General features: G+C 60.7%; 46 protein-coding genes, 8 tRNA genes and 3 pseudogenes (1 of these 57 running past the window's edge). 27 read left to right on the top strand and 30 right to left on the bottom strand.

The window, feature by feature from the left end:
• The 3 genes in view from JTY93_RS08460 to JTY93_RS08450 are tightly spaced (at most 31 nt apart) and all read left to right on the top strand, a layout consistent with a single transcriptional unit that may run on beyond the window.
• Positions 1–362, top strand: the 3' end of a protein-coding gene (locus JTY93_RS08460) for an ABC transporter permease (protein WP_205475534.1). Its footprint begins 439 nt before the window's first position; the window shows 362 of its 801 coding nt (coding positions 440–801); the start codon falls outside the window, past its left edge; it ends in the stop codon at positions 360–362.
• The gene (locus JTY93_RS08455; protein WP_205475535.1) at positions 359–1,348 is read left to right on the top strand and encodes an ABC transporter ATP-binding protein; all 990 of its coding nucleotides are present in this window, start codon (positions 359–361) and stop codon (positions 1,346–1,348) included. The genes JTY93_RS08460 and JTY93_RS08455 overlap by 4 nt, the downstream gene beginning before the upstream one ends.
• A gap of 31 nt (positions 1,349–1,379) precedes the next feature.
• Positions 1,380–2,033 (top strand): HAD family hydrolase, encoded by a 654-nt coding sequence (locus JTY93_RS08450; protein WP_205475536.1) that lies wholly within the window; start codon positions 1,380–1,382, stop codon positions 2,031–2,033.
• 89 nt (positions 2,034–2,122) lie between these two features.
• Here JTY93_RS08450 and JTY93_RS08445 read toward each other — a convergent pair whose 3' ends face one another.
• A complete protein-coding gene (locus JTY93_RS08445) occupies positions 2,123–3,085 on the bottom strand; it encodes a zinc-binding dehydrogenase (protein ID WP_205475537.1) in 963 nt (320 codons plus the stop codon).
• A 138-nt stretch (positions 3,086–3,223) separates the two neighbouring features.
• Here JTY93_RS08445 and JTY93_RS08440 point away from each other — a divergent pair, with 138 nt between their 5' ends.
• The gene (locus JTY93_RS08440; RefSeq protein WP_169852119.1) at positions 3,224–5,305 is read left to right on the top strand and encodes a carboxy terminal-processing peptidase; all 2,082 of its coding nucleotides are present in this window, start codon (positions 3,224–3,226) and stop codon (positions 5,303–5,305) included.
• A 118-nt stretch (positions 5,306–5,423) separates the two neighbouring features.
• On the top strand, positions 5,424–7,181 hold the full coding sequence (locus tag JTY93_RS08435; protein ID WP_169994190.1) for a bifunctional diguanylate cyclase/phosphodiesterase: 1,758 nt from the start codon (positions 5,424–5,426) through the stop codon (positions 7,179–7,181).
• An 18-nt stretch (positions 7,182–7,199) separates the two neighbouring features.
• On the opposite strand, the gene JTY93_RS08430 is transcribed toward JTY93_RS08435, so the two are convergent.
• The 5 genes from JTY93_RS08430 to bamJ form a co-directional block, all read right to left on the bottom strand.
• Entirely contained in the window at positions 7,200–7,586 is a 387-nt protein-coding gene (locus tag JTY93_RS08430) for a tetratricopeptide repeat protein (RefSeq protein ID WP_205475538.1), read from the bottom strand.
• Positions 7,587–7,958 carry a hypothetical protein gene (locus JTY93_RS08425; RefSeq protein ID WP_029292807.1) on the bottom strand — a complete coding sequence of 124 codons (372 nt, stop codon included), beginning with the start codon at positions 7,956–7,958 and terminating at the stop codon, positions 7,587–7,589.
• Entirely contained in the window at positions 7,955–8,293 is a 339-nt protein-coding gene (locus JTY93_RS08420; RefSeq protein ID WP_205475539.1) for a helix-turn-helix domain-containing protein, read from the bottom strand. Before JTY93_RS08420 ends, JTY93_RS08425 begins: the two co-directional genes overlap by 4 nt.
• Before the next feature lie 97 nt (positions 8,294–8,390).
• Complete coding sequence (locus JTY93_RS08415; RefSeq protein WP_032863275.1) at positions 8,391–8,846, bottom strand: YkvA family protein; 456 nt, start codon at positions 8,844–8,846, stop codon at positions 8,391–8,393.
• Positions 8,847–9,202: 356 nt separating this feature from the next.
• The gene (gene bamJ / locus JTY93_RS08410; protein WP_205475540.1) at positions 9,203–9,931 is read right to left on the bottom strand and encodes a BamJ family beta-barrel-assembly machinery protein; all 729 of its coding nucleotides are present in this window, start codon (positions 9,929–9,931) and stop codon (positions 9,203–9,205) included.
• A 258-nt stretch (positions 9,932–10,189) separates the two neighbouring features.
• Between bamJ and JTY93_RS08405 the strand changes: the two genes are divergently transcribed.
• Both JTY93_RS08405 and JTY93_RS08400 read left to right on the top strand, forming a co-directional pair.
• Entirely contained in the window at positions 10,190–11,998 is a 1,809-nt protein-coding gene (locus JTY93_RS08405; protein ID WP_205475541.1) for a di-heme-cytochrome C peroxidase, read from the top strand.
• Positions 11,999–12,027: 29 nt separating this feature from the next.
• The gene (locus tag JTY93_RS08400) at positions 12,028–13,161 is read left to right on the top strand and encodes a catalase family protein (protein ID WP_205475542.1); all 1,134 of its coding nucleotides are present in this window, start codon (positions 12,028–12,030) and stop codon (positions 13,159–13,161) included.
• A gap of 59 nt (positions 13,162–13,220) precedes the next feature.
• Here JTY93_RS08400 and JTY93_RS08395 read toward each other — a convergent pair whose 3' ends face one another.
• From JTY93_RS08395 to JTY93_RS08380, 4 genes are read right to left on the bottom strand one after another with little or no spacing between them, the layout of a single operon-like run.
• Complete coding sequence (locus tag JTY93_RS08395; protein ID WP_205475543.1) at positions 13,221–14,180, bottom strand: LysR substrate-binding domain-containing protein; 960 nt, start codon at positions 14,178–14,180, stop codon at positions 13,221–13,223.
• 50 nt (positions 14,181–14,230) lie between these two features.
• A complete protein-coding gene (locus JTY93_RS08390) occupies positions 14,231–16,240 on the bottom strand; it encodes a CocE/NonD family hydrolase (protein WP_205475544.1) in 2,010 nt (669 codons plus the stop codon).
• A gap of 27 nt (positions 16,241–16,267) precedes the next feature.
• Complete coding sequence (locus JTY93_RS08385) at positions 16,268–17,851, bottom strand: BCCT family transporter (RefSeq protein WP_205475545.1); 1,584 nt, start codon at positions 17,849–17,851, stop codon at positions 16,268–16,270.
• A 50-nt stretch (positions 17,852–17,901) separates the two neighbouring features.
• Positions 17,902–18,054, bottom strand: coding sequence for a hypothetical protein (locus tag JTY93_RS08380; protein ID WP_169994214.1), 153 nt, complete (start codon positions 18,052–18,054; stop codon positions 17,902–17,904).
• A gap of 422 nt (positions 18,055–18,476) precedes the next feature.
• Between JTY93_RS08380 and kdpF the strand changes: the two genes are divergently transcribed.
• The 6 genes and pseudogenes from kdpF to JTY93_RS08350 all read left to right on the top strand — a co-directional run bounded on the left by kdpF (position 18,477) and on the right by JTY93_RS08350 (position 26,607).
• Positions 18,477–18,575, top strand: coding sequence for a K(+)-transporting ATPase subunit F (kdpF, locus tag JTY93_RS29730; protein ID WP_076964610.1), 99 nt, complete (start codon positions 18,477–18,479; stop codon positions 18,573–18,575).
• A 107-nt stretch (positions 18,576–18,682) separates the two neighbouring features.
• On the top strand, positions 18,683–20,389 hold the full coding sequence (gene kdpA, locus JTY93_RS08370; RefSeq protein ID WP_104911897.1) for a potassium-transporting ATPase subunit KdpA: 1,707 nt from the start codon (positions 18,683–18,685) through the stop codon (positions 20,387–20,389).
• A gap of 10 nt (positions 20,390–20,399) precedes the next feature.
• Positions 20,400–21,053, top strand: coding sequence for a K(+)-transporting ATPase subunit C (gene kdpC / locus JTY93_RS08365; RefSeq protein WP_169994217.1), 654 nt, complete (start codon positions 20,400–20,402; stop codon positions 21,051–21,053).
• A gap of 12 nt (positions 21,054–21,065) precedes the next feature.
• Positions 21,066–23,136: pseudogene (gene kdpB, locus JTY93_RS08360) on the top strand (potassium-transporting ATPase subunit KdpB).
• Positions 23,137–23,266: 130 nt separating this feature from the next.
• Positions 23,267–25,918 (top strand): DUF4118 domain-containing protein, encoded by a 2,652-nt coding sequence (locus JTY93_RS08355; RefSeq protein WP_205475547.1) that lies wholly within the window; start codon positions 23,267–23,269, stop codon positions 25,916–25,918.
• A complete protein-coding gene (locus tag JTY93_RS08350) occupies positions 25,915–26,607 on the top strand; it encodes a response regulator (RefSeq protein WP_169994225.1) in 693 nt (230 codons plus the stop codon). The genes JTY93_RS08355 and JTY93_RS08350 overlap by 4 nt, the downstream gene beginning before the upstream one ends.
• Before the next feature lie 89 nt (positions 26,608–26,696).
• On the opposite strand, the gene JTY93_RS08345 is transcribed toward JTY93_RS08350, so the two are convergent.
• Together JTY93_RS08345 and JTY93_RS08340 are read right to left on the bottom strand one after the other, a co-directional pair.
• Positions 26,697–26,773: transfer RNA gene (locus JTY93_RS08345), tRNA-Asp, on the bottom strand.
• A gap of 18 nt (positions 26,774–26,791) precedes the next feature.
• Positions 26,792–26,867 (bottom strand) — tRNA-Val (locus JTY93_RS08340).
• Positions 26,868–27,068: 201 nt separating this feature from the next.
• Between JTY93_RS08340 and JTY93_RS08335 the strand changes: the two genes are divergently transcribed.
• From JTY93_RS08335 to JTY93_RS08325, 3 genes are all read left to right on the top strand, one after another.
• Positions 27,069–27,587 (top strand): sigma-70 family RNA polymerase sigma factor, encoded by a 519-nt coding sequence (locus JTY93_RS08335; RefSeq protein ID WP_205475548.1) that lies wholly within the window; start codon positions 27,069–27,071, stop codon positions 27,585–27,587.
• Between the two features lie 7 nt (positions 27,588–27,594).
• On the top strand, positions 27,595–28,575 hold the full coding sequence (locus tag JTY93_RS08330) for a FecR family protein (protein ID WP_205475549.1): 981 nt from the start codon (positions 27,595–27,597) through the stop codon (positions 28,573–28,575).
• Between the two features lie 78 nt (positions 28,576–28,653).
• Complete coding sequence (locus JTY93_RS08325) at positions 28,654–31,092, top strand: TonB-dependent siderophore receptor (RefSeq protein WP_205475550.1); 2,439 nt, start codon at positions 28,654–28,656, stop codon at positions 31,090–31,092.
• Between the two features lie 258 nt (positions 31,093–31,350).
• On the opposite strand, the gene JTY93_RS08320 is transcribed toward JTY93_RS08325, so the two are convergent.
• Both JTY93_RS08320 and JTY93_RS08315 read right to left on the bottom strand, forming a co-directional pair.
• A tRNA-Asp gene (locus JTY93_RS08320) sits at positions 31,351–31,427 on the bottom strand.
• A 19-nt stretch (positions 31,428–31,446) separates the two neighbouring features.
• Positions 31,447–31,522, bottom strand: a tRNA-Val gene (locus tag JTY93_RS08315).
• Between the two features lie 159 nt (positions 31,523–31,681).
• Here JTY93_RS08315 and rdgC point away from each other — a divergent pair.
• From rdgC to sugE, 3 genes are all read left to right on the top strand, one after another.
• Positions 31,682–32,602: a recombination-associated protein RdgC gene (gene rdgC / locus JTY93_RS08310; protein ID WP_169994239.1), complete on the top strand. Its 921-nt coding sequence runs from the start codon at positions 31,682–31,684 to the stop codon at positions 32,600–32,602.
• A 150-nt stretch (positions 32,603–32,752) separates the two neighbouring features.
• On the top strand, positions 32,753–33,709 hold the full coding sequence (locus JTY93_RS08305) for a bile acid:sodium symporter family protein (protein WP_169994242.1): 957 nt from the start codon (positions 32,753–32,755) through the stop codon (positions 33,707–33,709).
• A gap of 105 nt (positions 33,710–33,814) precedes the next feature.
• Positions 33,815–34,129, top strand: coding sequence for a quaternary ammonium compound efflux SMR transporter SugE (sugE, locus tag JTY93_RS08300; RefSeq protein ID WP_065943540.1), 315 nt, complete (start codon positions 33,815–33,817; stop codon positions 34,127–34,129).
• 86 nt (positions 34,130–34,215) lie between these two features.
• Here sugE and JTY93_RS08295 read toward each other — a convergent pair whose 3' ends face one another.
• The 3 genes from JTY93_RS08295 to JTY93_RS08285 form a co-directional block, all read right to left on the bottom strand.
• Positions 34,216–36,090, bottom strand: coding sequence for an MFS transporter (locus JTY93_RS08295; protein WP_205475551.1), 1,875 nt, complete (start codon positions 36,088–36,090; stop codon positions 34,216–34,218).
• Between the two features lie 67 nt (positions 36,091–36,157).
• On the bottom strand, positions 36,158–37,312 hold the full coding sequence (locus tag JTY93_RS08290) for a TDT family transporter (RefSeq protein ID WP_205475552.1): 1,155 nt from the start codon (positions 37,310–37,312) through the stop codon (positions 36,158–36,160).
• Positions 37,313–37,404: 92 nt separating this feature from the next.
• Positions 37,405–38,589 carry an MFS transporter gene (locus tag JTY93_RS08285; RefSeq protein ID WP_205475553.1) on the bottom strand — a complete coding sequence of 395 codons (1,185 nt, stop codon included), beginning with the start codon at positions 38,587–38,589 and terminating at the stop codon, positions 37,405–37,407.
• A gap of 90 nt (positions 38,590–38,679) precedes the next feature.
• Here JTY93_RS08285 and JTY93_RS08280 point away from each other — a divergent pair, with 90 nt between their 5' ends.
• Entirely contained in the window at positions 38,680–39,225 is a 546-nt protein-coding gene (locus tag JTY93_RS08280) for a TetR/AcrR family transcriptional regulator (protein ID WP_205475554.1), read from the top strand.
• Positions 39,226–39,317: 92 nt separating this feature from the next.
• On the opposite strand, the gene JTY93_RS08275 is transcribed toward JTY93_RS08280, so the two are convergent.
• The 4 genes from JTY93_RS08275 to JTY93_RS08260 form a co-directional block, all read right to left on the bottom strand.
• Positions 39,318–40,097, bottom strand: coding sequence for an ABC transporter permease (locus tag JTY93_RS08275; protein WP_169994254.1), 780 nt, complete (start codon positions 40,095–40,097; stop codon positions 39,318–39,320).
• Positions 40,094–41,026 (bottom strand): ABC transporter ATP-binding protein, encoded by a 933-nt coding sequence (locus tag JTY93_RS08270; RefSeq protein WP_169994257.1) that lies wholly within the window; start codon positions 41,024–41,026, stop codon positions 40,094–40,096. Before JTY93_RS08270 ends, JTY93_RS08275 begins: the two co-directional genes overlap by 4 nt.
• 134 nt (positions 41,027–41,160) lie before the next feature.
• The gene (locus JTY93_RS08265; protein WP_205475555.1) at positions 41,161–41,778 is read right to left on the bottom strand and encodes a glutathione S-transferase family protein; all 618 of its coding nucleotides are present in this window, start codon (positions 41,776–41,778) and stop codon (positions 41,161–41,163) included.
• A gap of 43 nt (positions 41,779–41,821) precedes the next feature.
• Positions 41,822–42,481, bottom strand: coding sequence for a transglutaminase-like domain-containing protein (locus JTY93_RS08260; RefSeq protein ID WP_205475556.1), 660 nt, complete (start codon positions 42,479–42,481; stop codon positions 41,822–41,824).
• Between the two features lie 202 nt (positions 42,482–42,683).
• Between JTY93_RS08260 and JTY93_RS08255 the strand changes: the two genes are divergently transcribed.
• Together JTY93_RS08255 and JTY93_RS08250 are read left to right on the top strand one after the other, a co-directional pair.
• On the top strand, positions 42,684–45,131 hold the full coding sequence (locus JTY93_RS08255) for an acyl-CoA dehydrogenase (RefSeq protein ID WP_205475557.1): 2,448 nt from the start codon (positions 42,684–42,686) through the stop codon (positions 45,129–45,131).
• A gap of 76 nt (positions 45,132–45,207) precedes the next feature.
• Entirely contained in the window at positions 45,208–45,615 is a 408-nt protein-coding gene (locus JTY93_RS08250) for a PA2817 family protein (RefSeq protein ID WP_099168779.1), read from the top strand.
• Positions 45,616–45,759: 144 nt separating this feature from the next.
• Here JTY93_RS08250 and JTY93_RS08245 read toward each other — a convergent pair whose 3' ends face one another.
• Complete coding sequence (locus JTY93_RS08245) at positions 45,760–46,692, bottom strand: LysR family transcriptional regulator (protein WP_205475558.1); 933 nt, start codon at positions 46,690–46,692, stop codon at positions 45,760–45,762.
• Between the two features lie 90 nt (positions 46,693–46,782).
• Here JTY93_RS08245 and JTY93_RS08240 point away from each other — a divergent pair, with 90 nt between their 5' ends.
• Together JTY93_RS08240 and JTY93_RS08235 are read left to right on the top strand one after the other, a co-directional pair.
• Entirely contained in the window at positions 46,783–47,409 is a 627-nt protein-coding gene (locus JTY93_RS08240; protein WP_205475559.1) for an alanyl-tRNA editing protein, read from the top strand.
• A 155-nt stretch (positions 47,410–47,564) separates the two neighbouring features.
• Positions 47,565–49,305 (top strand): annotated as a pseudogene (locus tag JTY93_RS08235) (dipeptidase).
• Between the two features lie 103 nt (positions 49,306–49,408).
• On the opposite strand, the gene JTY93_RS08230 reads toward JTY93_RS08235, so the two are convergent.
• From JTY93_RS08230 to JTY93_RS08215, 4 genes are all read right to left on the bottom strand, one after another.
• Positions 49,409–49,484: transfer RNA gene (locus JTY93_RS08230), tRNA-Gly, on the bottom strand.
• Positions 49,485–49,487: 3 nt separating this feature from the next.
• Positions 49,488–49,563 (bottom strand) — tRNA-Glu (locus JTY93_RS08225).
• Positions 49,564–49,668: 105 nt separating this feature from the next.
• Positions 49,669–49,744, bottom strand: a tRNA-Gly gene (locus tag JTY93_RS08220).
• Positions 49,745–49,746: 2 nt separating this feature from the next.
• Positions 49,747–49,822, bottom strand: a tRNA-Glu gene (locus tag JTY93_RS08215).
• A gap of 358 nt (positions 49,823–50,180) precedes the next feature.
• Here JTY93_RS08215 and JTY93_RS08210 point away from each other — a divergent pair.
• Together JTY93_RS08210 and JTY93_RS08205 are read left to right on the top strand one after the other, a co-directional pair.
• Positions 50,181–50,951 (top strand): hypothetical protein, encoded by a 771-nt coding sequence (locus tag JTY93_RS08210; protein WP_092234781.1) that lies wholly within the window; start codon positions 50,181–50,183, stop codon positions 50,949–50,951.
• Positions 50,952–51,074: 123 nt separating this feature from the next.
• Positions 51,075–51,887 (top strand): alpha/beta fold hydrolase, encoded by an 813-nt coding sequence (locus tag JTY93_RS08205; protein ID WP_205475561.1) that lies wholly within the window; start codon positions 51,075–51,077, stop codon positions 51,885–51,887.
• Between the two features lie 12 nt (positions 51,888–51,899).
• Here JTY93_RS08205 and JTY93_RS29900 read toward each other — a convergent pair whose 3' ends face one another.
• The 4 genes and pseudogenes from JTY93_RS29900 to JTY93_RS08190 form a co-directional block, all read right to left on the bottom strand.
• Entirely contained in the window at positions 51,900–52,604 is a 705-nt protein-coding gene (locus JTY93_RS29900) for a methyl-accepting chemotaxis protein (protein ID WP_375373786.1), read from the bottom strand.
• A 207-nt stretch (positions 52,605–52,811) separates the two neighbouring features.
• Positions 52,812–52,880: pseudogene (locus JTY93_RS29895) on the bottom strand (hypothetical protein); the annotation flags it as partial.
• 1,073 nt (positions 52,881–53,953) lie between these two features.
• Complete coding sequence (locus JTY93_RS08195) at positions 53,954–55,378, bottom strand: aminotransferase-like domain-containing protein (protein ID WP_205475563.1); 1,425 nt, start codon at positions 55,376–55,378, stop codon at positions 53,954–53,956.
• A 204-nt stretch (positions 55,379–55,582) separates the two neighbouring features.
• Positions 55,583–56,344, bottom strand: coding sequence for an SDR family oxidoreductase (locus JTY93_RS08190; RefSeq protein ID WP_205475564.1), 762 nt, complete (start codon positions 56,342–56,344; stop codon positions 55,583–55,585).
• Positions 56,345–56,570: 226 nt separating this feature from the next.
• Between JTY93_RS08190 and JTY93_RS08185 the strand changes: the two genes are divergently transcribed.
• Positions 56,571–57,578, top strand: coding sequence for an NADP-dependent oxidoreductase (locus JTY93_RS08185; protein WP_205475565.1), 1,008 nt, complete (start codon positions 56,571–56,573; stop codon positions 57,576–57,578).
• Positions 57,579–57,671 lie beyond the last annotated feature (93 nt).

The following is a 57,671-nucleotide window of genomic DNA, read 5'->3' as shown; positions in this document are numbered from 1 at the left end:
TGGCGCTGCCGTTCATGTACCGCGCGATCACCAACAACCTGCAGGCAATCAACCTGCGTGACCTGATGGACGCCGCCCAACTACTCGGCGCCAGCACCTGGCAGGCGGCGATCCTGGTGGTGCTGCCCAACCTGCGCAAGGGCCTGATGGTGGCGTTGCTGCTGTCGTTCTCGTTCCTGTTCGGCGAGTTTGTGTTCGCCAATATCCTCGTCGGCACGCGCTACGAGACCTTGCAGGTGTACCTCAACAACATGCGCAACAGCAGCGGCCATTTCACCAGCGCCGTGGTCATTTCCTATTTCCTTTTCGTGCTGCTGCTCACCTGGGCCGCCAACTTCTTGAACAAGGACAAAAGCCAATGAGCTTCGTCAGCGTCCAGCACCTGCAAAAAAGCTACGCCGCCACCCCGGTGTTCAGTGATATCAACTGCGAGATCGCCAAGGGCGAATTCGTGACCCTCCTCGGCCCGTCCGGTTGCGGCAAGTCCACGCTGCTGCGCTGCATCGCCGGCCTGACCCCGGTGGACAGCGGGCAAATCCTGCTGGACGGCCAGGACATTGTTCCGTTGAGCCCGCAGAAGCGCCATATCGGCATGGTGTTCCAGAGCTACGCGCTGTTCCCCAATATGACCGTGGAACAGAACGTCGCCTTCGGCCTGCGCATGCAGAAGGTCAACGCCGATGACAGCCACAAGCGGGTCCAGGAAGTGTTGCAACTGGTCGAGCTCAAGGACTTGGCCGGGCGCTACCCGCACCAGATGTCCGGCGGCCAGTGCCAACGCGTCGCCCTCGCTCGCTCCCTGGTCACGCGGCCGCGCCTGCTGCTGCTCGACGAGCCGCTGTCGGCCCTGGATGCGCGAATTCGCAAACACCTGCGCGAACAGATCCGCCAGATCCAGCGCGAGCTGGGGCTGACCACCATCTTCGTGACCCACGACCAGGAAGAAGCCCTGGTCATGTCCGACCGCATCTTCCTGATGAACCAGGGCAAGATCGTGCAGAGCGGCGACGCCGAGACCCTCTACACCGCTCCGGTGGATGCCTTTGCCGCCGGTTTTATCGGCAACTACAACCTGTTGGATGCCGAGCAGGCCAGCAAGCTGTTGCAGCGCCCGGTCAACGGGCGCATCGCCATCCGCCCTGAATCCATCGAGCTCAACCGCAGCGGCGAACTGGATGCCCTGGTGCGCAGCCATAGCCTGCTGGGCAATGTGATTCGCTATCGTGTCGAGGCCCGGGGCGTGGAATTGGTGGTGGACGTACTCAATCGCTCGGCCCAGGATCTGCACCCAGACGGGCAACGCCTGGCACTTTCCATCGATCCCAGTGCGCTGTGTGAGGTAGCCTGAGGATGCAGTGTTCATTGAGGAAGCATGACTGATGGCTTTGGTAATTTTTGATCTGGACGACACCCTGATCCACGGCGATTGCGCCACATTGTGGAGCGAACAGATGGGCCGCCTGGGCTGGGTGGACCCTGAGTCGTTCATGCGCAAGAACAACGAACTGATGTCCGCCTACAGCCGCGGCGAGTTGGCCATGGAAGAGTTCATGGACTTCAGCCTGGAACCGATGATCGGGCGCACCCCGGAAGAAGTCGCGCACCTGGTGGAGCCATGGGTGGAAGATGTTATCGAGCCGCTGATCTACAGCGACGCCACCAAGACCATCGCCCGCCACCGCCAGAACGGTGACCGGATCCTGGTGATCTCGGCCTCGGGCACGCACCTGGTTACGCCGATAGCGGCACGCATTGGCATCGATGAGGTATTGGGGATTGAACTGGACGTGGCCCATGGGGCGTACAACGGCAAGACAGTGGGTGTACTGACCTACCGCGAAGGCAAGATCACCCGCTTGATGCAATGGCTGGATCAGGAAGGTGAAAGCCTGGAAGGTGCGTACTTCTATTCGGATTCACGCAATGACTTGCCGCTGTTGAGCAAGGTCGATTACCCACAGGTGGTGAACCCGGATCCTGTGCTACGGGCCCACGCAGAACAGGCCGGCTGGCCGATCCACCAGTGGACCTGACAGCCCATTTCCTGACTTGAAACCCAATCAAAATGTGGGAGCAAGCCCGCTCCCACACTTTTGACCCGGTTTCAATTCGGGATTGGCATTTAAGCCAGGCTTTCGTCGATCAGCAGCACCAACTTCCCGGAAATCTGGTTGGTCGCCAGCTCCGCAAACGCAGCCTCGGCATCCTTGATCGCAAAGGTCTTGGCCAACTGCGGGCTCAAGCGCCCTTCACCAAACAACGGCCACACCTGTTGGCCCAAGTCGCTCAGCAGATCCGCCTTGAACTGATCATCGCGGTTGCGCAAGGTCGAGCCCAGCACCTGCACGCGCTTGGCCAGCACCTGCGCCAGGTCCAACTGGGCCTCGCGCCCGCCCATCAAACCAATCAACACCCAACGACCGTCGCGGGCCAGGAGCTTGAGGTTGATGGCCGCGTAGTTGCCGCCCACCGGGTCGAGAATCACGTCGAACGGGCCAAAATCGCCCAGGCTGTCGATGCCATCGGTACGTACCACGCCGCCCTGGGCGCCGAGCTCTTCGCAGTAGGCCAGGCGATCCGCCGAACCGACACTGACCCAGCATGGGCTGCCAAACGCCTTGCACAGCTGGATCGCCGCCGAACCGACGCCACTGGCGCCCGCGTGCAACAGCACCTTTTCACCCGGCTTGAGTGCCGCCAGTTGGAACAGATTCAGCCAGGCCGTGCTGTACACCTCAGGCAAAGCGGCCGCTTCAGCCAGGGACAGACCCTCCGGCACTGGCAGTACGTGGCGCGCGTCCACCACCACTTCCTGCGCCATGCCACCGCCGGCCAGCAGCGCACAGACCCGATCCCCCACCTGCCAGGAAGACCCGGCGCCGACCTCACTGATAACGCCGGAACACTCCAGTCCCAATACCTCGCTGGCACCCGGAGGTGGCGGATAGAGCCCTGCACGCTGTAATAAATCAGCCCGATTCAAGCCGGCTGCCGCCACTCGAATACGAACTTGCCCTACATCGCACGTAGGACTAGGGGTCTCAACCCACTCCACATGACCTTCAACGCCTTGCAATGCTTTCACAGTGCCTCCATAGTGAGTCTGGACTGAGCCCGTTGCTGTAGCGCCGGGCTTTTTGCATTATGCGACCGGCCCAAATGGAACCGGCGACTTCAAAGACGGCCTAATATGCGTTATCAATTGCCCCCGCGTCGAATCAGCATGAAGCATTTGTTCCCCAGCACCGCCCTCGCTCTTTTCATTGGTCTCGGCCTGTTGCCGCTGTCGACCAATACGTTCGCAGCTAACAGCTGGGACAAACTTCAGCCTGATCGCGATGAGGTGATTGCCAGCCTTAACGTCGTCGAGTTGCTCAAGCGCCACCATTACAGCAAGCCGCCGTTGGACGATGCGCGCTCGGTGATTATCTATGACAGCTATCTCAAGCTGCTGGATCCCTCGCGCAGCTATTTCCTGGCCAGTGATGTTGCCGAGTTCGACAAGTGGAAGACCCAGTTCGACGACTTCCTCAAGAGCGGCGACCTGCAGCCTGGCTTCACCATCTATAAGCGTTACCTGGACCGCGTCAAAGCGCGTCTGGACTTCGCCTTGGGTGAGCTGAACAAAGGCGTCGACAAGCTCGACTTCACCCAGAAGGAAACCCTGCTGGTGGATCGCAAGGAGGCCCCGTGGCTGACCAGCACCGCCGCCCTGGATGACCTGTGGCGCAAACGCGTCAAGGATGAAGTCCTGCGCCTGAAGATCGCCGGCAAAGAACCCAAGGCGATCCAGGAGCTGCTGACCAAGCGCTACAAGAATCAATTGAGCCGCCTGGAACAGACCCGCGCCGAAGATATCTTCCAAGCCTATATCAACACCTTCGCGATGTCCTACGATCCGCACACCAATTATCTGTCGCCAGATAACGCGGAAAATTTTGATATCAACATGAGTCTTTCCCTCGAAGGCATCGGCGCCGTGCTGCAGAGCGACAACGATCAGGTCAAGATCGTGCGCCTGGTGCCCGCAGGCCCTGCGGACAAGACCAAGCAAGTGGCCCCGGCCGACAAGATCATTGGCGTAGCCCAGGCCGACAAAGAGATGGTCGACGTGGTCGGCTGGCGCCTGGACGAAGTAGTCAAGCTGATCCGTGGGCCGAAAGGCAGCGTGGTGCGCCTGGAAGTGATTCCGCACACCAATGCGCCGAATGACCAGACCAGCAAAGTGGTGTCGATCACCCGCGAAGCGGTGAAGCTCGAAGACCAGGCCGTGCAGAAGAAAGTCCTCAACCTCAAGCAAGATGGGAAGGACTACAAGCTGGGCGTCATTGAGATCCCGGCGTTCTACCTGGATTTCAAGGCCTTCCGTGCTGGCGATCCGGACTACAAGAGCACCACCCGCGACGTGAAGAAAATCCTCACCGAGCTGACCAAAGAGAAGGTTGACGGCGTAGTCATCGACCTGCGCAACAACGGTGGCGGCTCGTTGCAGGAAGCCACCGAGCTGACCAGCCTGTTTATCGACAAGGGACCTACCGTGTTGGTGCGCAACGCTGACGGCCGTGTGGATGTGCTGGAAGACGAAAACCCCGGTGCCTTCTACAAAGGCCCGATGGCGTTGCTGGTCAACCGTCTCTCGGCTTCGGCCTCAGAGATTTTCGCCGGCGCGATGCAGGACTACCACCGCGCAATGATCATCGGTGGCCAGACCTTCGGCAAAGGTACGGTGCAGACCATCCAGCCGCTCAACCATGGCGAACTGAAGCTGACCCTGGCCAAGTTCTACCGGGTTTCCGGGCAGAGCACCCAGCATCAGGGCGTACTGCCGGACATCGATTTCCCGTCGCTCATCGACACCAAGGAAATCGGCGAAAGCGCCCTGCCCGAAGCCATGCCATGGGACACCATCCGCCCAGCCATCAAGCCCGCATCGGACCCGTTCAAGCCATACCTGGCTCAGCTCAAAGCCGAACATGACCTGCGTTCTGCCAAGGATGCCGAGTTCGTGTTTATCCGCGACAAGCTGGCCCTGGCCAAGAAGCTGATGGCCGAGAAGACCGTCAGCCTCAATGAAGTGGACCGCCGCGCGCAGCACACCGATATCGAGAACCAGCAACTTGCCCTGGAAAACATCCGCCGCAAGGCCAAGGGTGAAGCCCCGCTCAAGGAGCTGAAGAAAGAAGACGAAGATGCGCTGCCGACCGAACCTGAAAAGACCAAGCCGGAAGATGATGCCTACCTGAGCGAAACCGGGCGGATTCTGCTGGACTACCTGAAAATCAGTAAGACGGTGGCCAAGCAGTAAATGATGGCAATTTAATGTTGCCGCTCCACTGAGCGTCATCAAACAGACATCATTCTGTCGTGAAATGAAGGACCGGGCGCCCCAGGCACCCGGTCCTTTTTTTTCGACCGAGATCATCATGACCATGACCGAACAGCTGAATGCCCTGGGCTCCATCCTGGCTCAGGGCAGTTTGCACAGTCTGTTCCAACCCATCATCAGTCTCAGCGAACGCCGCATCCTCGGCTACGAAGCGTTGAGCCGCGGCCCCTCCAACAGCCCACTGCACTCGCCCCTCGCGTTGTTTAGCGTGGCGCGCCAAGCCGGGCGCCTGAATGAGCTGGAGATAGCCTGCCGACAAAGCGCCTGCAAGCGCTTCAGTGAGCAGAAACTGCCGGGCAAGCTGTTTCTCAACGTCTCGCCCGAGTCCCTGCTGGAAACCACCCATCAACCGGGACGCACCTTGCAGATGCTGCGCGAGTACGGGATCGCGCCCAGCCAGATCGTGATCGAACTCACGGAACAAGCGCCGACCGACGATTTCCAACTGCTGCAGACCGCCCTGCACCACTATCGTGACATGGGCTTTTCAATTGCATTGGATGACTTGGGCGCCGGTTACTCCAGCTTGCGCCTATGGTCCGAGTTGCGCCCGGACTACGTGAAGATCGACCGGCATTTTATCGACGGCATTCATCAGGATGCGCTCAAGCGCGAGTTTGTCGGCTCAATCCTGCAGATCGCCAGGGCGTCCCGTGCGCAGGTAATTGCTGAAGGCATCGAATTGCCAGAAGAATTGGCGGTGCTCACAGAAATGGGCGTAGATCTGATCCAGGGCTACCTGCTGTGCCGTCCCCAGGAGCACCCGCCGACCGAAGCCCGGTTGATGCTGGCCAAGCCTGACAGCACCAGCATCTCTTTCAACGAGGAGGCCAGTGACCTCAGCGCCCTGCTCAACGAACAACCGGCCGTGGCCCAGGACACCGCCACGGCCAAAGTGCTGGAAGCGTTCCGCAGCCAGGCCAACCTCAACTCCCTGGCGGTCCTCGATGGACGCGGTCAGCCTATCGGAATCGTGCATCGGCATTCGTTGTCCGACGCCTTGCTCAAGCCCTTTGCCACCGATCTGTTTGCGCGCAAGCCCATCAGCCGCTTGATGAGCGACGACTTCCTGGCCGTGGAACTGAGCCAGTCGTTGCAACAGGTCAGCCGTCTACTGACCAGCCGCGCACGGCAACGTATCGAAGAAGATTTCATCATCACCCAGAACGGCAACTACCTGGGATTGGGCCGGGTAATCGACGTGCTCAAGCTGATTACCGAACTGAAAATCCAGCAGGCGCGCTACGCCAACCCACTGACCCTGCTACCGGGCAACGTGCCGATCCAGCAGTGCCTGACACGGCTGCTGCAGCAGCAGCGCGAATCGGTGATTTGCTATGTGGATATCGACAGCTTCAAGCCGTTCAACGATATCTACGGCTATGGCCGTGGCGATGAAGTGTTGTTGTGCCTGGCGCAATGCCTGAACGACCGGGTAGACCCCAGCCGCGATTTTGTCGGGCATATTGGCGGCGATGATTTTTTACTGGTGCTGGGCGCCCAGGACTGGCGCAAGCGTCTTAACCAGTTGGTGGATGATTTCCAGACCCAGTGCCGGCGTTTCTATCGCAGTGAGCATTTGGAAGCGGGCTGTTTTATCGCCCTCAATCGCCAAGGGGCGCGACAGGAGTTTGCCTTGCTGTCGCTGTCCATCGGCGTGGTGCATCTGCATCCGTTGAGTTGTGGACACCTGGATGCCAGCCAGTTGGCGGAACTGGCCTCGCAGGCCAAGCATCACGCCAAAAACGTGGCCGGTTACAGCATCCACGTCATCGACAGCCGCGAGCTTCTGTAGGAGCCGGCAAGCCGGCTCCTACAATTGCTCCAGGCGGATCTGCGCCAGCGGATGCCCGGCCTTGGCGGCGAGGGTCCACCAGCGTGCGGCTTCGACCGGGTCCGGGGCCTTGCCCAGGCTGCCTGCCAGGCTCAGCACGCCTACTTGATAGGCGGCCTTGCCATCCCCGGCCTGCCCCGCCAGGCGCAACAAGCGCACGCCCTCTTCCCGTGCGCCAAGGCCCTGGCCGCGAAAGGTCAGGATATGCCCATAGAAACTTTGGGCCTCGACATTACCCAGATTGGCCATGCGTGCAAACTGACCCTCCAGCCAACGCCAGCCACGGGGCTGACGCACAAACCAAGACCAATGAAACAATCTGCGCGCCAGCCAATAGCTGGCATACGCTTTGAGCTTCCAGAACACTCAAGCCTCCGCTGACTCAGGATATTCGTACTCGAACACACGGACCACTTCCGAGGCATGCCACGACGCTGCAGCGACGCCATCGGACGGCCCGCAAAAACGTCCAAGGCGTTCGACACATTCAAAAAAACCGGTACGCGGCAAGCGACTCGCGCCCTGGCTGATCACCAGGGAACTGCGCAGGGGTTGCTCCGCCTTGGCATCCAGGGCCGCCAGGTGTTCGAGGGCGGCGGTCAGGGTTTGCATCGCCGGCGTCGGAAATTGCAGGCGCTCAAGCAATGCGCGATAGGTCAAAAGATGTCGTTGGCGACGGGCCTGATCAAGTTCGTTGAGCAATCCATCCCAATGTTGACGGCTGATGCGCACACTCACATTTCGTCCCTCCAACCCGCAATCCCCAACTCCCAGGCCAGGCTGCGACGGATCGCAGCATCCGGCTGGCGCTCACCACTTTCAATCAAACCCAGGTAGGACGGGCTGATGCCCACGGTACGGGCCAAAGTCTCGATCGCCAGCCCCTTGGCTTCACGCAAGCTGCGCAGTTGTTCCAGGGGGCGTAGATCCTGCTCAGTAGCAATGGGAGGGATCTGTGCAGAAGGCGTGGCTGGTTGCTGCAGGCCGGCGGCTTTTAACAGCGCCTGGTACTGAGCCCATGGCAGAACCGCGTATTCGGGTTCGCCATCCCGTGAAATGATTTGTATATCCATGACTGCCCCGTAGGATCACAACACTTACGAAGTAAGTACTTTCCTTAGGAGTGTAATCCTAACAGCCACAAGGAGCGCAGGGGGATAATCCGCATCTTCAGTTTTTTTTCGGGTTTTCCTGCTCCAAAAGCTGTGGCGTGGCGGGCAAGCGTTCAACCACCACCAGCTTTTCCGGGCGCTGGCGTTCACGCCAGGCGCGGAAGGCACTCAACTCACCGTCCAGGGACTTCATGACCCAGGCCAGAACCGCGATGTCATCGAGCATGCCGAACATCGGCAGGAAGTCCGGGATCGCATCAATCGGGCTGAGGAAATACATCAGGCCCGCCACCACCGAGATCAGCGCCTTGGGGCTGATGGCCCGGTACTCGCCGCGCCAGTAGGCCAGGCATAACGCCTGGAGCAGCTTCAGGTCGTCCTTGAGCTTGCCCAGGCGGTTGCCCTGGCTTGAACCTTTGGCAGCGACCGCGAACAACAGGGTCGGCAGGCGTCCACGTCCGATCAGGCGTGCGGCCAACGGTAGGAAGCGGGTGAAATTCCAGGGTGCTTTCATCGTCACTCCAGTTCCAGGCGAGAGAAAAGGTTATCCACACAACTTGTGGATAACCTTGTGAACAGAGCCCATTTTCGCGGCTGAAAGCCACGTAATACAAGGCCCAGAGTCAGATCGGGCGTTTTTTGCGCACATAAAAAAATCCCAAGATTTCATTGACTTGGGGGGCATCTGCGGATATGCCGTGCCAAGGTATAGCATCAGACTGCTCTAAGTCGCAGGTGTTCGTTCGGATTGCACGGGATCCGCTTTTAGCGCACTCACCCTCTGTGGCGAGCGGGCTTGCCACAGGGGAAGAGGGCCTGCAGAAACGACAACGCCCCGTATAAACGGGGCGTTGTGTGTTCAGCAGCGGCTTACTTCGCAGCCGGTGCCTCTGGAGCGTCAGCCTTGGCCGGGTCCTTGATTGCCAGCAGCTCCAGGTCGAAGACCAGTACGGAGTTGGCTGGAATCGCCGGGCTCGGGCTCTGCGCACCGTAGGCCAGGTCGGACGGGATGTACAACTCGACCTTCTCGCCCACGTGCATCAGTTGCAGGCCTTCGACCCAACCTGGAATCACGCCGCTGACCGGCAGGTCAATCGGGCTACCGCGATCCACGGAGCTGTCAAAGGTAGTGCCGTTGGTCAGCTTGCCGGTGTAGTGCACAGTCACTACGTCGGTAGGCTTGGGTTGCGCGCCTTCGGCCCTCTTCACGATCTTGTATTGCAGACCGGAAGCGGTGGTGACGACGCCGTCTTTCTTGGCGTTGTCTTCGAGGTATTTCTTGCCGGCGGCTGCCGACTCTTCGCTCACCTTGGTCATGCGTTCTTCAGCACGCTTTTGCAGTGCGGAAAACGCTTCAACCAGTTCTTCGTCTTTCAGCTTCTGTTCTTTCTTGCCGACGGCATCTTCGATGCCTTGGGCAACGGCCTTGGAGTCCAGGTCATCCATACCTTCCTGAGCCAGGCTTTTGCCCATGTTCAGGCCGATACCGTAGGAAGCTTTCTGCGCCGGGGTTTTCAGCTCTACGCTGGTTTGCGAATCACAACCCGCAAGTACCAGGCTAACCAGGGCCACCGCCGCCGCCAACCGATGCTGTTTCATGCTATTTCCTTGTTCATGCGCCAAAAGGGCATTCGAATAAAGTCGCGAGCTTATCAGGCGGCCACGACCAATGGCTACCGGCATGTGAGCAGGAAACTTCTGATAAGTTCACGTGTTTAAAAGCATTTTCATCTGCCCTAACGCCCGGCGAAGGACAGCCGCTGTACCGAAAACCGCCTGCGTAGACGGATCATGGCTACTTGCCGCCTACCGTGCTCGGTGGCATAAGGACACAACCACTCGACAAGGATAGTTATCTTGCGCATTTTTTCCCGTGTTTTAGTCCTGATCCTGTCACTTCTGGGACTGGGGCTGGCCGTAGTGCTCTATTACGTGGTCAACCCGAAGCTACCGGATTACGTGCCGGTACAGCAGGTGCACTATCAGGAGCAATGGAGCGCCGCCGACCGCCAGCTCTACTACTTCACCCCCCAAGGCACCCAGGTCAAGGGCCTGCGCTATAACTGGTTCACCGCGTTGGAGCTGCCGTTTTCCGAGCAGCGTTTTGCCGAGCCGGCCAACCTGGCGCGCTTCGGTTTTCTGGTAGACCCGCGGCAACAGGCCACACCCCAGAACCCCGGCAACCTGCCCGTAGGGTTTGCCCGGCACAAGAATGCCGGCAGCAACGCTGAGTTTCTCGATATCACCTGCGCCGCCTGCCACACCGGCGAGTTGCACTTCAATGGCCAGGCCCTGCGCATCGACGGTGGCTCTGCGCAACATGTGTTGCCCTCCAGCGTGCCGACCCTGCGCGGTGGCAGCTTTGGCCAGGCCCTGGTAGCCAGCCTCGCGTCCACTTATTACAACCCGTTGAAGTTCCGCCGCTTCGCCCACAGCGTGCTGGGGGATCAATACGACGCCCAGTACGATCAACTGCGCCAGGACTTCAAGAAGTCCCTGGACACCTTCCTCAAGGTGGCCTGGAACGATACCCATCGCGGCCTCTACCCCACCGAAGAAGGCCCGGGGCGCACCGATGCGTTTGGCCGCATCGCCAATGCCAGCTTTGGCGATGCCATTTCGCCGGACAACTACCGTATCGCCAACGCACCAGTGGACTACCCACAGTTGTGGGACATGTGGACCTTCGACTGGGTGCAATGGAACGGCTCGGCCCAACAACCCATGGCGCGCAATATCGGCGAGGCCCTGGGCGTAGGCGCGACCCTGGCGTTCTTCGACAGTGCCGGCCAGCCTCTGCAAGGCGATGCGCGCTACCCTTCCAGCGTGCGCGTGCGTGACCTGAACCTGATCGAAGAAACCCTGCAACGACTCAAGCCGCCGACCTGGCCTGAAGCACTGTTCGGCGCCATCGACAAACCCCTGGCCGCCCGTGGCCGCGCGCTGTTCGCGGAAAACTGCGCGGCCTGCCATGTGCCCAGCGTGAGCGAAGTCAACGGGCGCCCGGTGCAGCAATTGAAGATGCTGGCGGTGGACTACATTGGTACCGACCCTGGCACCGCCAGCAACATTGCCGACCAGCGCTACGACCTCAGCGCCCTGCAATGGGACCCGGCCGAGCTGGCGCGGTTGAATGTCGAACTGCACCCGACGCCGACCGAACCGCTGGACCTGCGTAGCCTGTCCGTGGCCAAGGGCCTGGCCTATGTCACCGCATTTGTCGAAGAGCATGCCTACCGCGCCGCTGGTATCACCCCGGCCGAACGCCCGCGCCTGGACGGCTTCGGCCTACCTATCGGCGTGCGCGAACTGCGTGCCTACAAGGCCCGCCCGCTGGCCGGCGTGTGGGCCACGCCGCCATTCCTGCACAACGGTTCGGTGCCGACGCTCTACCAGTTGCTTTCACCCCAGTACGAGCGCAGCCGCACCTTCTATAAAGGCACCTTCGACTACAACCCCCGTCACCTGGGCTATCGCACCGAGGCCTTTAAAAACGCGTTCCTGTTTGATACGAGCATCACCGGCAACCACAACAGCGGCCACGAGTTCCGCGCAGGCAAGCGTGGCAACGGGGTGATTGGCCGGGGCCTGGAGCCTGAGGAGCGCTGGGCGCTGCTGGAATACCTGAAAGTACTGGGCGGCCCGCTGGAGCAGCAACTGCCATGAATTCCCCCTTTCGATACAAGGACCGTTCCATGCTCGCTCGACTGTGGCTGCGCCTCGGCGCGTTTCTCGGCAAGACGCTGTTGTCGCTGGTAGGCCTGGGCCTGCTCGGCTGGTTGTTGTCGACCCTATGGTTTGCCTGGCACCACAGCGGCCCGGTGCCTACCGAAGAGCAGATACCGCCAGGCGAAGCGGCCATGACCCAAGGCATCATTCAGACGGCAGTGCGCATCGTCGACCAGCATCGCGAAGGCACTCGTTACCTGCGCGACGCCCATGCCAAGGCCCATGGCTGCGTGAAGGCCGAAGTCAGCGTGCTGCCGGACCTTGAGCCGGCGCTGCGTCAGGGCGTGTTCGCCGAACCGGGCAAGACCTGGCAGGCGATGATGCGCCTGTCCAACGGCAACGCTTATCCACAGTTCGACAGCATCCGCGACGCTCGCGGCATGGCGATCAAGCTGCTGGACGTGCCGGGCAAGCAACTGCTGGCCGATCAGCAGGCGCGCACAGAGCAGGACTTTGTCATGTTCAGCCACCCGAACTTCTTCGTCAGCGACGTCGCCGAATACGCGCAGAACGTCGGGGCCCAGGCCGACGGCAAAAAAGCCATGGCGTTTTTCCCCAGCCTCGACCCACGCAGTTGGCAGGTGCGGCATCTGTTTATCGCCCTGGCCACCCTCGCACCGGCACCGGCCAGCCCGACCGAGGCGACGTACTTTTCGGTATCGCCCTACAAGTTCGGCAGCGCAAATGCAAAATTCCGCGTCGCCCCAGATCCGCAAAGCTGCCCGGAGTACAGCTTGCCCAAGCAGAACCAGGACTTGCCGAACTTCTTGCGCAGCGCCTTGAGCCAGCAACTGTCCACCGACCGCATCGACGCGTGTTTCGTGCTGCAGATCCAGCGCCAGAACCCACAAAAGTACATGCCCATCGAAGACACCAGCATTGAATGGAAGGAAAGCGACGCGCCCTACGAGAGCGTGGCAAAAATCCGCATTCCGGCGCAGGACTTTGATACCAAGGCCTTGAACCTGGCCTGTGACAACCAGTCGTTCAACCCATGGTTTGGTGTGGAAGAACACCGGCCGATTGGTGGGATCAATCGGTTGCGCAAGGCAGTGTATGAGGCGGTGAGTGATTATCGGCATAGCCGCAACACCCCCTGACTAACCCCTGGAGCTGGCTTGCCAGCGATGACGTCAGCAAGACTGCATCAGGGTGTCAGTCACCCAGCGCTATCGTTAACGACCATCGCGGGCAAGCCCGCTCCCACGGTGCTCGTCAGCAGCCAGTGCTGAAAGCTGCGCACCGCAGCGGGCGGGTTGCGGTGTTGCGGTTGCATCAGTTGCAGGCGGCCACGACTGTGCATGTGATGGGGCAAGGCCAGTTGCAGGCGTCCGGCCGCCAGCTCGCCTTCGAGCAAACACTTCCAGCCCAGGGCCACGCCATGTCCCATCACTGCCGATTGCATCAGCAACTGATAGCTGTTGGTGCGCAAGGCGTGACGGGGCGTGTGGTAGTGCGCGCCGATGTCGGCGAACCAGTCGGTCCAGGTCAGCCAGTCGTGATAGTGATCTTCGACAATCAACAAGGTATGGCCGTGCAGCAGGTGTTGGGCATCGCGTATCGCGCCATGACGCTCTATGTAGCCGGGGCTGCACACGGCGATGACCTGCTCACTGGCAAACACCGGTGTCAGTTCCAGGCCAAGGGGCGCGGGCAACTCGTCAAGGTGATAGAACAGGCCCAGGTCATATTCGCTGACATCCAGGTGATTCGGGCTTTCACTGCACAAGATGCGGATATCCAGCTCCGGGTGCTCACGCTGGAAGGCCGGCAGCAGCGCGGCGAGCCAGATGGAACTGATGGTCGGCGTGCTGGCCAAGGTCAGTTGGCGATCGGCGCCGCGCCGGCGCAGTTCTGCGGACTCACGGTCCAATTCGCGCAGCAGGCGCTGGATGGTGCGAAAGTAGCGCACGCCGGCCGGGGTCAAACTCAATCCCAGCGCCAACCGATAAAACAGTGGTCGCGCCAGATCTTCCTCCAGGCGCTTGATCTGCCGGCTCACCGCGCTTTGGGTCAGGTTCAGTTCATGGGCCGCCTGGGTAAAGCTCAAATGACGGGCGGCCGCTTCAAACGTCTGCAAACAATTGAGCGGTGGAAGATCGACGTTTCGGCGCGACATGCAGGGGTCCGTGGCTGATCAGGTGGGCAAGTATCCTGCCATTTGCCCACTCACAACGCGACCCGCGCGACACGTTTGCGCCAGGTTCTGTCATGCACCTGCTCCCCGTTTTCCTGTGCCTGCTGCTGCGCCTCGATATAAAACCACTGGGCGTCGGCGTGCACATGCAGGCGGCTATCGACCGTCACCGACCACTGCCCGCGCTCGACGCGGTAGTGCCAGTGGATATCGGCCTGGGTCGATAACGGATCCCAGGGCAAGGTGCGATAGTGCTCGGTGCAGCGCTGGTCCACCGCCAAGCCATGCTCGGTAAAGCGCACGGCGCCCAGGTCGTCCTCGATTTTTACGCAGACTTCGCCACTGCCCACGTCCTCGATCAAGGTGCGTTTCGGCGCAGCCGCCCGCAGCACTTGCAGCGCGGCCGGGGTAGCTGCTTGCGGGGCCTCGAAGGGGCATGGCACGGCCGCGCCGCTGAAGATCGGCAATTGCACACGTTGCAGGGCAGGCAGCACGGTCAGGGTGGTCAGCTCACGGCTGGGCCACAGCAACGGGAAACTCGCGGTGCTCAGGGCCAGCCGCAGGCGGTGGCCGGCCGGCACCCGCGTGCCGACATGATCCAGGCACAGTTGCACATCCATCGGCTCGCCCGGCACGGGTGGCGTCAGACGAGAGAAATCTTCACGTAGGGCAAGGTTGAGCACGCCGTAGGTGATCTGCGTGACTTGGCCATCCGGCGCCACGGCATTCAGCCGCGCCACCAGTTGCCCGCAGGCGGTATCGCTGGCCAAACGCAACTGCAAGCGCACATCCCCCAGCAGCGCCAGGGGTTCGGTCAGTGGCAGGGAGTCGAAGCACAGCGACTGCGCATCGTCGCGACGCTGATCGGTCGGGCCATCGGGGCCAAACCAGATGGCGCAGTACTCGCCCTGGTGCAGGCCGGTGGTGAGTGGCGAACAGATACTGCGCGGGCGGCCCAGCGCCTGCTGGCCGGGGCTCAGCCCCTGGTCGTTCAGGCTGTAGTCGGTCCATTGCACCTGGGCGTCAGGCCAGCCCGCAGTCTGCACCCAGATACCTGGGCGTTCGGCATAGCTGCCCTTGGGTGCCAACACATCCTGTAGGTAAAAGGTGCAGGCTGCGTCGTCCATCACTCCGTTATCCATGCCTTTGAGCCAGTGGTCCCACCAGCGCTTGGCCTCCTGCAGGAACCCAATGGCCGGGTTGGGCACGGCGAAATGCGGGTACTTGTGGATCCACGGGCCGATCATGGCTTTCTTCGGCCCCGGCAGGTTTTCCATCAGGCGCGGCACCGCATTCTTATAGGCATCGCCCCAACCGCCTACGGCGTACACCGCCGCCTTGATCGCCGAGTAATCCTCACAGACCGAACCGTGACGCCAGTAGGCATCGCGGGTCTGGTGTTGCAACCAGGTCTCGGCCAGCAGCGGCATGGCGTCCAGGCGTTGCTGCCACTGGGTTCTCCAGGCATCACCGACCAGCAGCGGGTCCGGCACCGCCGCGCTGAAGTTGAGCATGGTCGCGGCCCAGCCGAAGTTCTCCAGCAGCAGGTTGCCGCCCTTGTAATGGATGTCATCGGCAAAGCGGTCATCGGTGGAGCACAGGGTGATGATCGCCTTCAGCGCCTCGGGCTGGCGCGCCGCGACTTGCAGGCTGTTGAAGCCGCCCCAGGAGATGCCCATCATTCCCAGGTTGCCGTCGCACCAGGGTTGTTGGCACAGCCAGGCGATCACTTCGAGGGCGTCATCCTGCTCCTGCAACAGGTACTCATCGGCCATCAAGCCCTGGGATTCGCCGTTGCCACGCATATCGACCCGCACACAGACATAGCCCTGCCCCGCCATCCACGGATGGGTCAACGCATCGCGCACCGCCGTGCCATCGCGCTTGCGATAAGGCAGGTATTCGAGGATCGCCGGGAAGGCCTGTTCGTCGGGGGTTTCAGGCAACCAGATACGGGCTGCCAGTTGCGTGCCGTCGCTCATGGGGATCAGGCAGTGTTCGATTTCCCGAACCTTGTAGGCAAATTCGGTGACGATTTCCATGGGTAACTCCAACAAGATAGAGGCAAGTCAGCGCGCAAAATCCGCCATCGGGCTGGCACCACGCGGGCCAGGGGCGAGGTGTACTGCAGGGGCTTTTACGTCCAGCAACGCGGGGTTCTTCAACCAGTAGATCAACGAGGTGCTGGCCAGAAGTACCAGGATCATTCCCGGCAGGCCGCCGAGGTTGGAGAGCATCTTCACCCCGTCGATGCCGACAAAGGCCACCATGACCCAGGACACCGTGCCGATGATCACGCCCCAGACAATCTTCAGCAGCGGGTTGCCATCTAGGTCCGAATCGGCGGTGACGCCTTTGCTGCACAGGTTGGCGATCACGTCGGTGCTGGAGTCGGCGGCGGTGACGAATGAGATAAATGCGACAAACAGCAAAAACGCGATCATCAGGCCGCTGGCCGGCAACTGCTGGAACATCTGGTACAGCACATGTTCCACGCCTTGCTCGTTGAGCACGCGGTTCAAGCTGCCGTCGCCCAGGGCATCGAAGTACAGGCTGCTGCCGGAGAAGATGCAGATCCACAGCGCGGTGAAGAGCGCCGGGTACAGCATGTTGATATGGATAAATTCGCGCACCGTATAGCCCCGGCCGATCTTGCCGAGGAACAGCGCACTCACCGGGGCCCAGGCGAACCATACCGACCAGTAGAACACCGTCCAGCTCTGCGGCCAGCTGTCGCCACTGGCGGCACCGGTGGACAGGCTGCGGCTGAAGAAGGTGTCGAGGTAGACCCCCAGGGACTCGACGCCCAGGCTGAATATGTACAGGGTTGGCCCACACAACAATACAAACGCGCCCAGGGCCAACATGATCCAGGTGTTGAACGACGACAGCATGACGATGCCGCGTTGCAAGCCGCTGGCGGCCGAGGCGACAAAGGTAAAGACGATCACCGCGATGATCAGGGCCAGGCGCAAGGGCGTGGTCTCACCGCCGATGTACTGGCTCAAGCCACCGGCCAAGGTCAGTGCACCGGTGCCCAGGGACGAGGCCATGCCGGCCACCAGGGCGAACATCGCCAGGGTGTCGATCAACCCGGCATACCGCTTGACCCGCTGGGCGCCGAGCAAGGGTTGCAACATGGCGCCAATCGAGAAATGGCTGCGCAGGTTGTAGAACACCAGGGCAAAGACCAGGGACGGCACCAGGTAAATCGCGTAGGGCGTGATCGTCCAGTGCAGGAACATTGTCGACAGGGCAAAGCTCTTGGCTGCCGCGCTGCCTGCTTCGATCGGCAGGCTGCTGGGCGGCGAATACAAGTGGTAGAGCGGCTCGGCGGTGGTCCAGAACAACACTCCCACCGCCAGGGTGGTGCAGAGCGCGACCATGAACCAACGCCATTTACTCAACAGAGGCGTGGCGCCCTCCCCACCAATGCGCACCTTGCCCAGGGGCGAAAAATACACAATGGCCGTAAGCCCCACCATGGCGAAAGAGCCGGCACTGAACAGCCAGGAAAAATTCTGCAGGATCACCGTATTAAGCTGTTTGCTTACGGCCAGAAATGCCTTGAGGTCAAGGTAGCTGGCGATTACCGCCGCCAGCAGAATCAAAAAGGTTGGCCAGAAGACCAAAGGACGCAATGGGTATTTCATCTCGTGCGCTTCCCCAGACAGACTATTTTTATTGCCTTTGCAGGCCATTGTTAGAAAGCAGGCACCGTGGCCGCCCACCTTGAAGTCTTCGCGTGGGTATAGATAAACGTGGGCGCCGGTTGCGGTGCAATCGACCAATAGGCATAGGGGTATTCCGTCAGGTCATGGCTGATCAGCAGCGGCGTGGGGCGTAAAGAGTTCATATAAATCGTCTATTCGCCATAACGTTTACGTCGCCTCTATTGAGCAACTAAGTGCAAACACTCTACCGTCACTTCCTACCCCAACACCCGTAGGAAATCATCGTGGAAAGTTCAACTTTAGGCATGATCGTCCTGTCAATGATTGCGCTCTTCGGTACTGCCGCGTTTTGCTTCGAACACCTCGCTACCCGCAGCGAGAAGAAAAATAAAACTAAATAAGCAGGTCGTTAACATCAGCAACACCCCAGTGTTTAAAGGGATACCCGGGCGGCGGGCTATCCCTTTTTTTCGTGCGCCCGGCAGAATTTTTTCTATATACCGTCTTAATACCGCTGCACGTAATCAGTGCCTGAGCTTGATACCCCAGGGATTAACCTCCCCGCGTCCGCAGTTGCGGCTTATTCACTCAGGGGAGTTACACCGTGCTCACACTTACGTTCATTTATATCGCCAGCGGCTTATGCGCCGTGGGGCTGTTCGTTTACTTGGGCTACGCCCTTATTCGCGCAGAAAAATTCTAGGGAGCTGGCCATGTACGACCTGATGTTTATCAGTCTTTCCCTGGTGTTTTTTGTTGCGACTGCCATGGCCATTGTCGCCATGGGCAAGATTTGAACGGAGCCACGACATGTTAAGCACGCTGCTGGAATTTACGCTGGTCCTGGGGGTAATGACGGGACTCGCCGTACTGATGGGCAAATGGCTGGCCCGGGTATTCACCGGGACCCACCATGCCTTGCCGGAACGTTATACCTACCGCCTGCTGGGCATCGACCCACAGGAAACCATGGGCTGGGCCCGCTTCGGTTCGGCGCTGTTGTTGTCGAACGCGGCGATGATGCTGCTGGGCTATCTGGTGCTGCGCCTGCAAGCGGTCATGCCGCTCAACCCGCTGGGGCTGACCGCACAATCGCCGGACCTGGCATTCAACACCGCCGTGTCCTTTATCACCAACACCAACTGGCAGGCGTACTCGGGCGAGAGCAGCCTGTCGAACTTCAGCCAAATGGCGGTCATTACCTTTCTGATGTTCGTCGGTGCCACCTCTGGCGTGGTCGCGGCGGCCGGTTTCATTCGGGGCCTGAGCCGCTCCAGTTCGGGCGATATCGGCAACTTCTGGGTCGACTTCACTCGCACGCTGTACCGCGTGATGTTGCCGTTATGCGTAGGCATGGCCCTGGTTTATGTCTGGCAGGGCATGCCACAGACCTTCGCCTCCCAGGCCCTGGTCACCACCCTGGAAGGGGCCCAGCAACAGTTGATTGTCGGCGCAGTGGCCAGCTTTGAATCGATCAAGCACATCGGCACCAACGGCGGCGGATTCTTCAGCATGAACGCCGCGCACCCGTTCGAAAACCCGACGCCGCTGACCAACATCCTGCACATCCTCAGCATGTTGCTGATCCCTTCGGCGTTGACCTACACCTTCGGCAGCATGCTGTTGCAACGTCGCCAGGGCTGGGTGTTTTTCGGCACCTTTCTGGTTATGTTCATCGGCTTCCTCGCCCTGGTCTACGGCGCCGAGCAAAGCGGCAACCCGCTGCTGACCCAGGCCGGCGCCAACCAGACCCTGTCGATTGAACACAGCGGCGGCAATATGGAAGGCAAGGAACTGCGCTTCGGCATTGCCGACAGCAGCCTGTTCGTCGCCACCACCACGGCGGCAACCACCGGCTCGGTCAACACCATGCACGACTCGCTGACCCCCATGGGCGGCTTCGTGCCCCTGGCGCAGATGATGCTCAACTGCGTGTTCGGCGGCGACGGCGTGGGCTTTATCAACCTGATCCAGTACGCCCTGCTGACGGTGTTCCTGGTGGGCATGATGATTGGTCGCAGCCCGGAGTTCCTCGGCAAGAAAATCGAAGCGCGGGAGATCAAGCTGGTGATGCTCTCGGTGCTCGCGCACCCCATCAGCATCCTGGGCTTCACCGCCCTCGCCGCCCTGTGGCCCGACACCATGGCCAGCCTCAACAACATCGGCCCCCATGGATTCAGCGAGGTGTTGTACGCCTACACCTCTGGCACCGCCAACAACGGCTCGGCCTTTGCCGGCTTGAACGCCAACACGCCGTTTTTCAACACCACCATTGGCCTGGCGATGTTGATCGGGCGCTTCTTCACCATGCTGCCGATGCTGGCCGTGGCCGGCTCCCTGGCGATGAAAAAGACCGTACCGGCCGGAGCCGGCACCATTCCCACCGCGACCCCGCTGTTCATGCTGCTGGTGGTGTTCGTGGTGCTGGTGGTCGGCGGCCTGACCTTTTTGCCAGCGCTCGCGCTCGGCCCGCTGGTGGAGCAACTGCAGTTGCTGTCCGGCCAGACGTACAACTGAGGACACCTAGATGACGACTCAATCGATATTCAAAGGGCTGTTGCGCCCGGTACTGGTTTCGGCGGTGTTTTTCATGCTGTTGACGGGGTTCGCCTACCCGGCGTTCACCACCGTGACCGCGCAGTTGATGTTCCCGTTCCAGGCCCGTGGCTCGCTGATTGAACGCGATGGCCTGGCCATGGGCTCGACCCTGATTGGCCAGCACTTCACTCGGCCGCAATACTTCCATGGCCGTCCAAGCATGACCCTGGGCGCCGACCCGCAAGACCCAAGCAAAAGCGTGTCGCAGCCCTACAACGCCGGTTCCAGCGGCGCCAGCAACCTGGGGCCGACCAGCCAGAAACTGGTGGACCAGGTGGCCGCACGCGTGCAGGCCTATCGCCTGGCCAACGGCCTGCCCGCCGACGCCCAAGTGCCGGTGGACGCGGTCACCGCTTCCGCCTCGGGCCTCGACCCGCACATCTCAGTGGCCAATGCGCGCCTGCAACTGCCACGGGTCGCGCGCCTGCGGCAGATCCCCGAAGCCGAGCTGCTGCAACTGGTCAACCAGCACACCAGCGCACGCACTCTGGGCCTGCTCGGCGAGCCACGGGTCAACGTGTTGCAACTCAACCTTGCGCTGGACGACCGCCTGCCATCGCCTCCTATTGCGGCCAGTGAGTAAGAGATTGCCCTTATGAAGAATGCTCGTTTACCTCTGTTTGATCGCGCCATCGTACTCACCGCGTGCGGCGATGCGCTGAAGAAACTGCTGCCCCAGGCGCAATGGAAAAACCCGGTGATGTTCGTGGTTTACCTGGGCAGCATCCTTACCACCCTGCTGTGGTTCCAGTCCCTCGGCGGCCAGGGTGAAGCGCCCAGCGGTTTTATCCTCAGCATCACCTTGTGGCTGTGGTTTACCGTGCTGTTTGCCAACTTCGCCGAAGCCTTGGCCGAGGGCCGCAGCCGCGCCCAGGCCGCTAGCCTGCGCGGGATGAAACGCCAGACGCTGGCCAAGCTGCTGCAACACCCCCAAGCACGGTGCGCCATGGCTGCCGACCGAAGCGTCGCTGCTGCGCAAGGATCAGGTGGTGTTGATCGAGGCCGGTGACCTGGTGCCACTCGATGGCATCGTGATCGAGGGCGTAGCGTCGGTGGATGAAAGCGCAATCACCGGCGAATCGGCGCCGGTGATTCGCGAGTCCGGTGGCGATTTTTCCTCGGTCACCGGCGGTACACGCGTGCTGTCGGACTGGCTGGTGGTGCGCATCAGCGTCAATCCCGGCGAGTCGTTTCTGGACCGCATGATCTCGATGGTCGAATCGGCCAAGCGCCAGAAAACCCCGAACGAAGTGGCCCTGACCATCCTGCTGGTGGGCCTGACTCTGTTGTTCCTGCTGGTGATCGCCACGCTGAGCCCCTACTCGATCTTCGCCGTGGCCATGAGCGGCAGCGGTAGCGTGGTCAGCGCCACGGTGCTGGTGGCTTTGCTGGTGTGCCTGATCCCCACCACCATCGGCGGCCTGCTCTCGGCCATCGGCGTGGCGGGCATGAGCCGGATGATGTCGGCCAATGTCATCGCCACCTCCGGGCGGGCGGTCGAGGCGGCGGGTGACGTCGATGTGCTGCTGCTGGACAAGACCGGCACCATCACCCTGGGCAACCGTCAGGCCAGCAGCTTTTTGCCGGCGCCGGGGATCAAAGAGGCCGACTTGGCGGATGCCGCGCAACTGGCCTCCCTGGCCGACGAAACCCCGGAAGGCCGCAGCATCGTGGTGCTGGCCAAGCAGAAGTTCGACATTCGCGCGCGGGACATCAACCAACTGGGCGCAAGCTTTGTGCACTTCACCGCGCAAACCCGCATGAGTGGCGTCGACCTGCCCGCAGGCCGGGCGATTCGCAAGGGTGCAGCGGACGCGATTCGCCGCCATGTCGAGGCCTTGGGCGGGAGTTTTCCGGCGGCGTTGCAGGCCAAGGTCGATGAGGTCTCGCGGCGTGGCAGCACGCCGCTGGTCGTCAGCGACGGCGCCACGGCGCTGGGCGTGGTGGAGCTCAAGGACGTGGTCAAAGGCGGCATCAAGGAACGCTTCGCCGAGCTGCGGCGCATGGGTATCAAGACCGTGATGATCACCGGCGACAACCGCTTGACCGCCGCCGCCATTGCGGTGGAGGCCGGCGTGGATGACTTCCTTGCCGAGGCCCGCCCGGAAGACAAACTGCAATTGATCCGCGACTACCAGGCCAAGGGCAAGCTCGTGGCCATGACTGGCGATGGCACCAACGACGCGCCGGCGCTGGCCCAGGCCGACGTGGCGGTGGCGATGAACAGCGGCACCCAGGCTGCCAAGGAGGCCGGCAATATGGTCGACCTCGACAGCAACCCGACCAAGCTGATCGAAGTGGTCGAGGTGGGCAAACAGATGCTGATGACCCGCGGCGCCCTCACCACCTTCAGCGTGGCCAATGACGTGGCGAAGTACTTTGCAATCATCCCGGCGGCGTTTGTCGCGACCTATCCCCAGCTCGGTGCCTTGAACGTGATGCAACTGAGCAGCCCCAACTCGGCGATTCTCAGTGCGGTGATTTTCAACGCCCTGATCATTGTCGCGCTGATCCCCCTGGCCCTGCGCGGCGTGACTTACCGCGCAATCGGCGCGGCGGCCCTGCTCAACCGCAACCTGCTGATCTATGGCCTGGGCGGGGTGCTGGTGCCGTTTGCCGGGATCAAGCTGATCGACATGCTGCTGACGGGATTGGGCCTCGTGTAACGCTCCACCCACTGTAGGAGCGAGCTTGCTCGCGAAGGGCGTTAACGGTAACGCGAAAAACCTGACACCCAGCGGCGCCATCCGGTTTTTCGCGAGCACGCTCGCTCCTACAGACAACCAGAGGAATGACATGCCCGCCTTAAACGACGAACGCCCCGACCCCGACGCTCTGCTGGCTCGCGTCCAACAAGAAGAACAGGCCGCCTTGCGCGGCAAATTGCGTATCTACTTTGGCTCCAATGCCGGTGTGGGCAAGACCTGCGCGATGCTTGCAGCGGCGCGCCGCGAAGCCGGCCTGGGCCGCGACGTGCTGGCCGGCGTGGTGGAAACCCATGGCCGCCAGGACACCGCCGAGTTGCTCCACGACCTCGAACAACTGCCCCGCGCCCAGCACCTGCACCGTGAATTCGCCCTGAGCGAATTTGACCTCGACGCCGCGCTGCTACGCCATCCGGCCATCGTGCTGGTGGACGAACTGGCCCACAGCAATGTGCCCGGCTCGCGTCACCCCAAACGCTGGCAAGACGTGGAAGAACTGCTCAGCGCCGGCATTGATGTCTGGACCACGCTCAATGTCCAGCACCTGGAAAGCCTGAATGACCTGGTCAGCGGGATCATCGGCATCCGCGTGCGCGAAACGGTGCCGGACCATGTGTTCGACAACGCTCACGAAGTGGTGGTGATCGACCTGCCGCCCGACGATCTACTGCAACGCCTCAAGGACGGCAAGGTGTACCTGGGCCCGGCGGCGGCGCGTGCGTCACGGCATTTTTTCCGCAAGGGCAACCTGCTGGCGCTGCGTGAGCTGGCCCTGCGACGCACGGCCGACCGGGTCGACACGCAGATGCGCGTGTACCGCCGCGAACAATCGATCAAGACCCTGTGGCCGGCCCGCGAACGGCTGTTGGTCGGCGTAGCCGGTGAAGCCGGCGATGAACGCCTGGTGCGTGAAGCCGCGCGCCTGGCGCAAAAACTGGAAGCCGACTGGATTGTGGTCCACGTCGCCTCGGCCCAAGGGCGCGGCGCCAGGCGTTACTTGAACGCGATGAAAACCCTGGCCCTGGCCGAAGAATTCGGTGCCGATACGGCCACACTGCCGGGCATGGACGTTGCCCAAGCCCTGGTGGACTGTGCCCGCGAGCACAACGCCAATCGCCTGATGCTCGGCCATCATCCGCGCCGTCGGTGGCGGTTCTGGCATCAGTCGGTCAGTGACCGGATCAGCCGCCACCATCCGCAAATCGATCAGATCGTGATTGCCCACGGCCTACTACCGGGCAAACCCGCCGCGCGCGAAAAAACCGTGCCATTGCCCGGCACTCGACTGGCCTACGTCTGGACCAGCCTGGCCTGTCTGGCCACCAGCGCCGTCGCCGCCCTGCTGCTGCAGGTGTTCGACCTGGCCAACGTGGTGATGCTGTTTTTGCTCACGGTGGTGCTGGTCGCGCTGCGCTTTGGACGCGGCCCCGGCGTGTGGGCGGCGATGCTCGCGGTGCTGTGTTTCGACTTCTTTTTCGTCCTGCCGCGCTATTCATTCGCCGTTACCGATACTCAGTATTTCTTCACCTTTGCGTTGATGCTCGGCATTGCCCTGATCACCGGCCAACTCACCGCGCGCCTGCGCCACGAAGCACGCACCGCCGCCGCACGGGAACGCCGCGCAACCTCCCTGGCGCGCCTGGCCCGCGACCTGTCGGCGGCGCTGACGGTGGAGCAAATCAGTGAAGTCGCACTGCGCACCTTCAGTGGCGTCTTTGAAGCACGGGTCGGCCTGGCCCTGCCGGATCCCGCCGATGGCGTACACGGCGTGAGCGCCGATGGGCTGCCGATCGACGACAGCATCGCGCAATGGACCTACGACCACGGCCAACCCGCCGGCCATGGCACCGACACCCTGTCGGCGGCCAAGGGCTGCTACTTGCCGCTCAAGGCACCGATGCGCGTGCGCGGTGTGCTGGTGCTGGAACTGGCCCAGCGCGAACGCTTGAACGACCCGCAGGAACGCCGCCTGCTGGAAGCCTGCATGAGCCAGTTGGCGATTGCCCTGGAGCGCGTACATTTCGTCGAAGTGGCGCAAAGCACCCTGGTGCAGATGGAAGGCGAGAAAATGCGCAACACCCTGCTCGCAGCGATTTCCCACGATCTGCGCACGCCATTGACCACCCTGATCGGCGCTGCCGAGACCGCCCTGCCCCATGCCTCGCCAGGACCACTGAGCGAGTTGCTGCAGGGCATCCACGAACAGGCTACGTCCATGCAGCGGCTGATCGAAAACCTGTTGGACATGGCGCGCCTGCAAGAGCGCGGGGTGCGCCTGAACCGCCAATGGCATTCGTTGGAAGAAATCGTCGGCAGCGCCCTGCGCCAATTGCGCGAGCCCCTGGCGCAACACCGCGTACACACAGCGCTCGACGCGCAGTTGCCGCTGGTGGAAGTCGACGCGCTGCTGATCGAGCGGGTACTGGTCAACCTGCTGGACAACGCCGCCAAATACACCCCGCCAGGCACCAGCATTTGCGTGGCCGCCAGCCAGGCCGGCGAGCACATTGTGCTGCAGGTCAGCGACACCGGCCCCGGTCACGCACCGGCCAACCTGTTTGAACCCTTCACCTGCGGCCAGCAGGAATCATCCGTGGCCGGTATCGGCCTGGGCCTGGCGCTGGTCAAGCGCATCGTCGAGGCCCACGGCGGGCGTATCCAAGCCAACCCTGGCCGCACGGGCGGTATGCATTTCACCATCACACTACCGGCAGGCACCCCGCCGGCCATGGAAACCTTATGAGCACTGCACGCATTCTGATCGTTGAAGACGAGGCCAATATCCGCCGCTTTGTGCGTATTGCCCTACAAGATGAAGGCTTCCAGGTATTCGAGGCCGACAGCGTCAAGCGTGCGCTGATTCATGCCGCCAGCCGTCAGCCGGACCTGGTGATTGTCGACCTCGGCTTGCCGGACAGCGATGGCAAGCAACTGATCAGCGAACTGCGCGGCTGGCTGGCGGTGCCGATCCTGGTGCTGTCGGCGCGAGACCGTGAAGAAGAAAAAGTCGCCGCCCTGGACGCAGGTGCCGATGACTACCTGACCAAGCCGTTTGGCGTGCCCGAGTTGCTCGCACGCATCCGCGCCCAACTGCGCCGGCATGGGCACACCGGCACCGTAGTGGCGACCAGTAAGGTGGCGTTTGGCGAGATTGCCGTCGACCTGGCAACCCATCAAGTGTGGCGCTCAGGTCAACCGGTGCACTTGACGCCCATCGAGTACCGCTTGCTCTGCGCGATGATTCGCGGCCAGAACCGGGTACTGACGCACCGGCAACTGCTGCTGGAAGTGTGGGGCCTGGATTACGTCGACCGCGCCCATTATCTACGGGTGCATATGGCGCACTTGCGGCAAAAACTGGAGGTGGACCCCACGCAGCCGCAGTACTTCATTACCGAATTGCAGGTGGGTTACCGGCTGGTGGGTTTGTAGAACCATAAATCCCAGGCACAAAAAAAAGCCCGCTCAATGAGCGGGCTTTGCGTGGTGACCTGGCGTTCAGCGTTCCAGGTTACCGAATATGGCGCAGCGGACGGGACTCGAACCCGCGACCCCCGGCGTGACAGGCCGGTATTCTAACCGACTGAACTACCGCTGCGCGTAGCATTGGACGTAATGGTGGGTGATGACGGGATCGAACCGCCGACCCTCTGCTTGTAAGGCAGATGCTCTCCCAGCTGAGCTAATCACCCTTTACGTTCGGTGCGGGGCGCATCATATACGAAAATTTCGCAATGTGTTGATTTAAATGCAATTTATTTGAAATATCTTTTCGCCGGCAGCGTACCCCCTGGAAAACCGGCGCTTGTAGCGGGTAAACGCGAGTCCATTGCGTTTACCCAGCCCTGGGCCCACAATTAGAAACTATTCTCAATAACACCTGGGCCACGCCTATGTCTGTGGGTGAACCGCCATTCCAAAGGGAAATAACCCAGCTCTACAGCGAACATCATGGCTGGCTACTCACCTGGCTGCGGCGCAAGCTGGGCTGCCGGCAAAACGCTGCCGACCTGGCGCAGGACACATTCACGCGCCTCCTCAACACCCGTGAATCCGTGGCGACGATCCGCGAACCCAGGGCCTACTTGAGCACCACCGCGCGGCGGCTGATCATCGACCAGGCCCGGCGCAAACAGATTGAACAGGCCTATCTGCAAGAACTGGCGCTGACGGTGGACGCGCTTGAGGGGTTCCAGTCGCCGGAGCAGATCAACACGACCCTTGAAGCCCTGGAACAGATCGCGTTTATTCTCGAAGGCATGCATGAGTATTCGCGCCAGGCCTTTGTCCTCTATTACCTCGAAGAACTGACCCAACAGCAGATCGCCCGGCAACTCAAGCTCTCGGAGCGCACGGTACGCAAATATCTGATCCAGGCCCTGGTGCATTGCGGCCATAGTATGGACACCTGAGCCCCCCATGCCCGACGCCCAACAGATCGAAGAACAAGCCGCCGAGTGGATGCTGCGTCTGCATGAAGGTGAGCTGAGCCAAGCCCAGCGCCTGGCGTTCGAGCGTTGGAAACAACAAGGCCCGCACTACGCCGCAGCCGCCGCACGCATGGAAGCGGTGATTGCGCGGATGCAGGCATTGCGCGGGGAAAAGTCCCCGGCACGGGCGGCGCTGAATGCGGCGTTCGCCAATAAGCCATCGCGCCGCAGCAAAAGCGCAGTGCGCAGCCTGTTGCTGGCATGCAGCCTGGCGGTACCGGCGGCAGCGCTGCTGGTCAGTCCGTATCCGCAGCGCTGGATGGCCGATGTGCAAAACGGCCCCGGCCAGTGGCAGACCCTGCGCCTGGCCGACGGCTCGGCATTGAGCCTCAATGGCATCAGTGCGGCCAACCTGCATTTCGACGCCACGCAACGGCGCATCGAACTGCTGCAAGGCGAAATCCTGGTGGAAGTGGCCCACGATCAGGCACGACCGTTTATCGTACAGACCGCCCAAGGCAGCATGCGCGCGCTGGGCACGCGGTTTGTGGTCAAGCGCGAAGGCGATAGCACCGTGCTGAGCATGCTCGAATCGCGCGTGGCAGCCCACAGCGCCGATGCGCGGCAGAGACTGGAAGTCGCCGCTGGCTCCCAGGCCCTGATCAGTACCAACAGCGTCCGCCTGACCGGTAGCATTGACCCAGCGGGCATCAATGAAGCCTGGCGCCGCCATCAACTGGTGGTGGAAAACCGGCCATTGCCCGAGGTGCTGGATGAAATCGCCCGGCATCGCGCGGGCCGCCTGCAGTTTGACCGTGCCGCCTTGCAAAGCCTGCGGGTGTCGGCCGTGATCCCTCTGGACGACAGCGACCATGCCCTGCAACTGCTGGCGCAAACCCTACCGATAACGGTGCAAACCTATACCCCTTGGCTGGTCATCGTGAACCCGGCCAACACCGCCAATAAATAATTATTCGCATTTGCTTCCGGTTTTTACGCAGCTGCCCGTCAAGCAAGGTAATTCGACACCTAAAGGATTGCCTTCACCATGCACACCCCTTCCTACCCGCGTGGGCGCTTTGGCCTGCTCAGAAGCGCACCGTTTTCCCTGGCAATGCTCGCCGCCACCGTTGGCGCCTTGCACATCAACCTGGCCCAGGCGGATACGCCAAGCACTGCCGCCCAGGCTTACAACATTCCCGCCGGGCCACTGGGCAATTCGCTCAACCGCTTTGCCCAGCAGGCGGGCGTGGCGATTGTGTTCCAGTCCCGGGAACTGGAAGGCCTCAAGGGCCCGGGTTTGCAAGGCAACTACGGCATCCAGGATGGTTTCGACCGGTTGCTGCAAGGCAGCGGCTACATCGCGGTAAAGGGCAACCAAGTATATGCACTGCAACCCACGCCCGCTGCCAGCGACGGCACCATGGAGCTGGGCCCGACCCAGGTCACCGGCAATCAGTTGGGTAACGTCACTGAAGACAGCGGCTCGTACACGCCCGGCAGCATCGCCACCGCCACGCGCCTGGTGCTGACCCCCAAGGAAACCCCGCAGTCCGTCAGCGTTGTTACGCGCCAGCACATGGATGACTTCGGCCTGAACAACGTCGACGACGTGATGCGCCACACCCCGGGCATCACCGTGTCGGCCTTCGACAGCGAACGCAGCAACTACTACGCCCGTGGTTTTTCGATCAATAACTTCCAGTACGACGGCATTCCTTCGACGGCGCGCAACGTTGCCTATTCGGCGGGCAACACCCTCAGCGACATGGCGATCTATGACCGTGTCGAAGTGCTCAAGGGCGCCACCGGCCTGCTCACCGGCGCCGGCTCCCTGGGCGCGACGATCAACCTGGTGCGCAAGAAGCCCACCGCTGACTTCCAGGGGCACGCCACCCTCGGCGCCGGTTCCTGGGACAACTATCGCAGCGAACTGGACGTCAGCGGCCCGCTGACCGAGAGCGGCAATGTGCGCGGCCGGGCGGTCGCCGCCTACCAGGACAAGCATTCGTTCATGGACCACTACTCGCGCAAGAGCCCGACGTACTACGGCATCATGGAGTTCGACCTGTCACCGGATACCCTGCTGACCGTCGGCGGCGATTACCAGGACACGTTGCCCAAGGGCTCTTCCTGGTCAGGCAGCTTCCCGCTGATCAACTCCAAGGGCGAGCGCAACAAGGTCAAGCGCTCGTTCAACAACGCCGCCGAATGGAGCAGTTGGGAGCAATACACCCGCACCGTGTTCGCCATGCTCGAACATGACCTGGGTGACGGCTGGGTGACCAAGCTGCAACTGGACCACAAGATCAACGGTTACCACGCGCTGATGGGCTCGATCCAGGGCGACCAGCCACAGCCGGACGGCACCGCACAGTTGACCTCGGGCAAATACACCGGGGAAACGGTCAGCGATTCCGCCGACCTGTACGTCAGTGGCCCGTTCAGCCTGGGCGGCCGCGAACATGAACTGGTGCTGGGCGGATCCATCAGCGCCTCGCAGTGGAAAGGTAAAGGCTATTGGAACCTCAGCCCCAACATCGTCGACTTCAATCACTGGCATGGCCACGCGACCCTCCCGGACTGGGGTAACGCCCAATCCCTGACCGACGACACCGTGCGCCAGACCGGCGCCTATGTGACCACGCGCCTGAATCTGGCCGATGACCTGAAGCTGCTGCTCGGCGGTCGGGTGGTCAATTACCAGGTCACCGGCTACAACCCCAACTATCGTGAATCCGGGCGCTTCGTGCCGTATGTCGGTGCTGTCTACGACCTGAACGACACCTACTCGGTGTATGCCAGCTATACCGATATCTTCATGCCCCAGGAAAACTACAACCGCGACCGCGATAACAAGCTGCTTGAGCCCGATGAAGGCCAGAACTGGGAATTGGGGGTGAAAGCCGACTTCCTCGACGGCCGGGTAAACGCCAGCGCGGCGTACTTTGAAATCCACGAGTCCAATCGTGCGCTGTCCGATGATGAGTACAACAACCAGACGCCAATCCCGTCCAACTACGCCTATAAAAGCAGCAAGGCGGTGACCAAGGGCTACGAAGTGGAAATGTCCGGCGAGATTGCCCCTGGCTGGCAATTGCAAGCGGGCTATACCCACAAGATCGTGCGCGATGACAAAGACTTGAAGATTTCCACGTTCGAGCCAGAAGACCAGGTCAAGCTGTACACCACCTACAAACTCAAGGGCGACCTCGACAAATTGACCGTCGGCGGCGGCGTGCGCTGGCAGAGCGTGGGCTGGCAGGATATCTACAACAACCCACATGGCGGGTATGAGGAGTTCTCCCAGGAAGCCTACTGGCTGGTTGACCTGATGACCCGCTACCAGGTCACCAAGAACCTCTCGGCGACGCTGAACGTCAATAACATCTTCGACAAGTCCTACTACACCAATATCGGCTTCTATAACTCTGCCGCCTACGGTGAACCGCGCAACTTCATGGTCACCACGCGCTGGGATTTTTAAGCGCCCAATAAAAAACGCCCCCGGTCATCGGCAATGACCGGGGGCGTTTTTTTAACGCAATCCCTGTAGGAGCGAGCTTGCTCGCGAAAATCTCCAACGATAACGCGAGCATCCTGAATAAACACAGCGCCCTCAGGTTCTTCGCGAGCAAGCTCGCTCCTACAAAAGCAGAAAGGTAAACCCCAGACAGCAAAAAGCCCGCTCAATGAGCGGGCTTCTTGTGGTGACCTGGCGTTCAGTGTTCCAGGTTACCGAATATGGCGCAGCGGACGGGACTCGAACCCGCGACCCCCGGCGTGACAGGCCGGTATTCTAACCGACTGAACTACCGCTGCGCGTAACACATGAAGCGAATGGTGGGTGATGACGGGATCGAACCGCCGACCCTCTGCTTGTAAGGCAGATGCTCTCCCAGCTGAGCTAATCACCCTTCGTTTCGGTGTGGCGCGCATTCTACGGAGCGACCATAAGTCTGGCAAGCACTTTCTTAAATCTTTTTTTTCAGCCCTTCCAATGGCTTAGGCAGGGTTGGCCTCAGGCCTTATCAAGAGAATAATGCCCCACTTTGTATAAAGGAGAGACTCACCCCATGTGGTTCAAGAACCTGCTTATCTATCGCCTGACCCAAGATCTGCCTGTTGATGCCGAGGCGTTGGAAACTGCAATGGCCACCAAACCGGCGCGCCCTTGTGCAAGCCAGGAGTTGACCACTTACGGTTTCGTCGCGCCTTTTGGTAAAGGTGAAGACGCGCCCCTGGTGCACGTCAGCGGTGACTTCCTGCTGATCGCTGCGCGCAAGGAAGAACGTATCCTGCCGGGCAGCGTGGTGCGTGATGCAGTAAAGGAAAAGGTCGAAGAGATCGAAGCCGAGCAAATGCGCAAGGTCTACAAAAAGGAACGGGATCAGATCAAGGATGAAATCATCCAGGCCTTCCTGCCACGCGCCTTTATCCGTCGTTCGTCGACCTTTGCTGCCATCGCGCCTAAACAGGGCCTGATCCTGGTGAACTCGGCCAGCCCCAAGCGCGCCGAAGACCTGCTGTCGACCCTGCGGGAAGTGATCGGCACCCTGCCGGTACGTCCGCTGACCGTAAAAACCGCGCCAACCGCCATCATGACCGACTGGGTCACCACCCAGAAGCCAGCCGATGACTTCTTCGTCCTCGACGAATGCGAACTGCGCGACACCCACGAAGACGGCGGCATCGTGCGCTGCAAGCGCCAGGACCTGACCGGCGAAGAAATCCAACTGCACCTGAGCACCGGCAAAGTCGTGACCCAGCTGTCCCTGGCCTGGCAGGACAAGCTGTCGTTCATGCTCGATGACAAAATGACCGTCAAGCGCCTGAAGTTCGAAGACCTGCTGCAAGACCAGGCCGAACAGGACGGCGGCGACGAAGCCTTGGGCCAACTGGATGCCAGCTTCACCCTGATGATGCTGACCTTTGGCGACTTCCTGCCGGCGTTGGTCGAAGCATTGGGCGGTGAAGAGACCCCGCAAGGTATCTAAGCGGGCACGGTCAATGTGGGAGCTGGCTTGCCTGCGAAAGCGGCAGGTCAGTTGTAAAGTTGTCGGCTGATCCACCGCCATCGCAGGCAAGCCTGCTCCTACAGTTGATTGGGTTACCACTCCCAGCACTCTAATAATAAGGACATCACCATGCGCGCACTCGCCGCCTTGAGCCGTTTCGTCGGCAATACCTTCGCCTACTGGGTGCTGATCTTTGCCGTGGTCGCGTTCCTTCAGCCCAGCTGGTTTATCGGCCTGAAAAGCGCCATTGTGCCGCTGCTGGGCCTGGTGATGTTTGGCATGGGCCTGACCCTCAAAGTTGAAGATTTCGCCGAGGTGTCGCGACATCCATGGCGGGTGGCCCTGGGCGTGGTCGCGCAATTTGTGATCATGCCCAGCGTGGCCTGGCTGCTGTGCCAGACCTTCAACTTGCCAGCGGAAATCGCTGTCGGCGTTATTCTGGTTGGCTGCTGTCCTAGCGGCACCTCTTCCAACGTCATGACTTGGCTGGGCCGTGGCGACTTGGCGCTGTCAGTGGCCATCTCTTCGATCACCACCCTCCTCGCCCCTCTGCTGACGCCGATGCTGATTTGGCTGCTGGCTTCGGCATGGCTACCGGTGTCGTTCATGGAGCTGTTCTGGTCGATCCTGCAAATGGTGTTGCTGCCTATCGTGCTGGGTGTATTGGCGCAACGTCTGCTGGGTGAGCGCGTGCGGCATGCCATCGAGGTGTTGCCGCTGATCTCAGTGGTCAGCATCGTGATTATCGTCGCGGCCGTGGTCGCGGCGAGCCAGGCGAAGATTGCCGAATCGGGCCTGCTGATCATGGCGGTGGTGATGCTGCACAACAGCTTCGGCTACTTGCTCGGTTACTTCACCGCCCGCGTGTTCAAGCTGCCGCTGGCTCAACGCAAGTCCCTGGCGCTGGAAGTAGGCATGCAGAACTCGGGGCTGGGGGCCGCACTGGCCAGTGCGCACTTCTCACCGCTGGCGGCGGTGCCCAGTGCGCTGTTCAGTGTCTGGCACAATATTTCCGGGGCGTTGTTGTCGACGTATTTCCGCCGGATGAGCGAGAAGGAAGATCGCAAGGCCCTCGCCGAAACTTGATCGGGTCCTGGCTTTTCGGCACTCTACCAACCTTCGCGGGGACGACCCCGCGACGCGTTGAGCATTCAATCCGGGGACGACCCCACTTCTAAAAGGAAGGTCTTTATGTCCTGGGTCATTCTGTTTTTCGCCGGACTGTTTGAAGTTGGCTGGGCCGTCGGCCTGAAATACACCGACGGTTTCAGCAAGCCGCTACCCACCGCCCTGACGATTGCGGCCATGGCCGTCAGCCTCGGCCTGCTGGGGCTGGCCATGAAGGAATTACCGCTGGGTACCGCCTATGCCATCTGGACTGGGGTCGGTGCAGTGGGCACGGTGATTGCCGGGATTATCCTGTTTGGGGAGTCCATGGCGCTGTTCCGGCTGGCCAGCGTAGCGCTGATCATTGCCGGGCTGATTGGTCTCAAGATCAGCGCCTGATGCTGTTGTAGGAGCCGGCTTGCCGGCGATGAGGCCCTTGAATCCCGTAATGGATTTGCGGACGCCATCGCCGGCAAGCCGGACTCCTACAGGGTCGTGCCACGCAATGCCAGCACTTGTTCCTGCAAGGCTTCTGGCGTCGCCTGCTCCACCGTCAACGGCGGCCCCGCCACCAACGTTACCCGCGACCAGATCCGGTGAAAGATGCCCTTGTTCGGATCGCGGCTGAAAAAGCTCCCCCACAACCCCTGCAACGCCATGGGAATCACCGGCACCGGGGTTTCCTCGAGTATCCGCGTCACCCCACTCTTGAACTCGTTCATCTCACCGTCGGCGGTCAATTTGCCTTCCGGGAAGATGCATACCAACTCGCCGTCCTTCAGGTATTGGCTGATACGCTGGAAGGCCTTTTCGTAGATCTCCAGGTCTTCATGGCGCCCGGCAATCGGAATCGTCCCTGCCGTGCGGAAGATAAAGTTAAGCACCGGCAAACGGTAGATCTTGTAATACATCACAAAGCGAATCGGGCGACGCACCGCGCCACCAATCAGCAATGCATCGACAAACGACACATGGTTGCACACCAGCAACGCCGCGCCTTCGTCCGGGATGTGTTGCAGGTCGCGATGCTCCACGCGGTACATGGAGTGGCCGAGCAGCCAGATCATGAAGCGCATGGTGAACTCGGGCACGATCCTGAAGATGTAGGTGTTGACCGCGATATTAAGCAGCGACACCACCAGAAACAGCTCAGGGATCGACAGCTTGGCCACGCTCAACAGCACGATGGTGACAATCGCCGAGACCACCATGAACAGCGCATTGAGAATGTTGTTGGCGGCAATCACCCGCGCCCGTTCGTTTTCAGCCGTGCGTGACTGGATCAAGGCATACAGCGGCACGATGTAGAAACCGCCAAACACCCCCAGGCCAAGGATATCGATCAACACCCACCAGGCCTGGCTGTAACTCAACACCGTCAGCCAGTCATTGGCCTGGACGTTTTGAGGGAAGCCGCCGGAATGCCACCACAGCAACAGGCCAAACACCGTCAAGCCGAACGATCCGAAGGGCACCAGGCCGATTTCCACCTTCCGCCCGGAAAGTTTCTCGCAGAGCATCGAGCCCAACGCGATACCGACCGAGAACACCGTGAGGATCAAAGTGACGACAGTCTCATCGCCATACAGCCACTCTTTGGCGTAGGCCGGGATTTGCGTGAGGTAGATCGCCCCGACAAACCAGAACCACGAGTTGCCGACAATCGAGCGCGACACGGCCGGCGTTTGTCCCAGGCCCAGGCGCAAGGTGGCCCAGGATTGGCTGAAGATATTCCAGTCCAGGCGCATCTCTGGACTGGACGCCGCTGCGCGTGGGATACCCCGGCTGGCCAGGTAGCCCAGGACCGCAATCACCACAATCGCGGTGGAGACCACAGGCGCGTAGTCGGTAGAGGACATCATGACCCCGGCCCCGATGGTCCCGGCGAGAATGGCCAGGAACGTGCCCATTTCCACCAGGCCGTTACCGCCGACCAATTCCTCTTCGTGCAAGGCTTGCGGCATGATCGAGTACTTCACCGGGCCAAACAGCGCTGAATGGGTGCCCATGGCAAACAGCGCCAGCAGCATCAGTTCCAGGTGGTTGGTCATAAAGCCCACGGCGCCGACGGCCATGATCACGATCTCGCCGATCTTGATCGCGCGGATCAACGCATCCTTGTTGAATTTCTCGCCAAACTGCCCGGCCAGGGCCGAGAACAGGAAGAACGGCAGGATAAACAACAAGGCGCAGAGGTTGACCCAGATCGAGCGGTCGCCCTCGATGGCCAGCTTGTAGAGAATGGCGAGGATCAACGACTGCTTGAAGATATTGTCGTTGAACGCGCCCAGGGACTGGGTGATGAAGAACGGCAGAAAGCGCCGTTTGCGCAGCAAGGTGAATTGCGAGGGGTGACTCATCGTCCGTGTTCCTGCGTGGCCTGAAGGCTTTATTGATTTTTCAGGCCACGACTTTACCTAATCCTGCTTACTTATTCCCCAATCCTGCAATGCACGGTGAAACAAACAGCTCGCCTTTATAGGCACCCTGCACCGTGCGCTTGCTGACAACCAGCCACATCAGCGCCAGGGCGGCGACCAGCACGCTACCGGTCACGCTGAAAAATGCCAGGTGCAAGGTGCTGCCCAGTTTCAAGGTGGTCAGGGCATACACGCCCAACGGGAAGGTAAAGCCCCACCAGCCCAGGTTGAATGGAATACCGGCGCGCAGGTAACGCAGGGTGATCAGCACCGCGATCAACATCCACCACAGCCCCAGCCCCCACAAGGTGATCCCGGCCACCAGCCCCAGGCCTGCGGCAATCTCACCGATCCCGGCAAAACCATTGGCGGCGAAGATGGCCGGCGCGTCCTGGCCCAGCAGCAACATACCCAGGGCACCGGTGCCGATCGGGCCAAGGGCCAGCCAGCTCGACGCGGCCATATTGGCGTGGGGCAGTTTATGCAGGGCCATGCGCAGCATCAGGATCGTCAGAATGCTGAATGCAACTGGCAGGGAAAATGCCCAGAGCACGTAGCTGGTCACCAGCATCACCAGTTGCGAATGGGCGTCGACGAGGTGCGGCGCCAGCAGGCCACCACTGGCGGCGGCGACTTCGGCAGCCACCACTGGCAGCAGCCAAACGGCGGTCATCTGGTCGATGCTGTGTTCCTGGCGGGTAAACATCATGAACGGGATCAGCACCCCGCACGCCAGGGCCATGGCCACGTCCAGCCACCACAGGGCTTCGGCCAATTGCACCACGCCCTCGCCCCAGCGCGGCAGGCCAAACAGCAGCAGGCCGTTGATGATGGTTGCCAGGCCCATGGGGATGGTGCCGAAGAACATCGAGACCGTGGAGTGTCCGAAAATTCGCCGCGCTTCGTCGTAGAACATCACCCAGCGCGCGGCGTACAAGGCGCTGAACAACACAAACAGGAATATCGTCAGCAACCACAGCCCTTCGGCGACGGCATAGACACCCGGCAGTTGCACCGGCAATTGCGCCAGGGCCAACGCCAGCACGCCGGTGCCCATGGTGGCGGCGAACCAGTTGGGGGTGAACTGGCGAATCACTTCCCTAGGGGCGGCCAAATGGCTGAACGGTTTGTAACTGGGGGTGATGCTATTGGGGCAGGTCATGGCTCAATCCTCTTCCTCGTATGAGGTTGAGCCCATGATAGAAGCACAACGAATATCTATATAACGGGTAATATCTCTAACTGTTATCTGTTTTACCTATATACGGCTTTGGCCGATGCTTGCGTCATCAAGCCAATCAAGGCCCCGAGCGACAATACGATCAGCACCGCACCGTAGCCGTCAGTAGTAGCGATCAAACCAAAACTGCGGGTCAGGTTACCCGCCAACAGGGTCGGCAGGCAGAACGCCAGGTAACTGAGGACGTAGAACGCCGACATCAGCCCGGCCCGCTCATGGGGCAAGGCCAGGGGAACTACGCTGCGCAGCGCGCCGAGAAAACCTGCACCAAATCCGCTGCCGGCCACCAGCGTGGCGAAGAAAAACAAGCTCAGGCTAGCGCTGTGGACCGCACCAAGGATCAGTGCGACGCCCCCGGCCAACAGACCGGCCCCCAGGCGCAGTACCTTGTCTGCCGGGCGATTGCGCAGGCTGAAAATCATCACCGCACCGCTCAAGGTCAACACCGCGACCAGGCCGCCACCGATCAGGTTGGATGTCGACCCGGTCGCCGCCCTTACCAGCGACGGCGCCAGCGACAAATAGAAACCGCCCATGGCCCACACGGCGATATCCACCGGCAGCGACAGCCACAAGGCCCGACGCGCCTGGGGCGGCACATGCAGGGTCGGCCATAGCGAGGCGAGCGCGCCAGGGATGGGGCTGACGCTTTCCGGCAGGCGCCAGACATACAGGCTCTGCAACACCATCAGCGCTAACAAGGCCCAATAGATCAACTGGGTCGGCAGCGGCGCGAACTCCACCAGTAAACTGCTGCCCATGGCGCCACAAGCCATGCCCAGCAACGGCGCGACACTGTTGACCAGCGGGCCCTGCTGGCGGTCGGTATCCAACAAGGCGGCACCGAGTACGGCGGTGGCCATGCCCGTGGCGAAACCCTGCAAGGTGCGGGCAGCGATCAGCCAGGCGACACTGTCTGCATGGATAAACAGCAGCATCGCCAGCATATTCAGGATCAGCGCGACAAAGATCACCGGCTTGCGCCCCAGGTGATCCGAAAGCGAACCGACGGTCAACAAGGCCGCCAGCAGGCTCAAGGCATAGACGCCGAAGATCAGGGTCAAGATGCCGGCGGAAAACTGCAGGCCCTCCTGGTAAAGGTGATACAACGGCGTCGGCGCGCTGGAGGCGGCGAGAAACGTCAGCAAGGTGATCGCCAGGAACACCAGGCTGGAACGGTGAGAAGTGACGCTGGGCATGGGCACGCTCCGCTAAAGCTAATATTTTGCTTTTGTGCAGTGTGCTACTGGGTCGCGCTTAAAGCAAATTCTTTGTGTTAAGGTTTTGGCATGGCGATTAAAGAAGGCCTTCGCCCGGGGGGCCGTAGTGCCCGGGTACAAGAATCAGTTCATTCGGCGGTGCGCCAGTTGCTACAGGAGCAAGAGCGCGCCAGCGTGACCGTGCCGCAAATCGCCGCACGTGCAGGGGTCACGCCGTCGACCATTTACCGGCGCTGGGGCGACCTCGCCGCCCTGCTCGCCGACGTCGCCTTGGCGCGCATGCGCCCGGACAGCGAGCCGGCCAACACCGGCAGCCTGCGCGGCGACCTGCAAGCCTGGGCCGAGCAGTACCTGGACGAGATGAGTTCGGAACCGGGGCGCAACATGATGCGCGACGTGCAGTCCAGCCAGACGCCGGGGTATTGCGTAACCATTCTGGGCGGGCAGTTGCAGGTGATCCTGGATCGTTACCAGGCTAGCGGCCAGGCATTGCCCAGCGTAGATCGGCTGATCAATCTGCTGGCGGCGCCGACGGTGTTTCGGATTTTGTTTGGCGCTGCACCGATGCGGGTCGAAGAACTGTATGAACTGATCGAAATCGCCCTGCAGCCCTGAGATAAACACAAATCCAAATGTGGGAGCAGGTTTGTGTAGGAGCGGGCTTGCCCGCTCCCACACAAGCCCGCTCCCACATTTTTAGACCTTGCTTAGGTACGCATCCCGCGCCCGCTCACCAGCAACCGCGCGCAGCCGATATACAACACCACTGTCGCCACGATCATGAAGGTGATCGCCACGCTGATCTTGATATCCGAAACCCCGAGGATCCCGTAGCGAAAGGCATTGACCATATGCAGCACCGGGTTGGCCATCGACACGGTCTGCCAGAAGGGCGGCAGCAAGGTGATCGAATAAAACACACCGCCCAGGTAAGTCAGCGGGGTCAGCACAAAGGTCGGGATGATCGAGATATCATCGAAGTTGCGCGCAAACACTGCGTTGATAAAGCCCAGCAGCGAGAAGATTGTCGCCGTCAGTACCACCACCAGGATAGTCACGCCCAGGTGATGCACCTGCAGGTCGGTGAAGAACATCGACAGCACCGTCACAATCGCCCCGACCATCAAGCCACGCAGAACGCCGCCCAGGGTGTAGCCGATCAGGATGGTGTGTGGCGATACCGGCGAGACCATCAATTCCTCAATGGAACGCTGGAACTTGCTGCCAAAGAAACTCGACACCACGTTGCCGTAGGAGTTGGTGATCACCGACATCATGATCAGCCCCGGCACGATGTACTCCATGTAAGTGAAGCCACCCATATCGCCAATCTGCCGGCCGATCAGGTTCCCGAAGATCACGAAGTACAGGACCATGGTGATCGCAGGTGGCAGCAAGGTCTGTGGCCAGATGCGCATAAAGCGCTTCACTTCGCGGTAGACGATGGTATTGAGCGCTACCAGGTTGGGTCGGAACTCGGAATTCATACCGCCACCTTCGCCAGATTCTTCTCCACCAGGGACACGAACAACTCCTCAAGGCGATTGGTTTTGTTACGCAGGCTCAACACTTCAATATTCTGCAAAGCCAACTGGCTGAACAGCGCGGTGATGCCCACGGCTTTATCAACCTGGACTTCCAGCGTATGGCTGTCTACCAGGCGGGTCGGGTAGCCAATCAACTGCGGCGGCACCGACAGGTTGTTCTTAAGGTCCAGCAGGAACGTCTCCACATGCAACTGGCCCAGCAGGTTGCGCATGCTGGTGTTCTCGACAATGGTGCCGTGGTCGATGATGCCGATGTTGCGGCACAACTGTTCAGCCTCTTCCAGGTAATGGGTGGTGAGGATGATGGTGATGCCTTTCTGGTTCAGTTCGGTGAGAAAGGTCCACATCGAGCGACGTAACTCAATGTCCACCCCCGCCGTCGGTTCGTCGAGGATCAGCAGGCGTGGCTCGTGCACCAGGGCACGGGCGATCATCAGGCGCCGCTTCATGCCGCCGGACAGGGAACGTGATGGCACGTCGCGCTTGTCCCACAACCCCAACTGGGTCAGGTACTGCTCGGCGCGCTCCTTGGCGATCTTCGGCGGGATGCCATAGTAACCGGCCTGGGTCACCACGATATCGAAGGTCTTTTCAAACTGGTTGAAGTTGAACTCCTGGGGTACCACGCCAATGCTGCGCTTGAGCGCGGCCGGGGATTTATCCAGGTCATGGCCAAAGATACTCACCGTGCCACTGGTCTTGTTGACCAGGGTCGACAGAATGCCGATGGTGGTGGATTTGCCGGCACCGTTGGGGCCGAGCAATGCGAAAAAATCACCTTCGGCGACATCCAGATCGATACCACTCAGGGCCTGGAAACCGTTGCCGTAGGTTTTGGTTAGCTGCCGGATGGACAGAGCGGAACTCATATCGGATTACGCACCAAGGAAGGGAATAGAAAGAATAGATAAGGGCGTGCGCTAAGTAATACAACTGCGGCGCACGGCAAGCATGGTGCTTGCCCGCGCCGCACAAGTACAGTCACCTGTATTAATAGTCAGTATTAAGTCAACGCGGTCATAACCGCTTTTTGATAGGCCGGACGTTGCTGCAAACGCTGGTACCACGCCTCCAGATGGGGCATCGCCGGGCGTTCGATCGGCATCTCGAACCAGGCGTAAATAAAGCTGCCCAAGGGAATATCACCCATGCCGATGTCGGTACCGGACAGGTAAGGCTGCTCGGCCAGGGCCTGGTCCACGGTGTTCAACACCTCGATACATGCCTTGCGCCCGGCATGGATGTTGTCCCAGTTCTGTTGCTCGGCCGGGGTCCGCAGAATGCCCCAGAACACCGTCTTGAACGGTTCGGCAAAGGTCGAAGTGGTCCAATCCATCCACTTCTCGGCGTTGGCTCGCGCCTGTAGATCCGTGGGGTACCAGCTCGATGCCTGTTTGGCGCAGAGGTAACGCACGATGGTGTTGGACTCCCACAACACGAACTCGCCGTCCTCAATCATTGGCACCCGGCCGTTAGGGTTCAACGCCCGATATTGCGGCGTATCGACCACGCCAAAGGCCCCGCCCGCATCAATTGCCTCATAGTCCAGGCCGAGTTCCTCGGCGCACCACAGTGCCTTCCTGACGTTTGATGAATTTTTACGACCCCAGATCTTCAGCATGACCGCCTCCCAGTGGATGAATGCCGCAGCAGCATACGCCGGTTCAGCCGCGACTCAAATCGCTCTGCATATCGCCTAGCAATTGCGGCGACTGCTCGCCAAACAGGTGCGGGTAACATTTCTCAAGGTGGGCAAAGAAGAATTCCTCGGGCACCTCGGCAAATTGCCCATGGTCCAGCACGTACTCCATGGAGCGCTGTCCCTGGCGGTTGAATGGGTGGAACACGCTGTCGTTGATTCCGTCAAAATCCAGGGGTGGCACATCGAACAATTCGCACAGTTGGCTGTTGAACGCTGGCGTGGCCTTGACCCAGCGCCCGTGCAGATACAGTTCGGTGTAGCCATGCATGGCGAACACATCACTCTTGAGCAACTCGATCAGGCGCGGCGTCGATAAATGATTACGCACGTCCGCCAGGCCAATACGCGACGCTATGCCGCAATGCCGGGCGCAAGCGGCCAGCAGGGTGGCCTTGGGCACGCAATAACTCTGCCCGGTGGCCAGCGCGTAACTGCCTGCCAGGGTTTGCGGATCGCGGCTGAAGGTGTAAGGGTTGTAGCGCACCGCTTCGCGCACGGCGTAATACAGACTGACTGCCTGGTCACGGGGATCGCGGCTTGAACCGCGATTTTTTTCGGCGAACTCCACCACCGCAGGGTGGTCACTATCGATGAAGCGGCTGGGACTCAAGTACGCATTCATGGGGATTTTCTCCGAGGCGAGCCTGGAGTCTAACCACAGGCCCGACCGAGGGATAACGACGATTCGGCCAAATGTCGGCGCCTGCTGCCTGTGACTGGAGAGCATTTCCCGCCACACCACGTAACACCCTCAGGCACCGCTTTGCCGGATGCCGGCTAAGCTCTGAGGGTGTTTCTGCCCCTGGTTTCACGGAGGATTGAATATGCTGTTGTTGTGGATACTGGTTCTGGTGCTCGGCATTGCCTACCTGGCACACCGTCGCACCGCGCCCCTGCCCGCCCTGGGTGTGGTCGCCGTCTATCTGTTGGCGATGGGCGCCTTCAGCCATGCACCGGGCTGGCTGCTGCTGGTGTTCTGGGTCCTGCTGGCGGCAATCGCCGCACCGCTGCTGCTGCCCGACCTGCGCCGCCAGTATTTCACCGCACCGCTGTTCAACTGGTTCCAGAAAGTCTTGCCGCCAATGTCCGAGACCGAGCGCGATGCCATCGACGCCGGTACCGTGTGGTGGGACGGCGAACTGTTCAGCGGTCGCCCCGACTGGGACAAGTTGCTGGCCTACCCCAAGGCGCAATTGACCGAAGAAGAACAGGCCTTTATCGACGGCCCCACCGAAGAGCTGTGCGCCATGGTCACCGACTGGGAAATCGGCCAGGCCATGGACCTGCCGGCGGCGGCCTGGGACCATATCAAGCAACATGGCTTCTTTGCCCTGATCATTCCCAAGGAGTTCGGTGGCAAGGGCTTTTCGGCCTACGCCCACTCCCAGGTTGCAATGAAACTGGCAACCCGCAGCGGCGACCTCGCCTCCACCGTGATGGTCCCCAACTCCCTGGGCCCGGCCGAACTGCTGCTGCACTACGGCACCGACGAACAACGCAACCACTACCTGCCACGCCTGGCCCGTGGCGATGATATTCCGTGCTTTGCCCTGACTGGCCCGCTGGCCGGTTCCGATGCCGGCGCGATGCCCGACACCGGGGTGATCTGCAAAGGCGAATGGGAAGGCAAGGAAACCCTCGGCCTGCGCCTGAACTGGGAAAAACGCTATATCACCCTGGGGCCGGTCGCGACCCTGCTCGGCCTGGCCTTCAAGGCCCATGACCCGGATCACCTGCTGGGTGACGAAGAAGACTTGGGCATCAGTCTGGCGCTGATCCCAACCGACACCCCTGGCGTGGAAATCGGACGCCGTCACCTACCCCTGGGCGCCGCGTTCATGAACGGCCCCAACTCCGGCAAAGACGTATTCATTCCCCTGGACTTCCTGATCGGCGGCCAGGAGATGCTCGGCAAGGGCTGGATGATGCTGATGAACTGCCTGTCGGTTGGCCGTTCGATTTCCCTGCCGGCGGTGGGCACTGGTGCGGCCAAGTTCACCAGCCTGGTGACTGGCCAGTACGCCCAGGTGCGCGAGCAGTTCAACGTGCCACTTTCCGCCTTCGAAGGCATCCAGGAAGCCCTGGCCCGTATCGGCGGCAATGCCTGGCTGATGGACAGCGCGCGAATGCTCACCGCCAATGCCGTCGACCTGGGGGAAAAACCCTCGGTGCTCTCGGCGATCCTCAAGTACCACCTGACCGAACGCGGCCGCGAATGCATCAGCCACGCCATGGACGTGCACGGCGGTAAGGGCATCATCATGGGCCCCAACAACTATCTGGGCCGCAGTTGGCAAGGGGCGCCGATTTTCATCACTGTGGAAGGTGCGAATATCCTGTCGCGCAACCTGATGATCTTCGGCCAGGGCGCGATCCGCTGCCACCCGTTCGTGCTCAAGGAAATGGCCCTGGCCGGTCGTGAAGACCGCGACCAGGCACTCAAGGAGTTCGATGGCCTGTTGATGCAGCATATCGGCTTTGCCGTAAGCAACGCCGCCAGCACCCTGGTGTTGAACCTGGGTCTGGGCCATTTCGAAAAAGCTCCGGGCAACCGTTTGAGCCAGGGCTACTTCCGCGCGCTCAATCGCCAAGCCGCAGCATTTGCCCTGCTGGCGGACCTGAGCATGATGCTGCTGGGGGGCGAGTTGAAACGTCGCGAACGCCTGTCGGCACGGCTCGGGGATGTGCTCAGTCATATGTACCTGGCCTCGGCGGCGCTCAAGCGTTACCACGACCTCGACTCCCCGGACCATCTGGAGCCGCTGTTTGCCTGGGCCATGGAAGAAAGCCTTGGCCAGTCGGAGCGCGCGCTGGATGAGTTGCTCAGCAACTTCCCCAACAAAGTGCTGGGCTGCCTGATGCGGGTCATCGTGTTCCCGTTCGGTCGCCGCCATAAAGGCCCATCCGATGCACTGGACGCCGAAGTCGCGGCGGTGATTGGACGCGCCAAGGGCGATCCGACCCTCGAAGAGCTGCTGGCAGGCTGCTACCGTCCACAGTCGGCGGAAGACCCGGTCGGCGCGCTGCAACATGCCTACGACCTGCTGGGTGCCAGCCATCCGTTGCAAAAAACACTGCACGCCGCCCTCAAGAGCGGGCAGGTCAAGCCACGGGCCGGGGAACACGCCATCGATGCCGCACTGGAAGCTGGCGTGCTGCAACCGGCTGAAGCACAAACCCTGCGGGACGCGGAAGCTGCGCGGCGCAAGGTGATCGACGTGGATGACTTCAGCAAAGAGGAGTTGGCCCAGGCACCTGGCCGAGTCCGCTGATACCGGCGGTCATATAAAAGCGGGCGCGAGAGCTATATACTCTCGCGCCCGTTTTTGCTTTTGAGGACTTACTCTCGTGTCCAACGTCGTTGCCGATCATCTCGTCTTGCTCGACCACCTGCGCAGTATCCTGGTTGCCGTCGGCGAAGCCGAACAGGTTCCCGAGGAAAGCCACGCTTTGTTCCTGGAACGCTTTGATGAGCTGCGGGCCATGCTGCCCATCGACCCGATCGAAAGCCAATACCTGGGCCAGGACATGATGAGCCAGGTCATCCTGCGCTACCCGCAGATTGCCCATCTGGTACCGCGCGACTTGCTCTGGTTCTTCGGCGGTGACTGCCTGCACTTCATGCCTGACGATGAACTGGACCTGTACCAAGCCCTGGAAGAACGCCGCTTCGAAGCCGAACAGAATGACGAGCCGTTCGACTGGAACCAGGAAAAGCAATTGCTGGCCATGTCCAACGACCAGCCCAAGCACTGATCCCGAACACACTGAATATCAAATGTGAGAGCGGGCTTGTGTGGGAGCGGGCTTGCCCGCGATAGCGGTGTATCAGTCAACCAATGTATCGACTGACACTCAGCCATCGCGGGCAAGCCCGCTCCCACATTTTCGACCGTGCCCCTACCGCCGGCGCAATGTCGGCTCCCTGGCCATGCACTCCACCAGATAATCGATAAACACCCGCAGTTTCGGCGGCAGGTACCGCGTGGGTGAATGCAGCAACCAGGCATCCCCATGGTACGAGGCAATGAAATCCCATTGCGCCAGCACCTGCACCAACCGCCCCTCCTCCAAGGCATGCCGAGCAGTGAAATACGGCAGGCTGCCAATCCCCACATCCTGCAGCACTGCATCCAACCGTACCCCGGTGTGATTGGCCGCATAGCGACCGCGCACGCCCACCGTCACTGTCTTGCCAGCCTGGCGGAATTTCCAGCGCGCATCCCCGGGGGTTTCGCCCAGGTAGATACAACTGTGCTCCAGCAAGTCATGGGGATGCAGCGGCGTGCCATGGGCAGCCAGATACTGCGGCGTGGCACACAGCAGATGCTCGATAGGCAGTAACTGGCGCCCTACCAACCCTGGCGGCGGGCTATCGGTGATACGGATGCTCAGGTCGACATTGTCATCAATCAAATCCACCTGCCGATCTTCGAGGATCAACTGCACATCGACCTTGGGATAACGCCGCAGAAACTCCGGCATATGCGGATGCACCACAAACCGCCCCACTGCCTTGGGCACGCTGACACGCACCAGCCCTTCGGCCTCGTGGGTGTACTGGCCACTGACTTCCATCACAGAGCGCGCCGCATTGACCATCTCCTGGCAGCGTTTGAAGACTTCTTCGCCACCTTCGCTCAAGCGCAATTTGCGTGTGGTGCGTTGCAACAGCCGCGTAGCCAGGGCCTTTTCCAGCCGCGAGATGCTGCGACTCACCGCCGATGGCGAAGCCCCCAGTTGGCGTGCCGCCTCAGAGAAGCTGCCGGCTTCCACCACTTTGACGAAAATCGCCATTTCGCCCAGCAGCGGCAAAGGAAGATTGATGCTCATGACGCACAAGTCCATTGAGATTTCAGCGGATTATCACTCATTGACGCACTACTTATACTGCTGCGTAGAACCCTGATACGGATGTAGACGATGACCCAGCGCCTGTTTTTTACCCATGACCACCTGGTTGCCGATGTTGATGTGCTGGAGTGCACGCCCGTTGAGCAGCAGTTTGCGGTGGTCCTGCAGTCCACCATTTTCCACCCCCAAGGTGGCGGCCAGCCCTTTGATACGGGCAGGCTGGGAGACAGCAACGTGTTGAAAGTGGTGCAGGAAGCAGAGCGCATCGTGCACTACGTTGACCAGCCCGTCGCACTTGGGCCCGTGCAAGCGCGGGTCGACGGCCAACGTCGCACCCTGCATACACGCCTGCATTCTGCCGGGCACTTGATCGGCAATGCTGGTGAAACCCTGGGCTGGATGCCGATCAAGGCCCACCACTGGCCCGGTGAAGGCAAGATCAGTTTTATCCGTGGGGAATCGGCCCAAGACATGCAAGCTGATGCCTTGCAGGAACAGGTCAACCAATGGATCGGCACCGACCTGCCACGCCATATGACGCTGGACGGCGACACCAGGGAAGTCGGTTTTGGTGACCTGCCGCCCTACGCCTGCGGCGGCACTCACGTACAAGCCCTCGCGCAAGTCGGGCAGGTCACGATCCTCGGCCTGTCGGAGAAAAAGGGCACGCTGTCGGTGCGCTACAGCCTGGACTGACAGACTGATGGCGGGCGGCGTTTTCTTATTGAGATAGGACATCACCCTGCCGGAGGGCTCCCCTCCGGCGTGTGGGTGGTGCTAGTGTGTGAAAATGTTTCCGACATAAAAATCGGAAACATCCTACTCACCGCCTGCAAAGGAATGCCCCAGCAATGGACTTCTCCCTCAAGCACTTGGCCGCCGCCACCCTGATGGTCGCCAGCCTGTCTTCAATTAGCGTGTCTGCCGTCGCCAGCATCAACCCGCAACAGAGCGCGACTATTCTCAAAACTCTGAATGACGCCTCGATCAAGGACTTCCGTACATTCCTCGGCAACCTAGGCAAAAGCGACGTGGCGAAATCCGCCAATCTTGGCCCGGCCATCACTGTCTTTCTCGACAACAAGACGCTGACCGCCGAGCAACAGAACGATATCCATCGCCTGCTAGGCCTCTATGCCCGGGTGAAATACGGTGCAGCCGCCACCGAAACCCTGCGCGAGTTGGTGGCCATCCCGACCTTCCAGGTTGAGGGTGTTGCCCAGCACGACAACCCCGAATTCAAAAAGATTGCCGAAAAAATCAAGGCCCTGGCGCAGTCCTTCAACCTGAACTTTCGCAATGTCGATGATCGCGTCTACGAAATTTCCCTGGAAGGTGCCGGCGATCAAGTGGTCGGCATTCACGCCCACGCCGACGTGGTACCGGTGACCCCGGAAAACTGGGTCCTGGCCGACGGCACGCGCCTCGACCCGTTCAAGGTCACACTGATTGGCGATCGCATGTATGGCCGCGGCACCGAAGATGACAAGAACGGTATCGTGGTAACGCTGTATGCGATGAAGGTGATCAAGGAAGAAAACCTGCCACTGGCACGCAATTTCAAGTTACTGGTGGACACCACCGAAGAAACCACCGGCGACGCCATCCCCTACTACTTTGAACACAACCCAACGCCGAACTACAACCTAGCACTGGATGGCGGCTACCCGGTCGTCATCGCCGAGAAAGGTTATGGCACGGTCACGGCGACCTTTGCCAAGCGCAAGGCCGATGGCAAGGGCGCCGAAATCATCGCCATGACCGGCGGCCTGGCGACCAACCAGATTCCTTCGGCATCAGTGGCCACATTGCGCAGCGACAAACCCTGCCGAGTTGGCCGCCAACCTTCAGCAGGCCGGCGTTGCGTTCGCCAAGGCCCATGGTGGCGATTTCAAAGTAGATGCCAAGGTCGTCGGCAAAGACGTCAAGCTAACCGTTACCGGGGTGTCGGCCCACTCTTCCGAGCCCGAATCCGGTATCAACCCGGTGGCGCGAATGCTGGTCTTTATCAACAGCCTGGACGGCAAGGTTGCACTCAAGCACAACGAGATCACCGACGCCGCACGCTACGCCGCCGACAACTGGGGCCTGGATTACTTGGGTGGCAAATTGGGCGTGGGCTTTTCCGACGCGTTTATGGGGCCGCTGACCACCTCCCTGACGTTTGTGGGCATGGACGACAAGGCCTTCAAGCTGGCGGTCAACCTGCGGGTACCAAAAGGCAAATCCCCGGAAACGCTCAAGCAAGAGATCGCCGACAAGCTCAGCGCCTGGAGCCAAAAGACCCATATTGCGCCCGCTTTCGATTACTCGGTCGCCGCGCCGATGTATCGCAACCCCGAGGGCGAATGGGTCAAGGCGCTGCTGGCCGTATCCACGGAAAACCTGGGAATGAAGCCAGAGTTCGGTACCTCGGCCGGCGCAACGTCGGTGCATGACCTGCCCAACGGCGTGCAATTCGGCCTGGCCCGACCGGAGGTCAAGTACACCGGGCACACCGACAACGAGTTCAAGACCACCGAGCAGTTCCTGCTGGACCTGCAGATTGTCACCGAAATGATGGGGCGTATCGGGCAGCTGCCGAAACTCTGAGCCAACGCTTGGCCCCGCTGTTGCAGCGGGGCCATTGGGTGCGGGCTTAAATTCCGGACAAACAAAAACGCCGATCATCTCTGATCGGCGTTTTTGTTGAATATGGAGCGGGAAACGAGACTCGAACTCGCGACCCCGACCTTGGCAAGGTCGTGCTCTACCAACTGAGCTATTCCCGCAAATGGCGTCCCCTAGGGGACTCGAACCCCTGTTACCGCCGTGAAAGGGCGGTGTCCTAGGCCACTAGACGAAGGGGACACGCTAACTGAAACACATGGTGTGTATTCCAGTGCCCAGAGGCCTTGTCCGAAGACTTGGTCCTGGTTTCACTCAGTGCCGCCCGAAAGCCACACTGTTTAAAAATGGAGCGGGAAACGAGACTCGAACTCGCGACCCCGACCTTGGCAAGGTCGTGCTCTACCAACTGAGCTATTCCCGCAATGGCGTCCCCTAGGGGACTCGAACCCCTGTTACCGCCGTGAAAGGGCGGTGTCCTAGGCCACTAGACGAAGGGGACACACGTACAACATTCACTCCCTACCGCGTTTCGCTGTGTGCTTTACGCTGTAAGTGGCGCGCATTCTATGGATGGATTGAAAGGTCGTCAACCCCCAAGGATAAATTTATTTAAATCAATGACTTCGCCCAGCTTTACAGGCACTGCCGGGGTTTCTCGCCGTCCAGGCTTTGACGCCTATATTCTGGCGCCCGACAAGACGTTATAGTCCTGCCCCGCGAATGGTGGCAATGTGCATCTATACAGACGATGCCTACATATAGAGATGAAAGCACTGACCCATCTCGTCGAAGAGTCCTATCCGCCGCATGCGCCAATCACTACACTTAAACGTACATCCCATAAAGAGGTCACACCGGTGACACCACTCATGATCACCCTGCTGGTAATAGCCGGGATCGTAATACTGATCGCCATTGGCTACATGAACCACGTGGTGGAAAACAACAAACTGGAAAAGGCCCGGGCCCAGATAGAGCTCAACGATCGGCTGCGCCGCTGTGGCGAGATCACCGAGACGTTTCCCGGCCAACTGATGACGCCGCAGCTCAAGCTGCTACTCACCCGCCTGGAACTGAACGTCAACCAACGCATGCTCCACCTCAACAAATCCAGCGCCACCATCAAGGCACGTATTGCCGAACTTGAAGCGCTGGTGGGCCAGGGCGAATCGATCCCGGTGAACAATCCCCCGGGACCGATCCAGACCGAAGCCAAGGCCAAGGATGTGCGCTTCTTGCTCGAAGCTCTGCACGGCCAGGTCACCCGCGCCGCCCAGGACGGTTTTTTGCCCACCAATGAGGCCAAGCACTGGATCCGCGAGATCCGTCACCTGCTGGTGCTGCTACACATCGAGTTCTTCAACAATCTGGGCCAACACGCGTTGCAACAGGCGCAACCCGGCCAGGCACGCCTGGCGTTCGAGCGCGGCGTGCAGTACCTGCGCAAGCAGCCCGAGCCGGCCACCTACAGCCAGCACCTGCAACTGCTGGAAAAACAATTGGCGCGCGCCAACTCCATGGTGCTGACCAACAGCCAGCAAACCGCAGAAGAGGTCAATGAACTGACCGCAGGCTTGAAAGCCGATGACGCGGATGCCGAATGGAAAAAGAAAGTCATCTACGATTGACCCCTCCTGTACTCAGTCGCCGAGTGCATTTCTTGCGCTCGGTGACATCATCCTGCCTCTACCTCCCTCTGCTATAACTCGAATACAAAAGTGCACTCCTGCACTTAGCCAAGGAGGCCCGCCATGCCTATCGCCATTATTGATGATCAGCCCTTGCACTACGTGGACCAGGGTTCTGGCCCTGTTGTCCTGCTCGGCCATAGCTACCTGTGGGACCAGCAGATGTGGGCCCCGCAGATTGCCGCGCTGTCGCAAAAGTACCGCGTGATCGTGCCAGAGCTGTGGGGCCACGGAGACTCTGGCCCGCTGCCAGCACAGACCCACAGCCTAGGCGACCTGGCGCGCCAAGCCCTGGCGTTGCTGGACCACCTGGGCGTTGCCAAGGTCAACCTGGTGGGCTTGTCAGTCGGCGGCATGTGGGGCGCCCCGCTGGCGTTGCTGGCGCCCGAGCGAGTTAATAGCCTGGTGCTGATGGACACCTACCTGGGCGCAGAGCCTGAGGCTACCAAAAAAGCATACTTTGCGCTGCTCAGCGAAATCGAGCAGGCGGGGGAAATTTCTGGCAAAGTTTTGGATACCATCGTGCCGATCTTCTTCCGCCCCGGTATCGACCCCAACTCTGCGCTGTATAAGGACTTGCGCCATTCCCTGCGCGTCCTCCCCCCCGACCGTCTGCGAAACAGCATCGTGCCCCTGGGGTGCCTGATCTTCGATCGTAAAGGTGCGCTCGAAGGTTTGTCCCGCCTGAACCCCAATAGGACACTGGTGATGTGTGGCGACGAGGACCAGCCACGCCCACCCGCAGAAGCACAGGAAATGGCTGATCTGATCGGCTGCAAGCTGATATGGATCCCGAAAGCTGGGCATATCTCCAGCCGGGAAAATCCTGATTTCGTCAACGAGGCGCTGCTCAGGTTCCTGGAAGAACACGCCTGAGGCGACGGGTGCTCACAGGCGAAAATGCCCCACCATGCCCTTGAGCTCCGCCCCCAGTTGCGCCAACTCGATACTCGACGCGGCGTTACCCTGCATGCTCAGCGCCGATTGATCGGCACTGGCGCGGATGCTGGTGACGCTGCGGTTGATCTCTTCGGCCACCGAGCTCTGCTGTTCGGCCGCGGCCGCGATCTGCTGGTTCATCTGTTGGATCAGCGAGACCGCCGCAGCAATGCTGCCCAAGGCGCTTTCGGTTTCCAAGGCATCGCTGACAGCCAGCTTCACCAGTTCACCGCTGTGTTGGATATCCCGCACTGAAGACTGCGCGGCACTGCGTAAGGTGCTGACCAGGCGTTCGATTTCCTCTGTCGATTGCTGGGTGCGCCTGGCCAGGGCGCGCACTTCATCGGCAACCACCGCAAAGCCGCGTCCTTGCTCGCCAGCGCGTGCCGCCTCGATGGCGGCGTTGAGCGCCAGCAGGTTGGTCTGCTCGGCGACGCTTTTGATCACCTCCAACACGCTGCCAATGTTGTGGATTTCCGCGTTCAGGCTCTCGATGCTGGTGCTGGCGGATGTCGCCGAACTGGCCAGCAACTCGATACGCTGCAGGCTCTGGCGCACCACCTGCTGGCCGCTGTCGACCTTGTCGTCGGCGGTCTGCGCTGCTTGCGCGGCCTGCTCGGCATTGCGGGCCACATCGTGCACCGTGGCGGCCATCTGGTTCATGGCAGTGGCGACCTGCTCGGTTTCTTCTTTCTGGCTGCTGACTTCGATATTGGTCTGCTCGGTCACGCTGGACAGCGACTGCGCCGAGCTGGCCAATTGCTCAATCCCCGCCTGCAACCCGCTGACCATGCTACTCAGGCCGCTGCCCATCTGCTGCATCGCCTGCATCAACTGGCCCATTTCATCCTGCCGGCTCACCTCCATGCGCCCGCTGAGATCCCCGGCGGCGATCTGCCGGGCCACGGCGATCACGCTGCGCAACGGCATTACGATCAAGCGGGTAATCAGCCACGCGGCAATCACCCCAACCAACAAGGCCAGGCCCGAGGAAACAATGATCAGCCAGCTACTCTTGGCCAACTGCGCCTGCATCGACTGGTCCTGCTCGGCATAGGCCTGGTTGACCTGGGACACCACCTGCGCCGCCCGCTCGTGCAATTGCTGGTAGACGATCTTCTCCTGGGCAAGCAGGCCGGTGTATTCGGTAAGCTTTTCGCTGAAGGCGCCGATATGCCCGACCACTTCGTTGAGCACGGTCTGATAGCCGGGATCCTTGACCAGGGTCTTGAGTTGCTCAGCCTGGGCCAGGGCCTGATCGGCCTGTTCGATACGGCCTTGCCCGGCATTGTCCTCATCACCCTTGCGGCTCAGATCCAGGCGCACCCGCGCCTCGTTCATGGCCTGCAACATCAGGCGTGAGACCTGCCCCACCTGCCCGGCCTGCTCGATAAACTCAGCGCCCTCCTTGCCCTGGCTTTCTTTGAGGCCATAAGCCCCGTCGTCGGCCAGGCCGGCCTGCAAGACATCAAGGTTGTTGGCGACACTGGACACCGACCAACTGGCCATTTCCAGCGCCAGGTCCTTGGCCTGGGTCAGTTCGACAAACTCGTCAAACGCCTTGCGATAGGCGCCCAGGGCTTGCTCGACCTCGGTCATGTCGAGTGCCAGGGCTTCGGCTACCAGGCTATCCACCCGTTCGTGCAGGGCCTCGACCGACTTGGCATCGGTGCGCAACGCGTACTCCTGCTCGATCAGGCGCACGTTCAGCAGCCCCTGATTGAGCGAGGACATACCCTTGAGCCCTGCGAAACGCTGGCCAACGGTCTGCAGGGACCACACGCCAATCGCCGCCACCAGCGCAGTCAACAGCAATACCAGGGCAAACCCCAGCCCCAGTTTCCTGGCCAGCCCAAGGTTGGCAAATCGTCGTTGCACGGCCGAAATCATTGCGCAAAATCCTCTTGGCGTGGCGAATGCCAGCATGCCGGGTTCCATGCAACGAGATTCGCAACCCCAGGCCCCGCAACACAAGACGCTGGCGTCACAATAATGGCAAAAAGCTACACATCCGTCGTTTTCAGGACGGTAGAGGTCGATCCCGCAGGCCCCATGGACTTGAACAACGCCAACGCCCGATGATCGCTGGCATAGGCCACATTGATCCGCAGCCAGTCCGCGTGCTCGCCGGCGGGGCTGAACAACTCCCCGCAAGACAATAAGACCCCAAGCCGCCTGGCCCTTGCGTGCAACCTTGCCCCGTCCCCCACCCGCGGGCGAGCCCAAACAAACATACCGCCTGCGGGCACCGCAAAGACCTCCCACTCTTCGTCCTCCAGTACCTGCAGGGTCTTGGCCATCTCCGCGCTCAACCGCCTGCGCAGGCGTTGCACCCATTTGCGGTAGGTGCCATTGGCCAACAGGCTCGCCACCATCGCCTCAGCGAAGCGGGAGGTGCCGATACCGGTCAGGGTCTTGAGCATGAGCAAACGGGTGATGAGCGCGGTACTGGCGGTGAGATAGCCTACCCGTAGCGCGCTGCTCAGGGTCTTGGAAAAACTCGAGACATAAATCACCCGATCATCATGGGGTAACGCCGCCAGGCGGATACACGAGGCGTGCTGCAGGTCGCCATAGACATCCTCCTCGACAATCAGGAAATCCCGGGTATGGGCCAGATGCAGCAGACGCTCGGCCACCACCAGCGAAAGGCTGGTGCCGGTCGGGTTGTGGTAAAGACTATGGATGAACAGGCACTTTGGACGGTGGCTCACCAGCAGCGCTTCCAGGGCCTGGATGTCCGGGCCACTGCGGGTCCTGGGGACCTCCAGCATCGTGACGCCGTGGAAGGCCAACTGCCGATAGAGGTTTCCGTAGCCAGGACTTTCAACCACCACCGTATCGCCAGCCTTGAGCAAGGTGCGTATCAACAAGTCCTGAGCATGGCTGGCGCCATGGGTAGTGAGGATCCGCTCGGCGGTGGTGGTCACCTGGATCTGCGTCAGGCGCTTGTGCAATTGTTCACGCAACGCCGGCAACCCAAGGGGGGTGCTGTAATTGAACACGCCAGCGGTGTCGGTACGGCTGATTTCGCGGATTGCGTAGCTGATGTCATCACTTTCACGCCAGGTATCGGGAAGCCAACCACACCCCAGCTTCAACTCCCCCAGTTGGTTATCGGTAAAAGCCCCCCAACGGAGTTCCGCCCCTTCATACCACTGGCACTCTCCCAGGGGAGTACTGGCAACAGGTTGCGCGGCGATAACAAACCCCGAGCCGGCCCTTGAGGCCAACACCCCTTCAGCCACCATTCGCTCCAGGGCCTCGATCACACTGGATTGACTGAGCAAGTTGTCATGGGCCAGTTGCCGGATGGAAGGCAGGCGCGTCCCAGGGCTGACCCCACTCTCCCGAATCCATGTGGCAATGGCGCTGACAATTTGCTGAACCACCGGTACCAGGGCTTGCCGATTGATCCCTAAATCCATGAGCCACCCCTTCAACTGTTTGGCATTTAACTCAAAACAGTTAAGCACAGAAGGCCAGGGGCGCCCCGTTCATAAATTTATTAAATTATTGATTTTATTGAGTTATTTACCTAGTGAAACACAATGGACGAGGGCATCTTGCCATCTACGGAAACGCCCCACAGACCTTCAAATCAATTTCTTAGCCGTGCACGGTGGCCATTCCTAAATAGCCGTAGCACCACCATCCACGGCCAATGCATGCCCAGTGGTGAACGCAGCACCATCGCTGCACAGATACAGCACTGCGCTGGCGATTTCCGCGACCGTGCCAATGCGCCCGACCGGATGCATGGCGGCGGCAAACTCGGCCTTGCGCGGATCGGCTTCATAGGCGCGGCGGAACATGTCAGTGTCGATCACCGCCGGGCACACTGCGTTGACGCGGATTTTCTTTTTCGCGTACTCAATGGCCGCCGACTTGGTCAGGCCTATCACCGCATGCTTGGATGCCGCATAAATACTCATCTTCGGCGCAGCGCCCAACCCCGCAACCGACGCGGTATTGACGATTGCCCCACCGCCCTGGGCCAACAGCAACGGCAACTGATACTTCATGCACAACCACACGCCCTTGACGTTGACGGCCATGATGGCGTCGAACTCATCCAGGGTGCCGTCGGCCAGCTTGCCCTGTTCAATCTCGATGCCGGCATTGTTGAACGCATAATCCAGGCGGCCATAGCTGTGCAACACCTGCTGCATCAGTTGTTGTACATCCGCCTCCAGGGTCACGTTACAGCGCACGAACACGGCTTCGCCGCCTGCCTCGCGGATCAACGCGACCGTGCCCTCGCCGCCCGCCACATCGAGGTCGGCGACCACAACCTTCAAGCCTTCTGCGGCGAATGCCACGGCCGTGGCGCGGCCAATGCCGTTGGCGGCACCGGTGACCAGGGCGACCTGGCCGGAAAACGTCATGCTCATTGCTTATATCCTTGGATGAATGCCCGTGGGCCCAGCATAGCCAGGGCCCGGCACCGCGCGTCAGCATTATCAGGAGGCCGGTTGAGCGCCCATGCGTCGCAGTGATAAGCCTACTGCGCCCATTATCAAGCCAGCCTATCGACGAGCATTCGCAGCGATCAGCCGAACTTGCTCCTGGCGCCTGGAAGGTCTATCACTTGAGGTCCATTTACCCAGAGTCCTTGCCATGACTGCCCAGACCAACCGCCAATTCCTGCTTGCCAAACGCCCGGTCGGCGCGGCCACGCGGGACACCTTTACCTATCAGGAAGTGCCGGTGGGCAACCTCGCCGACGGCCAGGTGCTGGTGCGCAACGAATACCTGTCCCTCGACCCGGCCATGCGCGGCTGGATGAATGAAGGCAAGTCCTACATCCCGCCGGTGGGCATTGGTGAAGTCATGCGCGCATTGGGCGTAGGCCAGGTCATTGCCTCGAACAATCCGAAATTCACCGTAGGCGATTACGTCAACGGTGCCCTGGGCGTGCAGGATTACTTCCTCGGCGAGCCGCGGGGGTTCTACAAGGTCGACCCGAAACTGGCGCCCCTGCCGCGCTATCTGTCTGCGCTAGGCATGACCGGCATGACCGCCTACTTCGCGTTGCTCGATACCGGCGCGCCCAAGGCCGGCGAAACCGTAGTGATTTCCGGCGCCGCCGGTGCGGTAGGCAGCATTGCCGGGCAGATTGCCAAGATCAAGGGTTGCCATGTGGTGGGGATTGCCGGCGGCGCCGACAAGTGCAAGTTTTTGGTGGATGAACTGGGGTTCGACGCGGCCATCGACTACAAAAGTGAAGACGTGCCCGCAGCCCTCAAACGCGAATGCCCGAAAGGTGTGGACGTTTATTTCGACAACGTTGGCGGCGAGATCCTCGACGCCGTACTCAGCCGCCTCGCGCTGAAGGCGCGGGTGGTGATTTGCGGAGCCATCAGCCAGTACAACAATAAGGAAGCCGTGAAGGGTCCGGCCAACTACCTGTCACTGCTGGTCAATCGGGCGCGCATGGAAGGGTTTGTGGTGATGGATCACGCGGCGAACTTTGCCGCCGCCGGGCAGGAAATGGCCGCCTGGATGGCCCAAGGCAAGCTCAAGAGCAAGGAAGATATTGTCGAAGGCCTGGAGACGTTCCCGGAGACGCTGATGAAGCTGTTCAACGGCGAGAACTTCGGCAAGTTGGTGCTGAAGGTCAACTGACACACCACAGAGCCATGGTGGGATTGGGGCCTGAAGGCTAACTGCCACAACACAAACCAATGTGGGAGCTGGCTTGCCTGCGATGCGGACACC

The sequence above is a fragment of the Pseudomonas hygromyciniae genome (assembly GCF_016925675.1).
GTDB classification, from domain to species: Bacteria; Pseudomonadota; Gammaproteobacteria; order Pseudomonadales; family Pseudomonadaceae; genus Aquipseudomonas; species Aquipseudomonas hygromyciniae.
Note: the sequence above shows the minus strand (reverse complement) of the source record. Positions and strands in the feature narration are given on the sequence as shown.

Coding starts and splice junctions, on each gene's coding strand:
- JTY93_RS08455 (WP_205475535.1), top strand. CDS start 359: ATGAGCTTCGTCAGCGTCCAGCACCTGCAAAAAAGCTACGCCGCCACC.
- JTY93_RS08450 (WP_205475536.1), top strand. CDS start 1,380: ATGGCTTTGGTAATTTTTGATCTGGACGACACCCTGATCCACGGCGAT.
- JTY93_RS08440 (WP_169852119.1), top strand. CDS start 3,224: ATGAAGCATTTGTTCCCCAGCACCGCCCTCGCTCTTTTCATTGGTCTC.
- JTY93_RS08435 (WP_169994190.1), top strand. CDS start 5,424: ATGACCATGACCGAACAGCTGAATGCCCTGGGCTCCATCCTGGCTCAG.
- JTY93_RS08420 (WP_205475539.1), bottom strand. CDS start 8,293: ATGGATATACAAATCATTTCACGGGATGGCGAACCCGAATACGCGGTT.
- JTY93_RS08415 (WP_032863275.1), bottom strand. CDS start 8,846: ATGAAAGCACCCTGGAATTTCACCCGCTTCCTACCGTTGGCCGCACGC.
- bamJ (WP_205475540.1), bottom strand. CDS start 9,931: ATGAAACAGCATCGGTTGGCGGCGGCGGTGGCCCTGGTTAGCCTGGTA.
- JTY93_RS08400 (WP_205475542.1), top strand. CDS start 12,028: ATGCTCGCTCGACTGTGGCTGCGCCTCGGCGCGTTTCTCGGCAAGACG.
- JTY93_RS08395 (WP_205475543.1), bottom strand. CDS start 14,180: ATGTCGCGCCGAAACGTCGATCTTCCACCGCTCAATTGTTTGCAGACG.
- JTY93_RS08390 (WP_205475544.1), bottom strand. CDS start 16,240: ATGGAAATCGTCACCGAATTTGCCTACAAGGTTCGGGAAATCGAACAC.
- JTY93_RS08385 (WP_205475545.1), bottom strand. CDS start 17,851: ATGAAATACCCATTGCGTCCTTTGGTCTTCTGGCCAACCTTTTTGATT.
- JTY93_RS08380 (WP_169994214.1), bottom strand. CDS start 18,054: ATGAACTCTTTACGCCCCACGCCGCTGCTGATCAGCCATGACCTGACG.
- kdpA (WP_104911897.1), top strand. CDS start 18,683: ATGTTAAGCACGCTGCTGGAATTTACGCTGGTCCTGGGGGTAATGACG.
- kdpC (WP_169994217.1), top strand. CDS start 20,400: ATGACGACTCAATCGATATTCAAAGGGCTGTTGCGCCCGGTACTGGTT.
- JTY93_RS08355 (WP_205475547.1), top strand. CDS start 23,267: ATGCCCGCCTTAAACGACGAACGCCCCGACCCCGACGCTCTGCTGGCT.
- JTY93_RS08350 (WP_169994225.1), top strand. CDS start 25,915: ATGAGCACTGCACGCATTCTGATCGTTGAAGACGAGGCCAATATCCGC.
- JTY93_RS08335 (WP_205475548.1), top strand. CDS start 27,069: ATGTCTGTGGGTGAACCGCCATTCCAAAGGGAAATAACCCAGCTCTAC.
- JTY93_RS08330 (WP_205475549.1), top strand. CDS start 27,595: ATGCCCGACGCCCAACAGATCGAAGAACAAGCCGCCGAGTGGATGCTG.
- JTY93_RS08325 (WP_205475550.1), top strand. CDS start 28,654: ATGCACACCCCTTCCTACCCGCGTGGGCGCTTTGGCCTGCTCAGAAGC.
- rdgC (WP_169994239.1), top strand. CDS start 31,682: ATGTGGTTCAAGAACCTGCTTATCTATCGCCTGACCCAAGATCTGCCT.
- JTY93_RS08305 (WP_169994242.1), top strand. CDS start 32,753: ATGCGCGCACTCGCCGCCTTGAGCCGTTTCGTCGGCAATACCTTCGCC.
- sugE (WP_065943540.1), top strand. CDS start 33,815: ATGTCCTGGGTCATTCTGTTTTTCGCCGGACTGTTTGAAGTTGGCTGG.
- JTY93_RS08295 (WP_205475551.1), bottom strand. CDS start 36,090: ATGAGTCACCCCTCGCAATTCACCTTGCTGCGCAAACGGCGCTTTCTG.
- JTY93_RS08290 (WP_205475552.1), bottom strand. CDS start 37,312: ATGACCTGCCCCAATAGCATCACCCCCAGTTACAAACCGTTCAGCCAT.
- JTY93_RS08285 (WP_205475553.1), bottom strand. CDS start 38,589: ATGCCCAGCGTCACTTCTCACCGTTCCAGCCTGGTGTTCCTGGCGATC.
- JTY93_RS08280 (WP_205475554.1), top strand. CDS start 38,680: ATGGCGATTAAAGAAGGCCTTCGCCCGGGGGGCCGTAGTGCCCGGGTA.
- JTY93_RS08275 (WP_169994254.1), bottom strand. CDS start 40,097: ATGAATTCCGAGTTCCGACCCAACCTGGTAGCGCTCAATACCATCGTC.
- JTY93_RS08270 (WP_169994257.1), bottom strand. CDS start 41,026: ATGAGTTCCGCTCTGTCCATCCGGCAGCTAACCAAAACCTACGGCAAC.
- JTY93_RS08265 (WP_205475555.1), bottom strand. CDS start 41,778: ATGCTGAAGATCTGGGGTCGTAAAAATTCATCAAACGTCAGGAAGGCA.
- JTY93_RS08260 (WP_205475556.1), bottom strand. CDS start 42,481: ATGAATGCGTACTTGAGTCCCAGCCGCTTCATCGATAGTGACCACCCT.
- JTY93_RS08255 (WP_205475557.1), top strand. CDS start 42,684: ATGCTGTTGTTGTGGATACTGGTTCTGGTGCTCGGCATTGCCTACCTG.
- JTY93_RS08245 (WP_205475558.1), bottom strand. CDS start 46,692: ATGAGCATCAATCTTCCTTTGCCGCTGCTGGGCGAAATGGCGATTTTC.
- JTY93_RS08240 (WP_205475559.1), top strand. CDS start 46,783: ATGACCCAGCGCCTGTTTTTTACCCATGACCACCTGGTTGCCGATGTT.
- JTY93_RS08205 (WP_205475561.1), top strand. CDS start 51,075: ATGCCTATCGCCATTATTGATGATCAGCCCTTGCACTACGTGGACCAG.
- JTY93_RS29900 (WP_375373786.1), bottom strand. CDS start 52,604: ATGGCCGCCACGGTGCACGATGTGGCCCGCAATGCCGAGCAGGCCGCG.
- JTY93_RS08195 (WP_205475563.1), bottom strand. CDS start 55,378: ATGGATTTAGGGATCAATCGGCAAGCCCTGGTACCGGTGGTTCAGCAA.
- JTY93_RS08190 (WP_205475564.1), bottom strand. CDS start 56,344: ATGAGCATGACGTTTTCCGGCCAGGTCGCCCTGGTCACCGGTGCCGCC.
- JTY93_RS08185 (WP_205475565.1), top strand. CDS start 56,571: ATGACTGCCCAGACCAACCGCCAATTCCTGCTTGCCAAACGCCCGGTC.